Annotated in this window: 50 protein-coding genes and 4 pseudogenes; 32 read left to right on the top strand and 22 right to left on the bottom strand. The window is 66.6% G+C overall.

Annotation, left to right across the window (positions count from 1 at the left end; translation table 11 throughout):
* Positions 1 to 44: 44 nt before the first annotated feature.
* The gene (locus EET03_RS25740; protein WP_075543981.1) at positions 45 to 1,097 is read right to left on the bottom strand and encodes an iron-containing redox enzyme family protein; all 1,053 of its coding nucleotides are present in this window, start codon (positions 1,095 to 1,097) and stop codon (positions 45 to 47) included.
* Positions 1,098 to 1,412: 315 nt separating this feature from the next.
* Between EET03_RS25740 and EET03_RS25735 the strand changes: the two genes are divergently transcribed.
* Positions 1,413 to 2,474: a lysophospholipid acyltransferase family protein gene (locus EET03_RS25735; RefSeq protein ID WP_075543982.1), complete on the top strand. Its 1,062-nt coding sequence runs from the start codon at positions 1,413 to 1,415 to the stop codon at positions 2,472 to 2,474.
* Here EET03_RS25735 and EET03_RS25730 read toward each other — a convergent pair.
* The 5 genes from EET03_RS25730 to EET03_RS25710 are packed head-to-tail and all read right to left on the bottom strand — an operon-like array spanning position 2,471 to position 6,992.
* Positions 2,471 to 4,675, bottom strand: coding sequence for a SpoIIE family protein phosphatase (locus tag EET03_RS25730; RefSeq protein ID WP_063469311.1), 2,205 nt, complete (start codon positions 4,673 to 4,675; stop codon positions 2,471 to 2,473). The two genes, EET03_RS25735 and EET03_RS25730, sit on opposite strands and share 4 nt — an antisense overlap.
* A complete protein-coding gene (locus EET03_RS25725; protein WP_075543983.1) occupies positions 4,672 to 5,298 on the bottom strand; it encodes a SpoIIE family protein phosphatase in 627 nt (208 codons plus the stop codon). The genes EET03_RS25730 and EET03_RS25725 overlap by 4 nt, the downstream gene beginning before the upstream one ends.
* On the bottom strand, positions 5,288 to 5,701 hold the full coding sequence (locus EET03_RS25720; protein ID WP_063469309.1) for an anti-sigma regulatory factor: 414 nt from the start codon (positions 5,699 to 5,701) through the stop codon (positions 5,288 to 5,290). The genes EET03_RS25725 and EET03_RS25720 overlap by 11 nt, the downstream gene beginning before the upstream one ends.
* Positions 5,691 to 6,080 (bottom strand): STAS domain-containing protein, encoded by a 390-nt coding sequence (locus EET03_RS25715; RefSeq protein WP_063467181.1) that lies wholly within the window; start codon positions 6,078 to 6,080, stop codon positions 5,691 to 5,693. The genes EET03_RS25720 and EET03_RS25715 overlap by 11 nt, the downstream gene beginning before the upstream one ends.
* Before the next feature lie 30 nt (positions 6,081 to 6,110).
* The gene (locus tag EET03_RS25710; protein WP_425271561.1) at positions 6,111 to 6,992 is read right to left on the bottom strand and encodes an STAS domain-containing protein; all 882 of its coding nucleotides are present in this window, start codon (positions 6,990 to 6,992) and stop codon (positions 6,111 to 6,113) included.
* Positions 6,993 to 7,168: 176 nt separating this feature from the next.
* Between EET03_RS25710 and EET03_RS25705 the strand changes: the two genes are divergently transcribed.
* The 4 genes from EET03_RS25705 to EET03_RS25690 all read left to right on the top strand — a co-directional run bounded on the left by EET03_RS25705 (position 7,169) and on the right by EET03_RS25690 (position 9,944).
* The gene (locus tag EET03_RS25705) at positions 7,169 to 7,537 is read left to right on the top strand and encodes an STAS domain-containing protein (protein ID WP_075543984.1); all 369 of its coding nucleotides are present in this window, start codon (positions 7,169 to 7,171) and stop codon (positions 7,535 to 7,537) included.
* 250 nt (positions 7,538 to 7,787) lie between these two features.
* Positions 7,788 to 8,186: a heme-binding protein gene (locus EET03_RS25700; protein WP_075544000.1), complete on the top strand. Its 399-nt coding sequence runs from the start codon at positions 7,788 to 7,790 to the stop codon at positions 8,184 to 8,186.
* Positions 8,187 to 8,309: 123 nt separating this feature from the next.
* Entirely contained in the window at positions 8,310 to 8,819 is a 510-nt protein-coding gene (locus EET03_RS25695; RefSeq protein ID WP_075544001.1) for a DUF6328 family protein, read from the top strand.
* Positions 8,820 to 8,888: 69 nt separating this feature from the next.
* The gene (locus EET03_RS25690; protein ID WP_075543985.1) at positions 8,889 to 9,944 is read left to right on the top strand and encodes a DNA topoisomerase IB; all 1,056 of its coding nucleotides are present in this window, start codon (positions 8,889 to 8,891) and stop codon (positions 9,942 to 9,944) included.
* Positions 9,945 to 9,960: 16 nt separating this feature from the next.
* Here EET03_RS25690 and EET03_RS25685 read toward each other — a convergent pair whose 3' ends face one another.
* The 5 genes from EET03_RS25685 to EET03_RS25665 form a co-directional block, all read right to left on the bottom strand.
* Complete coding sequence (locus EET03_RS25685) at positions 9,961 to 11,013, bottom strand: helix-turn-helix transcriptional regulator (protein ID WP_082274771.1); 1,053 nt, start codon at positions 11,011 to 11,013, stop codon at positions 9,961 to 9,963.
* Between the two features lie 31 nt (positions 11,014 to 11,044).
* Positions 11,045 to 12,268: a glycosyltransferase gene (locus tag EET03_RS25680; RefSeq protein WP_075543986.1), complete on the bottom strand. Its 1,224-nt coding sequence runs from the start codon at positions 12,266 to 12,268 to the stop codon at positions 11,045 to 11,047.
* Between the two features lie 202 nt (positions 12,269 to 12,470).
* Positions 12,471 to 14,312, bottom strand: coding sequence for a CheR family methyltransferase (locus EET03_RS25675; RefSeq protein ID WP_075543987.1), 1,842 nt, complete (start codon positions 14,310 to 14,312; stop codon positions 12,471 to 12,473).
* Positions 14,313 to 14,370: 58 nt separating this feature from the next.
* Positions 14,371 to 15,129 (bottom strand): STAS domain-containing protein, encoded by a 759-nt coding sequence (locus tag EET03_RS25670; protein ID WP_244232534.1) that lies wholly within the window; start codon positions 15,127 to 15,129, stop codon positions 14,371 to 14,373.
* Complete coding sequence (locus tag EET03_RS25665; RefSeq protein WP_075543988.1) at positions 15,122 to 16,144, bottom strand: chemotaxis protein CheB; 1,023 nt, start codon at positions 16,142 to 16,144, stop codon at positions 15,122 to 15,124. The genes EET03_RS25670 and EET03_RS25665 overlap by 8 nt, the downstream gene beginning before the upstream one ends.
* A 131-nt stretch (positions 16,145 to 16,275) precedes the next feature.
* On the opposite strand from EET03_RS25665, the gene EET03_RS25660 reads away from it, so the two are divergent.
* Entirely contained in the window at positions 16,276 to 17,262 is a 987-nt protein-coding gene (locus EET03_RS25660; protein WP_208649136.1) for a glycosyltransferase, read from the top strand.
* Positions 17,259 to 17,906 (top strand): annotated as a pseudogene (locus EET03_RS25655) (glycosyltransferase); the annotation flags it as partial. The gene EET03_RS25660 and the pseudogene EET03_RS25655, both read left to right, overlap by 4 nt.
* Before the next feature lie 68 nt (positions 17,907 to 17,974).
* Here the strand turns inward: EET03_RS25655 and EET03_RS25650 are convergent.
* On the bottom strand, positions 17,975 to 18,937 hold the full coding sequence (locus tag EET03_RS25650) for a glycosyltransferase family 2 protein (protein ID WP_082274774.1): 963 nt from the start codon (positions 18,935 to 18,937) through the stop codon (positions 17,975 to 17,977).
* Positions 18,938 to 19,019: 82 nt separating this feature from the next.
* On the opposite strand from EET03_RS25650, the gene EET03_RS25645 reads away from it, so the two are divergent.
* The 5 genes and pseudogenes from EET03_RS25645 (at position 19,020) to EET03_RS25625 (ending at position 23,456) form a co-directional block, all read left to right on the top strand.
* Positions 19,020 to 20,003, top strand: coding sequence for an NAD-dependent epimerase/dehydratase family protein (locus EET03_RS25645; protein ID WP_075543990.1), 984 nt, complete (start codon positions 19,020 to 19,022; stop codon positions 20,001 to 20,003).
* An 8-nt stretch (positions 20,004 to 20,011) separates the two neighbouring features.
* Positions 20,012 to 21,652 carry a carbamoyltransferase family protein gene (locus tag EET03_RS25640; protein WP_075543991.1) on the top strand — a complete coding sequence of 547 codons (1,641 nt, stop codon included), beginning with the start codon at positions 20,012 to 20,014 and terminating at the stop codon, positions 21,650 to 21,652.
* 159 nt (positions 21,653 to 21,811) lie between these two features.
* Positions 21,812 to 21,868 (top strand): annotated as a pseudogene (locus EET03_RS32010) (hypothetical protein); the annotation flags it as partial.
* Positions 21,859 to 22,530: a UDP binding domain-containing protein gene (locus EET03_RS25630; protein WP_082274775.1), complete on the top strand. Its 672-nt coding sequence runs from the start codon at positions 21,859 to 21,861 to the stop codon at positions 22,528 to 22,530. The pseudogene EET03_RS32010 and the gene EET03_RS25630, both read left to right, overlap by 10 nt.
* Before the next feature lie 80 nt (positions 22,531 to 22,610).
* Positions 22,611 to 23,456, top strand: coding sequence for an SDR family NAD(P)-dependent oxidoreductase (locus EET03_RS25625; protein ID WP_082274772.1), 846 nt, complete (start codon positions 22,611 to 22,613; stop codon positions 23,454 to 23,456).
* Between the two features lie 67 nt (positions 23,457 to 23,523).
* Here the strand turns inward: EET03_RS25625 and EET03_RS25620 are convergent, their stop codons facing one another.
* The gene (locus tag EET03_RS25620) at positions 23,524 to 24,240 is read right to left on the bottom strand and encodes a cutinase family protein (protein ID WP_208649137.1); all 717 of its coding nucleotides are present in this window, start codon (positions 24,238 to 24,240) and stop codon (positions 23,524 to 23,526) included.
* A gap of 228 nt (positions 24,241 to 24,468) precedes the next feature.
* On the opposite strand from EET03_RS25620, the gene EET03_RS25615 reads away from it, so the two are divergent.
* Positions 24,469 to 25,416 (top strand): esterase family protein, encoded by a 948-nt coding sequence (locus EET03_RS25615; protein ID WP_075543993.1) that lies wholly within the window; start codon positions 24,469 to 24,471, stop codon positions 25,414 to 25,416.
* 5 nt (positions 25,417 to 25,421) lie between these two features.
* Here EET03_RS25615 and EET03_RS25610 read toward each other — a convergent pair whose 3' ends face one another.
* Positions 25,422 to 26,018, bottom strand: coding sequence for a hypothetical protein (locus EET03_RS25610; RefSeq protein ID WP_075543994.1), 597 nt, complete (start codon positions 26,016 to 26,018; stop codon positions 25,422 to 25,424).
* Between the two features lie 185 nt (positions 26,019 to 26,203).
* Between EET03_RS25610 and EET03_RS25605 the strand changes: the two genes are divergently transcribed.
* Together EET03_RS25605 and EET03_RS25600 are read left to right on the top strand one after the other, a co-directional pair.
* Positions 26,204 to 27,196, top strand: coding sequence for an acyl-CoA dehydrogenase family protein (locus tag EET03_RS25605; protein WP_099194281.1), 993 nt, complete (start codon positions 26,204 to 26,206; stop codon positions 27,194 to 27,196).
* Positions 27,197 to 27,209: 13 nt separating this feature from the next.
* A complete protein-coding gene (locus EET03_RS25600) occupies positions 27,210 to 27,995 on the top strand; it encodes an endonuclease/exonuclease/phosphatase family protein (RefSeq protein WP_075543995.1) in 786 nt (261 codons plus the stop codon).
* Between the two features lie 391 nt (positions 27,996 to 28,386).
* Here the strand turns inward: EET03_RS25600 and EET03_RS30485 are convergent, their stop codons facing one another.
* Both EET03_RS30485 and EET03_RS25595 read right to left on the bottom strand, forming a co-directional pair.
* On the bottom strand, positions 28,387 to 28,557 hold the full coding sequence (locus tag EET03_RS30485; protein ID WP_099193812.1) for a hypothetical protein: 171 nt from the start codon (positions 28,555 to 28,557) through the stop codon (positions 28,387 to 28,389).
* Between the two features lie 63 nt (positions 28,558 to 28,620).
* The gene (locus EET03_RS25595) at positions 28,621 to 29,160 is read right to left on the bottom strand and encodes a cysteine hydrolase family protein (protein WP_075543996.1); all 540 of its coding nucleotides are present in this window, start codon (positions 29,158 to 29,160) and stop codon (positions 28,621 to 28,623) included.
* 234 nt (positions 29,161 to 29,394) lie between these two features.
* Between EET03_RS25595 and EET03_RS25590 the strand changes: the two genes are divergently transcribed.
* The 12 genes from EET03_RS25590 (at position 29,395) to EET03_RS25540 (ending at position 41,794) form a co-directional block, all read left to right on the top strand.
* Positions 29,395 to 29,643, top strand: a complete 249-nt coding sequence (locus EET03_RS25590) for a hypothetical protein (RefSeq protein WP_244232530.1) — start codon at positions 29,395 to 29,397, stop codon at positions 29,641 to 29,643.
* A 181-nt stretch (positions 29,644 to 29,824) separates the two neighbouring features.
* Positions 29,825 to 30,127 carry a DUF4193 domain-containing protein gene (locus tag EET03_RS25585; protein ID WP_075543997.1) on the top strand — a complete coding sequence of 101 codons (303 nt, stop codon included), beginning with the start codon at positions 29,825 to 29,827 and terminating at the stop codon, positions 30,125 to 30,127.
* Positions 30,128 to 30,203: 76 nt separating this feature from the next.
* A complete protein-coding gene (locus EET03_RS25580; protein ID WP_099193811.1) occupies positions 30,204 to 31,625 on the top strand; it encodes a cytochrome P450 in 1,422 nt (473 codons plus the stop codon).
* A gap of 34 nt (positions 31,626 to 31,659) precedes the next feature.
* Positions 31,660 to 31,905 (top strand): hypothetical protein, encoded by a 246-nt coding sequence (locus tag EET03_RS25575; RefSeq protein ID WP_075543999.1) that lies wholly within the window; start codon positions 31,660 to 31,662, stop codon positions 31,903 to 31,905.
* 243 nt (positions 31,906 to 32,148) lie between these two features.
* Complete coding sequence (locus tag EET03_RS25570; protein ID WP_099193810.1) at positions 32,149 to 34,077, top strand: PPE family protein; 1,929 nt, start codon at positions 32,149 to 32,151, stop codon at positions 34,075 to 34,077.
* A 13-nt stretch (positions 34,078 to 34,090) separates the two neighbouring features.
* Positions 34,091 to 34,522 (top strand): SDR family oxidoreductase, encoded by a 432-nt coding sequence (locus EET03_RS25565; protein ID WP_208649135.1) that lies wholly within the window; start codon positions 34,091 to 34,093, stop codon positions 34,520 to 34,522.
* Between the two features lie 538 nt (positions 34,523 to 35,060).
* On the top strand, positions 35,061 to 35,477 hold the full coding sequence (locus EET03_RS25560; RefSeq protein ID WP_167470700.1) for an OsmC family protein: 417 nt from the start codon (positions 35,061 to 35,063) through the stop codon (positions 35,475 to 35,477).
* A gap of 71 nt (positions 35,478 to 35,548) precedes the next feature.
* Complete coding sequence (locus tag EET03_RS32815) at positions 35,549 to 36,586, top strand: pyruvate:ferredoxin (flavodoxin) oxidoreductase (RefSeq protein ID WP_321182424.1); 1,038 nt, start codon at positions 35,549 to 35,551, stop codon at positions 36,584 to 36,586.
* Positions 36,498 to 39,095 (top strand): pyruvate:ferredoxin (flavodoxin) oxidoreductase, encoded by a 2,598-nt coding sequence (nifJ, locus tag EET03_RS25555; protein ID WP_321182423.1) that lies wholly within the window; start codon positions 36,498 to 36,500, stop codon positions 39,093 to 39,095. Before EET03_RS32815 ends, nifJ begins: the two co-directional genes overlap by 89 nt.
* A gap of 1 nt (position 39,096) precedes the next feature.
* Positions 39,097 to 40,110 (top strand): dihydroorotate dehydrogenase-like protein, encoded by a 1,014-nt coding sequence (locus tag EET03_RS25550; RefSeq protein WP_075540863.1) that lies wholly within the window; start codon positions 39,097 to 39,099, stop codon positions 40,108 to 40,110.
* A gap of 1 nt (position 40,111) precedes the next feature.
* The gene (locus tag EET03_RS25545; protein ID WP_075540862.1) at positions 40,112 to 40,759 is read left to right on the top strand and encodes a 4Fe-4S dicluster domain-containing protein; all 648 of its coding nucleotides are present in this window, start codon (positions 40,112 to 40,114) and stop codon (positions 40,757 to 40,759) included.
* Positions 40,760 to 40,897: 138 nt separating this feature from the next.
* Complete coding sequence (locus EET03_RS25540; RefSeq protein WP_136625762.1) at positions 40,898 to 41,794, top strand: hypothetical protein; 897 nt, start codon at positions 40,898 to 40,900, stop codon at positions 41,792 to 41,794.
* Between the two features lie 277 nt (positions 41,795 to 42,071).
* Here EET03_RS25540 and pstS (EET03_RS25535) read toward each other — a convergent pair whose 3' ends face one another.
* From pstS (EET03_RS25535) to EET03_RS25520, 4 genes are all read right to left on the bottom strand, one after another.
* Positions 42,072 to 43,175, bottom strand: a complete 1,104-nt coding sequence (pstS, locus tag EET03_RS25535) for a phosphate ABC transporter substrate-binding protein PstS (RefSeq protein ID WP_099193808.1) — start codon at positions 43,173 to 43,175, stop codon at positions 42,072 to 42,074.
* A 67-nt stretch (positions 43,176 to 43,242) separates the two neighbouring features.
* Positions 43,243 to 43,590, bottom strand: coding sequence for a DUF3349 domain-containing protein (locus EET03_RS25530; RefSeq protein ID WP_244232529.1), 348 nt, complete (start codon positions 43,588 to 43,590; stop codon positions 43,243 to 43,245).
* Complete coding sequence (locus EET03_RS25525) at positions 43,583 to 44,260, bottom strand: arsenate reductase ArsC (RefSeq protein ID WP_075540859.1); 678 nt, start codon at positions 44,258 to 44,260, stop codon at positions 43,583 to 43,585. The genes EET03_RS25530 and EET03_RS25525 overlap by 8 nt, the downstream gene beginning before the upstream one ends.
* A gap of 12 nt (positions 44,261 to 44,272) precedes the next feature.
* Positions 44,273 to 44,953 (bottom strand): arsenate reductase/protein-tyrosine-phosphatase family protein, encoded by a 681-nt coding sequence (locus EET03_RS25520; RefSeq protein WP_075540858.1) that lies wholly within the window; start codon positions 44,951 to 44,953, stop codon positions 44,273 to 44,275.
* A 206-nt stretch (positions 44,954 to 45,159) separates the two neighbouring features.
* Between EET03_RS25520 and pstS (EET03_RS25515) the strand changes: the two genes are divergently transcribed.
* The 4 genes from pstS (EET03_RS25515) (at position 45,160) to pstB (ending at position 49,279) form a co-directional block, all read left to right on the top strand.
* On the top strand, positions 45,160 to 46,377 hold the full coding sequence (pstS, locus tag EET03_RS25515) for a phosphate ABC transporter substrate-binding protein PstS (protein ID WP_082274401.1): 1,218 nt from the start codon (positions 45,160 to 45,162) through the stop codon (positions 46,375 to 46,377).
* 25 nt (positions 46,378 to 46,402) lie between these two features.
* Positions 46,403 to 47,389 carry a phosphate ABC transporter permease subunit PstC gene (gene pstC, locus EET03_RS25510; RefSeq protein WP_082274400.1) on the top strand — a complete coding sequence of 329 codons (987 nt, stop codon included), beginning with the start codon at positions 46,403 to 46,405 and terminating at the stop codon, positions 47,387 to 47,389.
* On the top strand, positions 47,386 to 48,291 hold the full coding sequence (pstA, locus tag EET03_RS25505; RefSeq protein ID WP_075540857.1) for a phosphate ABC transporter permease PstA: 906 nt from the start codon (positions 47,386 to 47,388) through the stop codon (positions 48,289 to 48,291). The genes pstC and pstA overlap by 4 nt, the downstream gene beginning before the upstream one ends.
* A 184-nt stretch (positions 48,292 to 48,475) precedes the next feature.
* Positions 48,476 to 49,279, top strand: a complete 804-nt coding sequence (pstB, locus tag EET03_RS25500) for a phosphate ABC transporter ATP-binding protein PstB (protein ID WP_075540866.1) — start codon at positions 48,476 to 48,478, stop codon at positions 49,277 to 49,279.
* 163 nt (positions 49,280 to 49,442) lie between these two features.
* On the opposite strand, the pseudogene EET03_RS25495 reads toward pstB, so the two are convergent.
* Positions 49,443 to 49,667: pseudogene (locus EET03_RS25495) on the bottom strand (IS1634 family transposase); the annotation flags it as partial.
* A 153-nt stretch (positions 49,668 to 49,820) separates the two neighbouring features.
* On the opposite strand from EET03_RS25495, the gene EET03_RS25490 reads away from it, so the two are divergent.
* Positions 49,821 to 50,159 (top strand): hypothetical protein, encoded by a 339-nt coding sequence (locus EET03_RS25490; RefSeq protein ID WP_136625761.1) that lies wholly within the window; start codon positions 49,821 to 49,823, stop codon positions 50,157 to 50,159.
* 188 nt (positions 50,160 to 50,347) lie between these two features.
* Here the strand turns inward: EET03_RS25490 and EET03_RS25485 are convergent.
* Positions 50,348 to 50,441 (bottom strand): annotated as a pseudogene (locus tag EET03_RS25485) (ExeA family protein); the annotation flags it as partial.

Below are 50,441 nucleotides of genomic sequence, written 5' to 3'. Positions count from 1 at the left end.
CGCCCCACCCGACGACGACCCCCCACCCTTCTAAGCGGGAGGGCCTACATCTCGTCCAACGGCCTGCGCAGCGATGTCTCACCGGCCTGCCACGACCGCATCAGGCAGTCGGCCAACCGGTTTTCGAGGAGCTCGAACGCTCGCATGCCGAACACGATGTCCTGCTCGAGCTGCGGTTCTCGCGCGGCGAGGTCGCCCACCACGTCCATGCGGACCACCTGTTCGTGCACCGCGTCCGCTTCCACGTGTTGGTGGTAGAAGGCGACACATTCCTCGGGTGCCTCCATCCGGCGCAGCGCCTCGACCATCCGCCGAGAACCCGGAGGCGAGGTGATCTCCGTCGCCGCGAAGTGCCCGATTGCGGCGCCTCGCAACCGCCGGTGCAGCCCGAACAGCGACATGATGTTGACCACCGCCAGTGATTCGGCGGGAACCACGCCGAGATAGCCCAAGTGGGTTGAATCGAGTCCGGCCGCGTCCAGTAGGTCGGCGAAAAGCTGCTGGTGCACCCGCGGGCCATAACCGGCACCGTATTCGTCGAACTCGACGGCGACGAATGCCGCCTTGGCCTGACCGGTCAGGCGCGGAATTGCCCAGGCATGCGGATCACCCTCTTTGAGGTGATACAGCGATCTATGTGCAAAATATTCACGCATCTGCTGCCACGTGCCGGTGTCGCGCAGGTAATACGACGGCCCAGTGCCGTCGACGGGCTCTATCGAGAGCCTGTCCATTTCGGCCACCGCGGTGTGGTGCGACTCGATGGGGCCGACATCACGGCGCACGCCCGTCAGGAAAGCCCGCTCGAGTTCGGCACGTAGGTGCAGCAGCGCGGGATTCCACTCCCACGTCGGATCCACTCCGGAAAAACCGCGGTAATGCAGCTCGTAGCACATATACAAGGCCAGCTGCAGATCGTGGCCGTAGGGATCGACGTCGCCCACGGAGGCGCCGAGGCGGGTGAACTGGTCGCGGGGCGCCGGCCCGGTTAACGCACGGCGCACGGCGATCGACAGTGGTCCGTGCCCGGCCGGTAAGGACGGCTCGACGGCAGACGAGCGTTGCTGCTCGACGGGCCTGAAGGTTGTACGGGTCACGCCCTTGAATACCCCGGATCCGGTAACTCAACCTGCCGCGATTCAACCGAGGATCGGCCGTAGACGCCGCGGCCGCTAATGCGATTTTGACGGCCTGGACAGATGAGCCGCGATGCCGCCACGCGAATTGTGCTCTAGCAGGCCGTGATCTGACCGAGATCACCCTGGACAATTTTGTCCAAGCCCATGTCTTCTATTGGCGATATGTAAGGACTAAGCTCCTTGCATGCGCTGCGGGGGCGGCGCTGGCCGGGGCCTAACACAAGGCGCATTTCAAATCCATTCCAGACACTCAGCGTGCCGGGGGGTTCATCTATGCCTGCGAGGACCAATGTCATTGCATTGCAACCGAATCGACAACGTTTAGCGGCACGGAACCAGGCCGGCCGACAAACCAATCGACAAGCGGCATTGCGGCCCACGTCGTCGCCGTCCAATTCCAAGACCACTGACCGGCGGGCCGCCGCCGTCATCCGAGACCTCGATCAGAAGCGTGCTTTCGGCGCCAGGGTTCCCGCGGCCCAGGCGCAACCCAACGAGCTCGCCGAACGGGTCACCGCCGTTGCCCAATTCCTGCGCAAGCGACTGACCGGGGACTACCGTGTCGACGAGTTCGGCTTCGACCCCCACTTCACCGACGCGCTGATCAGGCCATTGCTCCGGCTGATCTCCCGGTCGTGGTTCCGGGTCGAGGTCAGCGGGATCGAAAACCTGCCCGACAAAGGCCCGGCACTGGTGGTCTCCAACCACGGCGGCGTGCTACCGGTCGATGCGCTGATAATCTCGACGGCGGTGCACGAACACCATCCCGCGCACCGAAACCTGCGAGCGTTGGCCGCCGATTTGTGTTTCGACCTGCCGGTCATCGGCGAGGTTGCCCGCAAGGCCGGTCACACGCTGGCCTGCCCGACCGACGCCCATCGGCTGCTAGCGGCCGGCGAACTGGCCGCGGTGTTTCCGGAGGGATACAAGGGCTTGGGCAAGTGCTTCAAGGACCGCTACAAGCTGCGCCGGTTCGGCCGCGGGGGGTTCGTGTCGGCCGCGGTGCGCGCTAACGCGCCGATCATCCCGTGCGCGGTGGTGGGTTCGGAGGAGATCTATCCGATGCTGGGCGATGTCAAGCCGCTGGCGAGGCTGTTGGGTCTGCCGTACTTCCCGATCACCCCGTTGTTCCCGTGGGCCGGCCCGGCCGGGCTGATACCGCTGCCGTCGAAGTGGCACATCGCGTTCGGCCGCCCGATCGGCACCGCCGACTACGACCGCGCCGATGCCGACGACCCCACCGTCACGTTCGAATTGACCGACCACGTACGGGAGACGATCCAGCAGATGCTGTACGGCCTGTTGATCCGCCGCCGCAACGTCTTCTTCGGCTAACGAGGCAGCCGGAAAGTCATCTCGATGGCAGTCCCGCCCGGGCTGTTGTCGATTTCCACGGTGTCACTGATGGCGTTGATCAGCGTCAGGCCCCGCCCGCCGTCGCCCGGATCGGCCGCCGGCGTCTTCCACGACCCGGAGTCGACGACTCGCGCCTGGACCGCTCCCTCGACGGCTCTCACGTCCACCAGCATGGTCCCGACGGGATGCCCACGGTATGCGTGCTCGATGCAATTGGTACACGCCTCGTTGATCACGAGCACGATGTCGCCGGCCCGTTCGTCGGAGACGTCGGCGGCTCGCAGCCACCATGCCAGCTGGTGCCGGATGCCGGCCAATTGATCTGGGGTAGCGCTGGTTTCGATGCGAAGCGGCCCGTGTGGGTGCCGGTATGCCACCATCGCGACGTCGTCGTCGTATCCGGCCACCGGCGCCAACCGGCCCAGCACGGCATCGGCGACGGCATCGATCGGCAACATCGTCGACGCTGCCAAAACCTCGGCGACGCGTCCCAGGCCTTCGTCGATCGACTCGTACTTGCGCTCGACCAGGCCGTCGGTGAACAGCATCAGCGTCGAGCCGGGCAGCAATTCCTGGGAAGCCTCCGGGCGCGGCTGCGTTCGCCGGACCGCCAGGGGAACCGACCGGGCATCGGTCAACAACGTGGTCCCGCGGCCGGGCTCGGCAAGCACCGCGGGCATGTGCCCGGCGTTGCTGTAGTCGAGGATCCCGGATTTGGTGTCCAGGATCGCCAGAAACACCGTCGTGCAATAGGCATCGGGAATGAGCGACGCGGCCGCGTCGAGTTGTTCGAGCAACAGCGCGGGTTGGGCTCCGGTGAGTAACAGCGCGCGCGCCGAGCTGCGCAGCTGGCCCATGATCGCGGCGGCGGGCAACCCGCGGCCCACGCAGTCGCCGACGACAATGCCGATGCGGTGGTCGTCGAGAGGCAGCACGTCGTACCAGTCGCCGCCGATCTCCAAGGGCGGCACGGCGGGTTCGTAGCGGACGGCGAAGCCCGGCGGCGGCTCCACCGGCGGCAGCATGGCCCGCTGCAGGGTCAACGATGTCTCACGCGCGCTCTCGAATTGCCGGACATGGCCGATGGCCAGGCTCAGGTGACCGATGAGCACCGTGACCAGTAGCCGATCCTCGGCGGTCACCCAGCGCGGCACCCGCAGCTCCAGCCACAACGCGACGTCGGCGGCACCCGACAGCACCGCGACCAGTCCTCGGGCCTTACCCGGAGTGTCCGGCCACTCGATCGTTCTCGCCGTCAGCGGCAGCTGTTGACGTGCCTCCTCAAACGTCTGACGCAGCAGCGGATCCATTCTGCGCCAAGACTTTTCGGACGGCTCTCCGGCCACCTGGACGGTCGGTTCACCGTCGCCGGGCGGCCATATAACGGCAACCACGCGTTGCACGTCGACCGCGCTGCGGCATTCGTCGAGGGTGATGGACAGCACCTCGGCCAGGCTCTTGGCCACACCGACCGACGTGGCCAGCCGCAGCACAGCGCTTTCCCTTGCGGCGAAAGCTCGTTCGGCGGTGATGTCGCGAACCGTGCCCACGTACACGTCTCGATCCGCGACGGCACCCCGAACGGCGTTGATACTCACCGTCACCCAGACGAGATGACCGTCGCGGTGCCGGATCGGCGTCTCGTACTCGGCAAAGCCGTCCCGCCTAACCCGCTGCTGTTGCTGGGCCGCGCTTTTCTTGTCGAGCAGCCACGGATGCGGCCACCGGTACGGCAAGCCTTCCGGGGGATAGCCGATGATCTCGGCGAACGCGCTGTTCATCTCGATCACGGCGCCGTCGTGGTCGGCGACGAAGAATCCTTCCTGCAACGAGTTCACCAGCGCGTTGCGGAAGGTGTCGCGGTGGGCGAGATCCTCGGCCCGGGCCCGCTGCTGCTCGTAACGCCTGGTGCCGTCGAGGAATCCGCGGGTGGCGATGTCGAGGGCGGCCAGGGTCTGCAGCAGGAACTCCAACGCGATCGGCCGGCCCGACGCGGCGTCTGCCGAGAGCTCGTCGAGCAACCGGAAGTGGTTCTCGATGATGTCGAGCATGCTGATGCGTTCCGCCAAGGCCCGGCGTCCGAGCTCATGGCCGACGGCCAGGCTGTCTTCGTCGCGCTTGTCCAGGTAGGTACGCAGCGCGGCGAAATAGCGGGCGCGGAAGTCGTCGGTGTAGGTCATGTCGAGATGCCCCGGTGACGCGCGGCGAGGACCATCGCGTCGTCAGTGTCCTTGGCGTGCTTGACCAGTATCTGCTCGGCGATGCCAGTGGCGGAAGCGGCGAAGTCGATGTGGTCCAGGTGATCGTCGGTGATCCCGTCGCTGGCGATGACGAGCAGGTCACCGGCGCGGATCGGCACCACCTTGGCCGGCGTGACCTCCGGTACCCGGTAGCCGACGATGCCGGCGGTCAGCCGCACGCTGGAACTGATCCGGACCCCGCTGATCGCCTTGGCGACCAGGTTGGCGGCCACGTTCCCCACGCCCGTCCAGCACAGCCCGCCGGCGGGGAAGTCGATCCTGGCCAGGGTCATCGCAACCCCACGGGTGCCCGACAGCATGCGGTGGCAGAGCTGGATCAGCACCTCGAGACGCTCGTCGCTTGCGTCGTTGAGCACGCCGACCGCGATCTGTGCGGCACGGGCGGCCTCCGGGCCGTGTCCGAGTCCGTCCAGGACACCGAACAGCGCGGCGTCCCCGCCGACCTGGACAGCGATCGGAAGGTCGCCGCAGGTGTGCTCGCCCGGCCGCGGCCGACCGGCGACCGCCCACTCGATCGGCCCGAACCGGCCGTTATCGCGCACGGGGCGGAACCCATTTCCACATTTCGACGGTCGTTCCGCGGCCCACCGCCGACTCCACGATCAGCCGGTCCATCAGGCGCCGCGCGCCCGGCAAGCCCATGCCCAGCCCGCGGCCGGTGGAGTAGCCGTCCTCCATCGCGCGATCGATATCCGCGATGCCCGGACCCTCGTCTTCGGCGCGCACCACCAGCGCCTTGCGGCCCTCGCGGTCGGCCACCGCGACCCGGACCTCGCCTCGGCCGGCGTAGCTGGTGATGTTGCGGGCGATTTCGGAGATCGCGGTGGCGATCATGGTGACGTCGGTCAGCGAGAACCCCAGTTCACTGGCGAGCTGATGCCCGGCGTGGCGGGCAGCGACGATGTCGTCGGGGTGGTCCACCTCGACGACGATGTCATCCGTCACTGTCGGGCCCGATCATCGGCTTTTCCAGGCCCAGCTTGCGGTTCAGCAGCGCCAGGCCTTCCTCCAAGTCGAGCGCGGTGTGCATATCGTCGAAGGCCAGCCCCAGCTGCACCATCGCGAAGGCCACCTCCGGTCGTAGGCCCACGATCACCGTCTCGGCGCCACGCAGCCGGATCATCCGCGCAATCGTCTGCAGGGACCGGGCGGCGAACGAATCCAGCACCTCCACGGCGGTGACGTCGACGATGATGCCCTGGGCGCGGAATTCGGTGACCCGGTCCATCAAACGCTGCCGGAAGAGTTCGGTCTCGGAGTCGGTGAGCGCGGAGCGCACCGTCGCAATGAGTATCGGTCCCAGCTTCAGAATGGGTACCGGCATGGGCTGACCTTTGATGAGTGCCTACCCGGTCTAGTCGCCGGTGCGGGTGACTTCGTAGCCCAGCAGCCGCTCGGCTTCCTCGATGCCGCCCTGCAGGTCGCCGACGGCGTTCATCTTCGACAGGTCCAGCCCGATTGTGACCAGCGTCAAAGCGATTTCGGAGGACAGGCCGGTGATGATCACGCTGGCGCCCATCAACCCGGAGGCGTCCACCGTTTGCACCAGGTGGTTGGCCACCGTCGAATCGATGGTCGGCACCCCGGTGATGTCGATGACCACGACCTTGGCGCGGTTGGCCCGGATGGCGCGCAGCAACTGCTCGGTGACCTGGCGGGCGCGCTGGCTGTCGAGCACGCCGATGATCGGCAGAATCAGCAGCTGCTCGCGCACCTGCAGCACCGGCGTCGACAGCTCGCGGATGGCCTCCTGCTGCTGGCGGATGATGCGCTCGCGTTCCTGTACGAAGCTGACCGCCACGGTGTTGGCGATCCGGTTGGCCGCCGGCTCGTAGGCGTCGAGCACTTGGTTGAGCATCTCGAAGTCGGTCTGGTACTTCTCGAACAGCGACCGGGCGAGCACGTCGCGCAGCAGCAGCACGATGCCAACGACCTCGTCGGTCTCCACGCCCCGGGGAATGATGCGTTCGGACAGGTCGCGGGCATAATCCTGCAGCGCCTCGACGCTGCCGGTCTCGAGCACCTCGACGTAGTTGTCGTAGACGGCGGTCGCCTCGGAGAAGATCTCCTCCGGCGTCATCGCGGTGAGCAGCTCGGCCGCGGTGATCCGGCGCGCCCACTCCTCGCGCAACCCGGTCCGGTTCTGCCGCAGATGCTGGACCAGCTGTGGCAGCAAACCGTCGCTGGAGACCGGCTGCGGGACAGCATTGGTGTTCGAAGTGGTGGTGAGCTCCATCGGCAAGTCTGACATCTGGCCTCCCCAAGTGCCATGTCGCGCCCCGAAGGGCGCAGCTCATATGGGGAGACTAGCCTGGGGCGCGCCGCATAACGCGTCGAGGTCTTCTTCTTCTCGCAGTTCGGGAGGCGGGTTAGGCTTGCAGTACCCCCACGGCTTTGGACAAAGGACCGCCATTGTCAGCTCCTGATTCGATCACCGCCGAGGTCACCGACCACGACGGGGTCGCCGTGCTCAGTATCGGTGGCGAAATCGACCTGGTCACCGCTCCGGCCCTGGAAGAAGCCATCGGCGGCGTGGTCGCCGAAAATCCCGCGGCGCTGATCATCGACCTTTCCGGGGTGGAGTTCCTCGGCTCGGTGGGGCTCAAGATCCTCGCGGCGACCCACGAGAAACTCGGCGGTGCGGCCGAATTCGGGGTGGTCGCGCGAGGACCGGCGACCAGACGGCCGATTCACCTGACCGGTCTGGACAAGACCTTCTCGCTGTACCCGACGCTGGACGAGGCATTGACCGGCGTGCGGGACGGCAAGCTGAACCGCTGACGCATCACGTTTTCGTCACGATCGAGATAACAATCGTCTAAGAACTCGTGTTTCCTTCTGAGAATTTGGCCGTTCCCTAACACAACGGGTCACACGAGTGTGCTCGTGTCACGGCTGCGACGGTTGCGGACTCCGGTGCATGTTCGTCCTGGGCGAACGGCGCCCCTGCGGCCGCTTGCGCTTCCGCTACTTTGGCTTTCGGGGGTTCGGGAGCCTCCATGATCAGTTTGCTCATGTGAAGGAATACGTCATGAAATTCAGCAGTATCGTCGCGCGTCGGCGCGTCGCCGGCGTCAGCGCCGGTTGCCTGCTCGGGGGGCTGGCCATCGGTATCGTCGGCGCGCCGTCGGCGGCGGCCGCACCCGACTGTAGCCCGGAAGGCGTCCACGCCACCATTTCGTCGGTGACCGGCTCGGCGCAGCAGTACCTTGCCACGCATCCGGGTGCCAATCAGGTGGTCATGGCCGCCTACGGGCAGCCGCGTGGGGAGGCGGCCGTCAACGTTCGCAACTACTTCACCGCGCACCCCAACGAGTACTACGACCTGCGCGGGATTCTGGCGCCGATCGGTGACACCGAGCGCCAGTGCGATGTGACGGCCCTGCCGCCGCATCTGGAGTCGGCCTACCACGAGTTCATGGCGGGCTGACCCAGCCGGCCCCAGAAGCCCGTAACGACCCGCCCCGACGAGGTGGCGGGTCGTTACGGCTTCGACGGGGCAAGCAGGTGGAAAATCCCCGGCCGGGTCTCGTCGAGTGCGATGATCACCGGCATGGATGTCGACCATCCGGAACGGGACCAGCATTGGGACCAGCGCAGGCGCGGGGAGACCGACCTCCAACGGCTCGACCGCAATTGGAACAGCCTGTTGCAGGAGCTGCGGGTGGTCCAGACCGGTGTTCAGCTGCTCACCGGGTTCCTGCTGACGCTGCCGTTCCAGCAGCGCTTCGACACATTGACGCTGCACGGGGTGTATCTGGCCACGGTGGGATGTTCGGTGGCTGCGACCGTGCTGCTGATCGCCCCGGTGGGTATGCACCGGCTGCTGTTCCGGCGGCACCGCCTGGTGGTGCTGGTGTCGGCGGCGCACCGGTGCGCTTACGCCGGTTTGGTCCTGCTCGGGCTGGCCTTGACCGGGGTGACGGTCATCATCTTCGACGCGGTGTCCGGGGCAACCGCCGGCCTCGTCGCCGGGGCCTGCGCTTTGGCGCTGTTCGCGATTTTCTGGGTGCTGGTTCCGCTGTTGTTGCGCACCCGCGACGTGCGCCTGCCGGACTACTGACCTGCCGACCCCCGGTGTGAGCCGCTGTCCGGGCGGGTAATTCCTCTTGGGACATGAGAGGAGCGCCGAATGCGGCTGCGTCGCAGCGTTTTGAGCAAGCCGGGGATCGCCCGTAAACGGCGTGGCAAGGGCTTCGCCTACTACGGGCCGGACGGCGAGTTGCTGACCCACGGCCAGACCCTGCAGCGAATCAAGGACCTGGTGATCCCGCCCGCGTGGCAGAAGGTGTGGATCTCGCCCTACCCCAACGGGCACATTCAGGCGGTCGGCACCGACGCGGCCGGACGCCGCCAGTACCTCTACCATCAGGCCTGGCAGCAGGAGCGTGCCGAGGAGAAGTTCGATCGCGTGCTGGAGCTGTCCAAGGAGCTGCCGGCGCTGCGTCGCCGGATCGGGAAGGATCTCGGCGGCCGTGGTCTCACCCGCGATCGGGTGCTGGCATTGGCGCTGCACCTGTTGGATCTCGGCTACTTCCGGGCCGGCGGTGAGCAGTATGCGGGCGAGAACGACTCCTACGGCATCGCCACCCTGCGCTGCGAGCACGTGACGGTCCGCCGCGACGCGGCGGCCTTCGACTATCCCGCCAAGAGCGGGGTACGGCGCGCACTGGAGATTGACGACCCCGAAGTCGTCCGCGCGGTGCGCTCGCTGACGCGCCGAAACCCGCCCTCGGGGCGGCTCCTGGTGTGCCGCAATGGCTCTGGATGGGCAGACATTCGTGCCGACGACCTCAATGCGCACTTCAAGGAGTTGGTCGGCGACGGCTACAGCGTCAAGGACTTACGGACCTGGCATGGCACCGTGCTAGCGGCCGCGGCATTCGCCGACGCTGACCCCGCCGTGTCGCAACGCGTGGCCAAGCGGGTCGAGGCCGCCGTGATGCGCGAGGTCGCCGAGGAGCTGGGCAACACCGCCGCGGTGGCGCGCGGTTCCTACGTGGATCCGCGCGTGGTCACCGGTTATGAGCAAGGTGTGACGATTGCGGCGGCGGTCCGCCGCGCCCGCCGCGGCCGCCGGCCGGATGCGGCGCAGCAGATTCTGGAAAAAGCCACCCGCACGCTGGTGCAACGAATCACCAAGGAGCAGAGCGCATCTGGTCCTCAACCGCTGGCCAGAACGGCGTGATCCGCGAAGCGTGCCGCTACCCGCCGGCGGTGCGCTTGAGCGCGGTGTGCGGACTTTCGCCGTAGGTCTGGCGATAGAGCACGGCGAACCGGCCGGTATGGGCAAAGCCCCAGCGCTGCGCGATTTCGCTGACTGTGGTTACCGATCGGTCGCCGGAGATCAGGTCTTGATGAGCTCGATGCAGCCGCACCCGGCGGAGGTATTCGGTGGGAGTGGTGTCGAGCTGCTGCCGGAACAGGTACTGTACCGCCCGCGGCGTCAGATGGACCACGGCCGCGACGTCCTTGACCCCGATGTTCATCGCCGCGTGGCGATGAATGAACGACATGGCGGTTTGCAGTGCCTTGGGGACCGATGGGTCGTTCGGCGCCGACTGCCCCGCGCTGATGTTGGACGGAAAGCACTCGATTAGGGCAGCGGCCAGCAACCGGGCCGCCGCGGTGACCAGGAGTGGGTGCCGGACGGTGTCGGCCGAAGCGAAGCTGGTAGTGACGTAGTCGAATGTGTCCCGCCAGATGCGCGCTGCCGCCGGCGTACGTGGCCGGGAACTGAGGAACTCGACCTGCTGCGGCATCGGCGTGTGTGACCCCGCGGCGACTTGTTGGAGCAGATCGGCGTCGATGCTGGCAACGGTGAACCGGACGCTGTTCAGCCGCAGCAGGCGCGGAAATCCGTCGACGGCCAGCAGCGGGGTATCCGCGTTCGGGGCACCGTCGCCAACCGCGATCAACGAGCCTGAACGCGGCTGGATCACGATAAAGCCATCGGTCGTGCGGATTTCGCAGTCGACTCGGCCCTGGATCGTCACGTTGTCGACGGTGAGGTGTTCGGCCGCGCAACGGTGGTGTGTGATGGTCGATCCCTTGGCGAACTCGCTGATTCGCCAACTCGGGTGATAGGCGCTGGCGAAGAATCTCTGGGCGGCGACGCGATCGACGGCGTGGAAATGGGCGTGCCGCACCGCCGCGGGGTGGTCCTTGAACTCGTGGCGATCCTTGCCGTCAAGGCTGATCGCGTCGTGCCGCTGGGGACGGACACGGCACCGTGTGTCCTCGGTAACACTTGTCATGGTCGACAATAATGGTAAAGGATTAACGCAACTATCCGGCGCTAGCTACCTTCTGCCGCTCGCCCAGCGAACTGACCTGGCGGTAGATGTTGAGCGTATCGAGCGCGATGCGGTCCCAGGTGAACCGCGACTCTGCATGCAACCGCCCCGCCGCCCCCATGCCCGCACACTGAAAGCTTTGTTCCTGGAGCGTTTTCAATGCGATCGCCAATTCCCTGGGATTGTCGGGTGGTACCAGCAACCCGGTGACCGAGGACACCACGGTGTCTGCCAGGGCGCCGGTGGACACCGCCACCACGGCGACGCCGCTGGCCATGGCCTGCAACGCGGCACTGGCCCGCGGCGCCTGCCGGGGCGTGCACGCGACGACATCGGCCGATCGCAGCAGTGCCGGCAGTTCGTCGGCCGCGCCGGGGCCGGCGAAGCGGACCCGGTCGTTCACTTGCAGCGCCGCGGCCAGGTTCTTCAGTGCGTTCCGTGCCTCGTCGTGGGCCCGATTCTGGCGGGAGCCGGCTGCGGCACTCTCGGCGATGACGAGTTCCGCTGCCGGAAGTTTGGGCAAGACTCGGATGGTCCGGTCGAATCCGCTGTCCGGCGACGGGTCCGGCGCCACGCAAACGATGCGATGCAGGTCGGTGCGGGCAGCTTCGGGACCCACCGGGGTGTAGCGTTCGACGTCGACTCCGGTGGCCAACACCGACAATCGCGCACGGCTGCGTCGCAGCCTGGCCAGTGCGCTCACATCGGCGCTGCTGCCGGCGGTGACCCAGGTCGCGTTGCGCGCCAGCAGCGGTTCCAGCCGGGCGCGTTCGGAACTGCTGATCTCGTCGGGCCGCATCAGCGGAGCCAGCCCGTGGAAGCTTTGTACCGTCGGCAGCCGTCTACGCCTCGCCGCCAGCTGGCCGGCCAGGCCGCCCAACCACCCGAGGGCATGAACGACGTCGGGAGGATCCGACGACCAGAGCCCGGCCAGTTCGGCGGCCCAGTCACCGACGTAAGGCAACACCTGTGCGGGGGGAATCGTGGCGACCGGACCGGCGGTTACCGCAACCGTCCGATAGCCGCGCTCGGTCACGGTGTCCGCGAAAGCGGTCCTGTTCCGGCGACGAACGAAGGCGGTGACATCGTGGCCATGGGTCGCCAATGCGGCGCCTAGCTGCCTACAGTCGTCGGCGACGGCCTCACCGCAGTCGGGGCCGCAGTCATGGACGCCGGCATCCATGACATCGTCACCGCAGACGATCGCGATCTTCATTGGACCTCCTTCCGAACCTCGCGACTCCCTTCCCGCGTTTCTTGGGGCGCTCCGCGACGCGCGCAGATTACCCACTATGGCGCGGTTGAAACCGCCGGAGAGGTCGGTTTCGCATGACGGACCGACCCGGTATCCGGTGGCGAAAGGCCGAGCGGCTAGGAAGCCGGGGGTCGCTGTGCGGCCTGACTGCCCCGGCCGGCGGTCAGCCCACCACCTCCATCAGCAGCAGCGCCCCGCCGACCCGGTCCCCAGCCGACCGGAAGGATGTACAGGTGACTCGTAGCTGGGCCGGGCGGCCGCGGCGGTTGACCGCATCGAGCATCGTTTCACCGAAGCTGTCGGGGTCCACGAAGGCGTTGCCGATCAACGGCCGCAGGTTGTCCATCGGCAGTCCGATGTCCAGCGAGGTCAGCGGCGAGCCCGTCGCCTCGTCGGCGCGCAACCCCCATAGGTCTTCACTGCCGCGGTTCCACACCACCACCCGCATTTCCCGGTCCACCACGACCATGCCCAGGCGGACCGAGTTGATCAGCGAGTCCAGCAGATTCTTCACGTCGTCCAACTCGAGAGTGCGTTCGCGCAGGGTGTCGTTGATGCTATGCAGCTCGTCGTTGGTCGACTGCAGTTCCGCGTTCATCGTTTCGAGTTCTTCGTTGGTGGACTGCAGCTCCTCGTTGGTGGTCTCGAGCTCTTCCACCGTCGACTGCAGCTCCTCGTTGGTGGTCTCCAGTTCCTCGTTGGTCGACTGCAGCTCCTCGTAGGCCGTCTCCAGCTGTCGGTTGGTCTGGACGACCTTGTCGAGCAGGACGCGGGTCGCGGAGACGTCGAAGAACACAATCGAGACCCCGAGCAGGCCGTTCTGGGCGTCGACGAGCGGGTTGACGTGGATCTCCAACCACACCGTGTCGGCGCCCGGACGCTGCCACTTGACGTCTTGAATCCGTGCCGAACGCCGCTCCAACTTGGCCTGGTCCAGGTAGGTGCGCAGTTCGACGGGCCGGTAGGACACTTCCAGATCGCGCAGCAGCCGCCCGATGTCGCGGGCCGAAAGGCCGAAAACCGTCTCGGCCTGCTGGTTGATCATGGCCACGGTGTCCTCGCCGGTGACCACGATCTGGGCCACCGGGCCGGCGCGGAAAGCCAAGTCGCGCAGTGTGGTCGGGCCCGGCGGGTCGCCCTGCCGGTCGTACAAACCCGCCGTGGGGTGGTAGCGGCCGACGCTGCCGTGCGGCCCGTTGGCCTTGCGGAAGATGCGGTTCTTGAGGCTCAGCGGGGTGAAGCGATCACCGTGGCTCAACAGCATCTCGGCGTGCCCGAGGAACAGCGTACCTTGCGGTGCCAGCGCAAAATGCAAGCGGCTCAACACGTTTCGCTGTGTCTCGGCGTTGAGGTACATCAGCGTATTGCGGCACACCAGCAGGTCGACGCGGGAGATCGGCGCGTCCTTGACCAGGTCGTTGCGGCCGAAGATGACGGCGCGGCGCAAATCCTTGCGAAATACGTAGCGGCCGTTGACCTTTTCGAAGTAGCGGGCCAACAGGTGGGGCGGCACCGGTTCGACGGCCTTGGCCTCGTAGGCGGCGGTGCGTCCTTCGGCGAGCGCGTCTTCGTCGATGTCGGTGGCGTAAATCTTGACCCGTTGCCGGAATGCGTCGCCGCCCAGCGCCTCGACCAACAGCATGGCCAGGGTGTAGGCCTCCTGGCCGGAAGCGCATCCGGCGCTCCACACCCGGATGGGGTCGTTGGGACCACGCTCGGCCAGCATCCGGGGAATCACGTCGGTGTCGACGAAATCCCAGGAGTCCTGGTCGCGGAAGAAGGCGGTCACGTTGATCAGGATGGTGTTGAACAGAGCGGCGAATTCGTCGGAGCTGACCTGCAGGACGTCGAGATAGTCCTCGAAGGAGCGGTATCCGGCCTGATCCATCCGGTGGCGCACCCGGCGGATCAGCGACGTGCGTTTGTAGCCGGTGAAGTCGAAGCCGCGGGAATCCCGCATGTAGCGCAACAAGGCCTCGAAGGACTCGTCGGTTGTGGCGTTCATGGCTGTGACGTTCGCATTCGATCAGGGGGTCCGACGGACTGGAACACTACTCGCGACGTCACAGCTGGTTTTCGGGGCCGACCAGTGCCCACACCGTCTTGCCCGATGAGGTGGGTGTGCTGCCCCAGGCTCGGCAGAGCGCGGTGATGATGGACAGGCCGGACAGCATTCCGGTGCCGCCCGCGGCGTCCTCGTACCGCACGGCGGGTTGATGACTGTTGTCTTCCACGGCCACGGTGACGGTGTCGCGGTAGTTCTCCACGACCAGTACCGGCGCGCTGTCGGTGTGTGCGAGCACGTTTTCGACCAGCACCGTCGTTACCGTGGCGGCGACCGCGACCAGATCGTTTCTGGCCCACGCGGTCAGCCACGCCTGGATCAGGGAGCGAGCCACCCGGACGCTGACCGCGGTCGGCGGGAGCTGGGCGCGACTGCGTCGCCGACTGTGTAGCGACAGTTCGTCCACCGCGCCCAGCGCCGACTCACGGGTTGGGTGCACCGGCACGTATCGCGCCACCCCGACGCTGGTGATCACCCGCCGAGTCTCGGGGTCCTGGCTGGTCAGCAGGATGGCCACGTCCGGCCAGGTGCTGACGTGCCAGCGGGCACTGGTGAACACCGACCAGGCGGAGGCCGACGGCACCGAAAGGCGGCTCACGTCGACGAGCACCGCGCGCGGTTCTTCCAGCGCCACCTTGATGACGGCGTCGCGCAGCTCGCGATATGTCAAGCTGTCCAGCACACCCTCGACCGTCAGTACCACCGCGCCGTCCTGGCGCTCGACGTTGATCGTCACGTGCCGGTTGTGCTCAGCCACCCTCATCACCGGGGTCACCGCTTCGGGGAACAGTGGTCGATAGCCGCTGGCTGAGCACGGCCAGGGCCCGCTCGGTCTCCTCGGCCTGGGCCGTGTAGCGCTGAAAAAGCCGACCACGACCGGATTTTCCGGCCAGATGCCGCGCCAGTCTGGCCTTCTCCTGCAGGCTGCGCAGCGCCACCCACAGCGCGCCCTCGATCTCGTCGTCGCGCGCGGCCAGCAGGGCATCGGCCGTCCAGGCATGGCCGACGCGGCAGCGATAGTGGCCCTCGCTGATGGACACCAGCGATCCGTGGCAGTCGGGGCAGGTATAACCCGAGGACGTGCCGAGTCGCTGGGCGTCGAAGTCGGTCGAGAACGGAGATGCCATGGCGATGCGGTTCTCCAGCTCCAGCGCGATGTCGGGTTCCATGGTGACCTCCTTGATTTCCCGGTGAGACAGCTCCTTCAGCACTGAGCCGATCTCGGCCGCGGCCGCCTCCCGGTCCAGCACGCCGGCGTTCCGGGCGTTGGTCGGCATCGACGAGAACAGGGCGTCCTCGGGCGTTTGACCGATGGTGGTGCCGCTGCGGGAGCGGATCGCGGCCAGCCCGAGCACGCCGTCGTCGAGCACTCCGGACAACAGCACCCCGATGGCGCGCGGCCCGTAAGTCAACGCCGCCGAACGAAACAGCGCGTTGATCGCCGGACGATGCCCGTTCTCGGTGGGCCCGTGAGACAGCAGCACGCACTGCTCGCCGACCAGCAGATGACGGTCGGGCCGGGCCACATAGATTTGTCCCACGCGAAGCGGCGCGCCGTGCTCGGCGGCGACGGCCGGCAGGGGTCCGCTCCTGTCGATAATTCGGGCCAGGACGCTGGGTGCGCCGGGTGGCAGGTGCAGGGTCACCAGGTAGGCGTAGGGCAGGTCCGGCGACAGGCCGGCGGCCAGACTCCGCAGCGCTTCCACACCGCCCGCCGAGGCGCCGACCGCCACCACGCCGCGGAGATTGCTGTGTTCGCCGGTCTCCTGCATGCCACCCCTGTATACCCAGTTCAAGGTTAGGCAACCGTCTTGCCGGTGGATAGGTCCAACGCGAACGTGAGGACCGGAAATCGCCCCGAAAAAGCCGTTTGACGAATCACCTCAAGGGTATTTGGCCCGCCATGTCCGAGCGTGACGTGAAGACGGTGCTGGTGTGGCACGTGCACGGGTCCTGGACGCAGGCGTTCGTGGCCGGCAGGCATCGGTACCTGATCCCACTGGCCGGCGAGGGTGGTGTCGAAGGCCGCGGTCTGGCCGGGCGGTCATGGCCCAACGCGCAAGAGATTGCGCTGGCGGAATTGGGCCGGCACGACATCGACGTTGTGGTGCTGCAGAACCCGCACGAGGCCGCGCTGTGTGCCAGGTGGACGGGCCGCCGTGCCGGCCGCGATGTGCCCGCGGTGTACGTCGAGCACAACGCCCCGCGGCCGTACGCCGAGCGCAGCCGGCATCCGGTTGCCGACCGCAGCGACATCCCGCTGGTCCACGTCACCGAGTTCAACCGGCTGATGTGGGACAACGGGTCGGCGCCGACCCGGGTGATCGAACACGGCATCGCCGATCCCGGCCCGCTGTACACCGGCGACATCCTGCGCGCGGCGACGATGATCAACGAACCGCTGCGCCGGTGGCGCACCGTCGGCGCCGACCTCTTGGCGCCGTTGTCGGGGTACGCCCCCATCGACGTGTGGGGCATCGGCAGCGAGGACATTTCCGTCAACCGCGGTGCAGTGACCGGGCGCGGCGATGTCGCGGCTCCGCGGTTGTGGGAACAGGTCGCCCGCCGGCGCGTGTACCTGCATACTGCGCGCTGGACCTCGCTGGGTCTGTCGCTGGTCGAGGCGATGTTCTTGGGGATGCCGGTGGTGGTGGCCGGCACCACGACGGCTCCGCTGCTGGTGCCCGGCGAGGCGGGCATCGTCAGCGCCGACGTGGACACGTTGGGGCACGGCCTGCGCGAGTTCATGAACGACCACGCGAGCGCGGTCGCCGCCGGCAAGGCGGCGCGGGAATTCGCGACCGGCCGCTTCTCGCTGGAGCGCTTTCTCGCCGAGTGGGACCACCTGATCGAGGAGCAGTGCAGTGAATCCCGAAAGGAGCCGGCATGAGGATCGCGATGATCTCCGAACACGCCAGTCCCCTGGCCCACCTGGGTGGCGTAGCCGCGGGCGGTCAGAACGTGCACGTCGCCGAGCTGTCGGCCGCGCTGGCCCGGCGCGGCCACGAGGTGGTCGTCTACACCCGGCGCGACGACCCTGCGCTGCCCGACTCCGTCGAGACCGAATACGGCTACACCGTCGCGCATCTGCCCGCAGGCCCGGCTCGCCCGTTAACCAAAGACCAACTGCTGCAATATATGTACGGGTTCGCGCAGTATCTGGACGCGTACTGGTTGAGCGCGCCGCCCGACGTGGCGCACGCCCACTTCTGGATGTCGGGCCTGGCCACTCAGCGGGCCGCCCGGCCGCACCGCATTCCGACCGTGCAGACCTTCCATGCGCTGGGCTCGGTCAAGCGACTGCACCAGGGGCCCGACGACACCAGCCCGGGCTGCCGGATCGGGGTCGAGGCCGCCGTCGCCCGCGATGCCGACTGGGTGGCGGCCACCAGCACCGACGAGGTGTTCGAGCTGGTCCGGATGGGCCGCGCCCGGTCCCGGACGTCGGTCGTGCCGTGCGGAGTCGAGGTCGACGCCTTTACACCGGACGGTCCGGTGGCCGACCGCGATCCGGGCCGGCGCGCAGCGCTGGGCACGTCCGGCCGGCAGCGGGCGCGGACCCGCTATACCTGGGACCGGATCGCCGCCGACGCCGAGCGCATCTACGACAAGGTGGTGCCGGCCCGACGCTTGGTCACCGGCAGCCGCTCCGGCTGACTCTGGATCACGTTACTGCTCACCGTTTCGAGCAGCCGCAGCGAACTCTCGACCGGCTCGGGCAGCCGGCGCCGCTGTCGCAGCGCCTTCGGCAGGGCACTGAGTGCCTCGAATAGCGCTGCGGCGTGGGCGGTGTCGTGCGCTGCGGCCCACGCCAGTTCGGCGGAAGCACGGATGCACCGGTCTACCGGCCGGCGCAGGCACGCGGTCAGCATCTCGTTGCGAAGCACGCGGGCGTGCTGGACACGGTTCGATTTTCGCGTCGCGGACGGCTGGTGGTATGCCACCAGCGCACGGGAGAAGCACAGATCCCAACCCTGCGCGGCCAGATCCCAGGCCAGTAGCGCCTCTTCGCCCCGGAAGTGCAGGATCGGGCTGAATCCGCCGACCGCCTGGAACGCCGCCCTGCGCACCAGCGCCGAGCAGGCCTGGAACCCCAGGATGGACGGCCCGGGTAAGGCCGTGTGTCGACCGAGCGGACTGTTGGCGAGTTCGTCGACCAGCGGGTCGTCCCGGTGCTGCGGCCAGACAACGGTACGGCCCGCCAACACCGCCACGGTGGGGTATCCGTCGAACAGCACCTCGGCGAACCCGACGGCCTCGGGCGCCCACCAGGAATCGTCGTCGCAGAACCCGACAAATGGTGTCTTGCAATGTGCCACGCCGATATTGCGGGCCACCGCACCCTGGTTGCGGGTCAGCGGTATGACGGTCAACCGGCCGCCGGAACGGGCTGCGAACCTGCCGGCCGCCGCCACCGAGCAGTCGTGGGATGCGTTGTCCACCACTACTATCGGGCAGCCGGTGGTGTCGAGCAGACGTTCCAGGACGGTGCACAACTCGTCGGCCCGATCGCGCGTCGCGATCACGAAAGAAGTTCGGGGCCGGCTTGCAGAGGGGACCGCCATATCCGAGTCCACTACCCCGGAATCCCGCTGGTAAAACACGTTTCATCATCGAATTCCCGGGTACCAGACGCGGGTGTCTGGAATGTCGCGTGTATTGGTGACCGGCGGTGCCGGGTTCCTGGGCGTTCACCTGTGTAAACAGCTGCTGGGGGCCGGGGTCGAGGTGGTCAGCCTCGACGACCTGTCCACCAGCTCGCCGGCCGCGGCGGCCCGGCTGCGGGGGCGGCCGGGTTATCGCTTCGTGCCCGGCAATGTCTGCGATCCCGCGGTCATCGGCAAGGTCGGTGTCGCCTTCGACACCGTCTTCCATCTGGCGTCACCGGCTTCACCGCTGGACTACCAACGGTTGCCGATCGCGACGCTGCGGGCCGGATCCGAGGGCACGGCCACCGCTCTGGAGATCGCCCAGCGTGGTGGTGGCCGGCTGGTGCTGGCGTCCACCAGCGAGGTCTACGGCGACCCCCAGCAGCATCCGCAGCCCGAAAGCTATTGGGGCAACGTCAATCCCGTCGGGCCGCGCAGCGTGTACGACGAGGCCAAACGCTATGCGGAGGCGCTGGCCTTCGCTCATCACCGAAAGCACGGGACCAGCGTCGGGGTGGTCGGCATCTTGAACACCTACGGGCCGGGTATGCGCGCCGACGACGGCCGGATGGTTCCGACGTTCTGCCGGCAGGCGCTGGGTGGTGAGCCGCTGACCGTATCGGGCGCCGGAACCCAGACCAGGTCACTGTGCTACGTCGACGACACCGTGGCCGGCTTGATCGCGTTGGCCCGCGGCGATTTCGGCGGCCCGGTCAACATCGGCAACCCCACCGAGCTGACCGTGCTCGAGGTCGCCGAGCTGATTCGTGCGCTGGCCGACAGCGACTCGGCGATCGAATTCGGCCCGCCGGCCGTCGACGACCCGCAGCGCCGCTGCCCCGACATCACGCTGGCGCGGCAACGGCTGGGCTGGCGGCCGCGGGTCGACCACCGCACCGGGCTGAGCCGGACGCTGCAGTGGTTCCGGATGACGCTCGACCATTCGCGGCGGGCTCTGGCCCGCGAACCGCTGGCGACGTAGGAGGTCCGATGCGAATCCTGGGTGTCAACGCGGTTTTTCACGACTCGGCCGCTGCTCTCGTGGTTGACGGGCAGGTGGTGGCGGCCGCCGAGGAAGAGCGGTTCTCCCGGCGCAAACACGGCAAGCCGGCGGTGCCCTTCTCGACCTGGGAACTTCCCGTCGCGGCCATCCGGTGGTGCCTGGATCACGCCTCTCTGCACCCGGCGCAGATCGACGCGGTCGGCTATTCCTACGACCCGGCACTGATGTACGAGGAACCGCTCGACCCGGCCGGGCTCGACCGTGACTGGGAGCACTTGCGCACATTGTATGCACTGCGTGCGCCGCGGTTCTTGGCGTCCGCCGTGCCCGGGCTCAATCCCGAAGTGGTGCAACACGTTCGCCATCACGTCGCCCACGCCGCATCGACAGCGCTGGCCTCGCCGCACCCGGACACCGCGGTGCTGGTGGTCGACGGTCGCGGCGAGCGAACCTCGATGCTGGCCGGCGTGTACCGTGACCACAAGCTCGACGTGCTGGCGTCACAGCGGCTGCCCGACTCGCTGGGGCTGCTCTACGAAAGCCTCACCGAGCACCTGGGTTTCGCGCGCTCCAGCGACGAGTACAAGGTGATGGCGATGGCCTCCTACGGCCGGCCCAGATTCCTCGCAGAGCTCCGCGACCAGGTGTACGCCTGCGCCGACGGCGGGTTCCGCACCAAGCCGATCCAGTGGGAGGAGCTGGCGCCGCGGCGCGCCCCGGGAGCCGACGACCTCGATCCGGTGCACGCCGACCTGGCCTGCAGCGTGCAGCGCGTCGTCGAGGAGGTGTTGCTGGACCTGGTCGGCTGGTTGCGCGACCGCACCGACGGCGACGCACTGTGCCTGGCCGGCGGCGTGGCGCTCAATTGTGTTGCCAACACCCGCATCTACGCGGAGTCCCGTTTCGACCGGGTGTGGGTGCAGCCCGCCGCCGGTGACTCCGGCACCGCGCTGGGAGCCGCGCTGGCGGTGGCGGCCGCCTACGGTGAGCCGATCGTCCCGATGCTGACGGCGCAACTGGGCCGCGGCTGGTCCGATCGGCAGATCCGGGTCGTACTGGACAACGCTGCCGTCAGTTATGAAGAGCCGCAGGATATTTCGGCTGCGGTCGGCGATGCGCTGGCCGCCGACCAGCTGGTCGGCTGGTTCCAGGGCCGCGCCGAGTTCGGGTCGCGGGCACTGGGCGGCCGCTCCCTGCTGGCCGATCCGCGTGACCCCGCGAACCTGGAGCGGCTGAACTCGGTCAAGGGGCGCGAACGATTCCGGCCTGTCGCCCCGATGGTTCTGGCCGAGCGAGCCGGTGAGATCTTCTCCCGCGGCCCGCTACCCAGCCCCTACATGCTGTTCGTGCACGACGTCGCGCAGGCGTGGCGCGACCGCATTCCCGCGGTCACCCACGTCGACGGGACCGCACGCATCCAGACCGTCGACAAGGCCGCCGACCCGCGCCTGCACGCGACGATCAGCCGGTTCGCGCAGCGCACCGGGGTGCCGGTGCTGGTCAATACCAGCTTCAACACCGCCGGACGGCCGATGGTGGATACCCCGCGGGATGCACTCGAGGTGTTCGGCAGTTCCCCGATCGACGTGCTGGCCATCGGCCGCTACTTGGTCAGGCGCCGCCGATGAGCTCCGGCTACGCGATCGTGATACCCACCGTGGGCCGAGAGTCCCTGCAGCACTTGCTGAGCGCACTGGCCCGCGAGTCTGGCCCGGCGCCGGACGAGGTGGTGGTGGACGACCGCTCCGGCCACCGCCCTCGACGTCGGCGGCGGCCTGGTACTACGGGTGCTGTCCGGCGGCGGGCGCGGTCCGGCCGCCGCACGCAACGTCGGATGGCGCGCCACCTCCGCCCGGTGGGTGTGCTTCCTGGACGACGACGTGGAGCCCGGCCCGCGGTCACCGGCTGTATGGGCGCCGACCCCCGGATCGGAGCCGAATTCCTGCGGCCGGGCCCCGGGTGGGGCGGCTCATGTCTGCCCAAGGACACCGCGGCGCTGGTGCACACCGCGGGTGGTCACGGCGTGTCCTTCGCCGAAGTCGAGGCGGCCCGGGTCACCAACGCCGTGCAGGCCGACCGGATTGCCGGCGCCCTGCGCCGCGCGATGGGCCGCCCGTTGTCCGGCTGCCGGCTCACCGCACTCGGATTGACCTTCAAGGCCCAGACCAGCGACACCCGGGATTCTCCCGCGTTGACGGCGTGCGCGGAGCTGGCCCGGTCGGGCGCCCAGGTGATGGCTTACGACCCGCAGCTGGGCAACATCGACCCGGTGATCCTGCAGCGGGCCGAGGTCACCGCCGTCGACGAACCGTACCGGGCCGCCAAGGCCGCCGACGGCATCCTGGTACTCACCGAGTGGCCGCAATTTTGCGATCTGGACTGGCATTCCATTGCCCGGGAGGCGCCCGTGGCCGTCGTCCTGGACACCAGAAACCTGCTCGACCCAGCGGGAATCCGCACCGCCGGGCTGACGTATCTGGGAAACGGCGCGCCGCAGGGGTTCTGACACCGATGTTTAGTCGCGGTTTCACCGGGTAGGACCTGGGCTGGGGGAGCCGGTGTTCGGGACCGGCAACCGTGGAGGACATGGAATTGATTGATGACAGGGTCATACCCATTCGCCCGGCTGGACACAGTGACCCACGCAGGCGTGCTCGAAAATCGCACCAGCGCGACGAAACCTCGCCCGGCGGGTTGGCCCTGGTCACCGGCGCCGGCAGCGGCGTGGGCTTCGCCTTTGCCAGACAGTTCGCCCGGCGCGGATACGACCTGATCGTCGCCGACTCCTGCGACGACATCCACACCGCGGCGGCCGCTCTCAGCGAGCTGGGTACCGACGTTCAGCCGATCCAGGTTGACGCGCGGCTCGCCGAGCGACCCGATGTGTTGTACCGGCGCGTACGGGCCGCCCGGCAGCCCGTGGTGGCGGCCGCGCTGAACTCACCGGTCGACGGCTACGACCCGGACGACAGCCTGGAAAACGTGCTGCAGGAGATGGTGGCCGGCATCGGTCAGACCATGCGGCTGGCTCGGCTGCTGGCCGAGGAGATGGTCGTGCATGGCCGCGGCGGCATTATCTTGACCGTGTCGCCGGCAGGAGCCGCATCGGGCCACTCGGGCCACTCGGACCACCATGTGGCGCTGTACCGGGCCGGCGCGGCTTTTCTCAGAGACTTCGCCCGGACGCTGCAAGACGAGTTGGGCCAGACCGGAGTGCGGGTTACCACCTTGCTGCCGGAACCGGTCGGTCCCGGCAGTTCCCGGATGCACCGCACACTGGCCAGGGTGGATGTGGCGCTCGACCACCTCAGCCAGCTGGCCGGCGCCGCGCGGCATCCGCGCAATCTGACGGAACTGGCGCGCCGGCTGATCCGCGATGACATGAAATGGCTTGTACGCCAGATCATCTCGCCGTCCGGGAAAGCGGTGTGACGCGGTGGGTGCTGTCGGGTGATTCGGCGCAGCCACCGCGTCACCGGGTGGAACGGGAAGCTGCGATTCAGTTGCCGAAGCCGCCGCCTGGAGACGCGACGGTCATGGGTCCGCCGGGACCGGCGCCCAGGCGGCTGGCGGCGAAGTCGACGCCCTTGCCGATCATGCCGCCGTCGTCGGCGTAGGTGTTGTGCGCGGCGAAGTTCATTCCGTCGGAGCACACCGGGTCTTCGGGGGCGCAGACCTTGATGGTCTTGCCCTGGTAGGCCGGGCCGATGGTGACCGGCGGCTCACCGAGGAAGTTCATGGCCCGAGCGTTGGGTGGTCCGAACAGCACGACGGCGACGACGTGGTTGGCGACCTCGGGTGCCAGCGGTTTGGGTACGGTCGCCGGGTCGACCCCGTCCGGCACCGCCGGGGAGGTGACGAAGCCCATCACGGCCGCGCCCTGAGAGTAACCGGCGAGCACCATTTTGGTGCTGGGGCAGCCGCCGGCGGTGGAGACGACGTGCGCGCCGGCGTCGCGGATGCCGTCGACGCCGGTGTCCCACTGGTCGCTGGCGGGATAGTTGACCGCGTAGACGCCCATCGAGCGCGCGCCCAGACGGGAGCGCAGGCCGTCGACGAAGGCCTGTCCGGTGGGACCGACACCGGGCGGTTCGCCGGTGCCGCGGGCGAACACCACCTCGACGTCGGGGCACGATTGGGCGGAGGCGGAGGGGATGGCAGTAGCCGGCAGGACAGTAGCGCTGAGGACCCATGCGGCGGCTGCCGCGGGACCCAGGATACGAGCACGGGAACAGGAGACGCATTCATGCCGCAGGAAGTGCCCACCCGTCCGCGTGCCCAAACCCCGAATTTTTCGGCGCCGCGGATCGGCCCGGCCGTCGTCGTTTCCGGCGGTTGAAACGGTGCGGCGCCGGGTACCCGCAACCCGGTTTGGTCGGTAGGGCGCGGCTTGGCCCGGCACCTGGGCGAGCGAACACCAATCCTGCGATGAAAGGAGCCGGGAATGGGCACGAACGACAATCGTTGGAAGCGTCGATTAACCGTCGCCGCAGTCACGACCGCCGCGCTGCCGTGGCTGGTGGGTGTGGTCGGGGGCGAACCGACGGCGCGGGCGGCCGCGCCCGAATTTCTGCAGGTGCCGTCGGCGGGCATGGGCCACAACATCACCGTTGAGTTCCAATCCGGCGGAGCCCCGGCCGTTTATCTGCTCGACGGCCTGCGCGCCCGCGACGACCGCAGCGGCTGGGACATCGAGACCAACGCCTTCGACGAATATGCGGGTTCCGGCATATCGGTGGTGGCGCCGGTGGGCGGGCGGTCCAGCTTCTACTCCGACTGGTACGGATCGGCCAACGGCCAGACCTACAAGTGGGAAACCTTCTTGACCAGCGAACTGCCCGCCTACCTGGCGAGCAGGGGGGTGCGGTCGACCCGCAACGCCGTGGTCGGCGTCTCCATGTCCGGGTCGTCGGCGATGATCTTGGCGGCCCATCACCCGCAGCAGTTCGCCTATGCCGCCTCGCTGTCGGCCCATATGACGCCGTCCAGCGGAAACGGCCCGACGCTGATCGGGTTGGCGATGAACAACGAAGGCGGGTTCAACCCGCAAGACATGTGGGGACCGACGGGTGGGCCCGGGTGGCAGCGCAACGACCCCACCGTGCAGGCCGGACGACTGGCCGCCAACAACACCCGGCTGTGGGTGTACAGCGGCAACGGCACACCCTCGGAAATCGGCCAGGGCAGTATCCCGGGACAGGTCATCGAACAAGTCGTGTTGCAAAGCAATGTTGCGTTCAAAGACGCCTACACCGCCGCCGGCGGCCATAACGCGGTGTTCAACCTCGACAACAACGGCGTGCACAGCTGGGGCTACTGGGGAGCCCAGCTGGCGGCGATGAAGCCGGACATGCAGCGGACGCTGGGCGCCGGTGGCGGCGGGCAGACGTGACGCTCTCAGCCGCGTAAGCCGAGCCGGCCGGCCAGCATCAGGAATGCGGCTGCGAAATCGTTGTCGTCGGTGGCCTTCTCGATGTGGTCCCAGTCCAGCTGTTCGCGCACTGCGCGGGCGGCCGGGATCAGGTCGGCGAAGTTGCAGTGATGTTCGGTCAGGGCGCGCAACTTTTGGATGAATACCGTCGTGGGCGGCAATACCGGCATCGAAATGGCAAGCACCACACGCTCTTCGGCGCCGTCGAGGTCCGCCGGCGCCACCGGCTCACCGTTGACCCGGTGCAGTACGTCGACGACCCACTGACCGCTGCGCGCCTTGAGCAGCCAGTCTTCCGGTGGGCGTTCGATACAGAACCCGGCGTCGGCGAGCGTGGCCGTCGCGGCCGGCGCATCGGCCTCGGCGACCACGATGTCGACGTCGTGGGTGGGTTCGGGGGCGCCGTAGGACCACAACGCGTAGCTGCCCGCCAGCGCGAAGCGCGGCCCGTGTTCCTTGAGTGCTGACGCGGCATGGCGCAATGCTTCTCGCAGCCCCGGGTACTGCGCCCCGCCTGTGCACGCACCGGCCGTGGCGGTCGTCCAATTGGGCGGCGTAGTCATCGTGGGTAAGGCATACCCTGCCGGTGTCGTCGCCAACCCGGCCGACCGTGACTATCGGGGACTATCGGGCAGCCGTTTAATCACCCGCCGAAATCGGGTATCAGCAACGTTATGTCACCCATAGCGCCGGGTTGCTGCGCACGGGCCGCGGTGGTGACTTTGGTTCGCGGTGGGCGGGTGCGCCGGTGACGGCCGGGCTGGTGGAGCATTGGCTGGAGTCGGGGCGGCTGGAGTTGCCGCTGCCGGCCTCGGGGCGCACCGCCGAACGTTGGCAACGCCTGGCGCAGCTGGCCGAGGAGGACATCGCGGCGGCCCGCATCGCCGAAGCCCACGTCGACGCCGGCGCCATTCTCAACGAGTTGGGCGGTAAGCCGCCGCAAGCAGGCCAGCTGTGGGGCGTGTGGGTGGCCGAGTCCGCCGACACGGTGCTGCGGGCCAGCCGCATCGCCGGCGACGAGTATGTCCTCAACGGCATCAAGGTGTGGTGTTCGGGCGCCGGGTTTTGCACGCACGCGTTGGTTACCGCGGTACTGGACGACGGCAAACAGGGCCTGTTCGCGGTGACCGTCACCGACCCCGTCGTCAAACCCTTGCCGAGCACCTGGTGGAACCCCGGGATGGCCGGCAGCGACACCCGATCGGTGCAGTTCAGCGACGTCCATGCGATGGCGGTGGGGGAACCCGACGCCTATCCGAACCGGCCCGGCTTCTGGCACGCCGCGATCGGGGTGGCGGCGTGCTGGCTGGGCGGCGCCCGCCGGGTCGCCGACCCGCTGTACCGCTGCGCCGCAGGCCAGTCGGCCGACGCCTACGCGCTGGCGCATCTCGGCGCGGTGGACGCCGCGCTCGCCGCCGGAGAAGCGATGCTGGCCAGCGCCGCGGAGCGGATCGACAGCGATCCGTTCGATCGGTCGGGCATCGCTCAATTGCTGGCCCGTCGTGCCCGCGCGATCGTGGAACACGCGGTTGACGAGGCCATCACCCGGACCGGCCGCGCCCTGGGGCCGGGACCGCTGTGTCAGGACGGCCGCCATGCGCAGCGCGTCGCCGACCTGACCATCTATATCCGCCAAAGCCACGCCGAGCGGGACCTGGCCGAACTCGGGCGCCTGGCCGGTCAGCACCATTGCGGGCCGCAGCGCCAGGCAACGGCGCCGGAGCCGCGGCCATGCCGTTAGCCGGCCGGTAGCCATGCGAGTGGCGACCTTCAACATCCTGCACGGCCGCACGGTGGGCGACGGGGTGGAGGTGCAGCGGTTGCGCGACTGCGTGCGCCGTCTCGACCCCGATGTGCTGGCGTTGCAGGAAGTGGACTGCGACCAGCCGCGATCGGGCCGGGTCGACCTCACCGCGGCGGCCGCCGAAGCCATGGGCGCGGTGGCGCATCGGTTTGTGGCCGCGATCTCGGGCACCCCCGGCGCGACGTGGATGGCCGCCACCGGCGATGAACAGCCCGGGACCGCGGCCTACGGCATTGCGCTGCTGTCGCGCTTCCCGGCGGCCAGCTGGCAGGTGGTGCGTTTGCCCCGCATTCCGGCGCGCTTCCCGATGTACCTGCCGGGGCCCGACAAAGTGATGATCGTCGACGAGGAGCCGCGGGCGGCCGTCATCGCGCGCCTGCATACCCCGTTGGGGCCGATCACGGTGGCCAACACCCATTTGTCGTTCGTGCCGGGTTGGAACCGGTGGCAGCTGCGCCGCCTGGTTCACGACGTGCGCGGCTTCCCCGGACCGCGACTGCTGACCGGGGACCTCAACCTGACTCCGGCCGCCGCGCACCGATGGTCGCTGATGCGGCCGTTGGCAACGGCCCCGACTTTTCCGGCGTCCGCCCCCGACCGGCAACTCGACCACATCCTGAGCGACGATCCCGGTCTTCGCGCCGGCGCGGCGGCGGCGAAGCTGATGCCGATCTCGGATCATCGGGCGCTGCTGGTGGACCTGGACCGGGCCTCGAAAACGGTACTGAAGGTCTAGTCACCTCGGTCAGCGGGGTCCTTGCGCCCCTTGCGTCCCTTGCGCCCGTGGAAATCGCACCTTTCACATGGGCCCCAGGGCCGAGGCGGTGCGCAATTTGCCCACCTAACAGCGACATCTAGGCTCGCTGCCGCACCGAGGTTGTCGCTCACAGCCGGGCAAAACAAGACACCATGCCCGCGCGCACCGAGTTGTCGCGCACAGCCGGGCAAAACGAGACACCATGCCCCGCGCGCACCGAGTTGTCGCGCACAGCCGGGCAAAACGAGACACCATGCCCCGCGCGCACCGAGTTGTCGCGCACAGCCGGGCAAAACGAGACACCCCAAAACCGGCGGTGACCGATGTGGCCGATGAGAAAGTCGACGTTGCGTCCTACACCGCCGACGGGTCAGTCCTCTTGGCTGCGGGCCTCCGCGCCGGTTTCCCCGCTGCCGAAGTCGTCGTCGGCGGAGCCGCGTCCGACGTAGCTTCCTTCGTCGTCGCGACCGGCTCGCGACTTGGCGACATGCGGGTCGAACTCCACGTCGGACTCGGCCTTCTCGGACTGACGTCGTGTCATATGGCTACCTCTCGGGTAATAGCTAGAGCGTCCACATTCCCCGGTGGGGCCGATTGCAAACGCTCACCGCAGACAGCGCTCCGCGGGCAGCAAGGTGGCGCTCATATTGCGTTCCATCATCTTCAGCGCGGCGGCTCCGAGCTCCTCGTCGATGTGCGCGACGGCATCGGGCGGGACGACGACGTCGTAGTGGCGCAGGTAGCCGTCGAGCGCGCTATAGAGGATGCACTGCTCGGTGACTTGACCCGCAAGCACGATGCGCCGGGTCTTCAGCCGGTCCAGCAGATACTCCAGCGCGGTGGCATAGAACACGCTGTGGCGCACCTTGGTAATGATCCGGCAGCCGGCCTTCGGCACCAGCGGTTTGACCAGGTCAGGACGCTCGCCGTCCAGCGCGGCCGAAATGATGGCACGATGGTCGGCGGTGAAGTCGCCGTGGTTGTCGTTGACATAGATCAGATCGACGCTGCGGTTGTGTTCGGTGTCGCCGACCAGCCCGACCAGCGGATCGATGATGGCCGCGACGTTGCTTGCCAGCTGTTCGGCGTCGGGATGCCGGTAGTCGTTGAACATGTCGATGACCAGCAAGGCGGTATCACTCACTGACCAGTGATACCCCGGCAAGCGGCCGGCCACTCGGTTTGGGGGCCCCGGGACGCTGGGTAACCATTGGCAGTGACCTCACAGCTACCCGGCAGCGCGGTTACAGATTGGACGATGGGGAAATAGTTTCCCTAGGCTACGATGGTGGTCACACCGATAGTGGGATATGGCTGGGGAGTGAGCATGCTTGACACCGGAAGTAGCGCCGTTTGTTCTCACCGCACGGTGCGGCCAGTGGCCGGCGAACGCGGTGCCAACGTGCCCGGTTTGGTGGCCGCTGGTGTCTGGGCGGTCGGCCTCGTCACCGGCTTGGTGCTGCTGGCAGCCGGGCATGAGGTGGTGGCCGCGGTGATCCTGGTGGTGGCCGTCATGTCGCCCTGGTTCGGGCTGGCGGTCTCACGCAGCCGAATTCCGGCTTCTGGATCCGGGGAGCCCGAAACCATGCCCAACGGCTGGCACGGGATGGAAATCTCGGCTCGCTGAGTCGGCCTCCTTGGTAGGCTGACCGCCCGCTGCAAGCCGCTGCAAGCCGCTGTAAGCCGCTGAGAGCGTCGGCAATTTCTTTCTGTTGACAGGTGTGGCCGGTATCCGAACGGGGTATTGACTCTGCCACAGGGTGACCACAGCAGGTGTAACCCGGTCACTGTGCAGGAAGGAACGCACCATGCCGACCGCTAGCGATTACGATGCCCGCCGCGCGTCCGACGCCGGGACCGCGGACGGTTCGGTGCTGCGCGAACTGACACCAGCCTTGCCCAAATTGTCCACAGCGATCGTCGACGACGATCCGAACGAGGCGGCATTCTTCGAACTGCCGGGTGCGGATCTTTCCGGCGAAGAACTGTCGGTAACGGTGATTCCCCAGCGCGCCGACGAATTCACTTGCTCGCGTTGTTTCTTGGTGCAGCACCGCAGCCGGTTGCGCAGTTCGGGCGGCGAGCTTCCGGTGTGCGCCGACTGTGTGTGACCGGTCCGGCCTGCCCCACTCGACTCCGCGCCGGCCAGTCTTGACCTAGCCGGCGCGGCCGTGTTGGGTCGGGGGCGTGGCTGCTTCGCCAGATTCGGAGCCAGATTCGGCCGGCTCACCGGACGTGATACGCCGGCCACCGGGCCTACCGGCCCCACGCCGGTTTCGTACGGCTTTTGCGGCGGCGTATGCGGTTGCCTACCTGGTCGGTGGGGAGCGCCGGATGCTGCGGCTGATCCGCCGCTACGGCCCGATCGTGACGATGCCGATCCTCACCTTGGGCGACGTAGCGATCGTGTCCGACCCGGCGCTGGTGAGGGAGGTTTTCACCGCTCCCGCCGACGTCCTGCTCGGCGGCGAGGGTGTGGGTCCCGCGGCGGCGATCTACGGGTCCGGATCGATGTTCGTGCAGGAGGAGCCGGAGCATCTGCGACGACGCAAACTCCTGACGCCCCCCTTACACGGGGCCGCTCTGAACGGTTACGTGCCGATCATCGAAGACTCCACCCGCGCGGCGATGCGCGGTTGGCCCGTCGATCGTCCGTTCGCGCTGCTGCCGGCGGCGCGGGCGCTGATGCTTGACGTGATCGTCAAGGTGGTTTTCGGTGTGCAGGATCCCGACGAGGTGCGGCGATTGGGCCGGCCGTTCGAACGTCTGCTGAACCTCGGTGTCTCGGAGCAATTGACGGTTCGCTACGCACTTCGTCGCTTAGGCACATTACGCGTGTGGCCATCGCGGGCCCGGGCCTTTCGGGAGATCGACGACGTCGTCATGCCGCTGATCGCCCGACGCCGCGACGACCCGGGCTTGACCGAGCAACGCGACATCCTGGCATTGCTGATGTGCGCGCGCGGCGACGATGGTGAACGGTTGTCCGACAATGAGATTCGCGACGATTTGATCACCTTGATGCTGGCCGGCCACGAAACCACCGCGACCACGCTGGCGTGGGTATTCGATCTCTTGCTGCACCATCCCGAGGCGCTGCGGCGAGTGCGAGACGAAGCCGTCAGCGGCGCGGAAGCGTTCACCACGGCAGTGATCAACGAGACGTTGCGGGTACGGCCGCCCGCGCCCGTCACGGCACGCGTTGCCGCCCAGCCATTTCGCATCGGCGACTACCTTGTGGATGCCGGGACACGCATCGTCGTCCACATCATCGCCATCAACCGCAATCCCGATGTCTACGACCATCCCAACGAGTTCCGGCCCGACCGATTCCTCGGGGTGCACCCGCAAACCTACGCCTGGGTGCCGTTCGGCGGGGGCGTGAAACGTTGTCTGGGCGCGGCCTTTTCGATGCGAGAGCTGGTCACCGTGTTGCACGTGCTGTTGCGCGAGGGCGAGTTCGGTGCCGTCGACGACCTGCCCGAGCGCATCGTGCGCCGCTCCATCATGCTGGCACCCCGCCATGGCACCAGAGTGCGGTTCCGGCCACGGCTCCAAGAATCCGTTGAGAATCTTCCTAGCGCCGGCTCGGATACTCGTCGCCATTGATACGACGGCCCGGCGAGAAGGGTATAGAGCCGATATGACGACCACCCGCCCACTGTCGGTTGCCAGCGCCGCACCGGAGCGTGCCACCAATGGCTATGCGTCGGCGGCGTTCGCGTTCAGCGTCGTGGGGGCGCTGGTGTTAAGCGTCGTTTGCGCCATCACGGCATTGGTTCAGATCAAGAATCCCGACGAAGGCCGGGGACTGGCGATCGCCGGTCTGGCGATCTCCGCGGCCTGGGTCGCGCTATTGTTCGCGCTGGCCCATGCGCACGTCATCTAGACCGCAATCTCCAGTGGTGGCGCCGGCAACCTCGGCAAAGCTCCGATAGTTCTCCCGGTGATCGACGTAAAATTCCTGGTTACCCGTTGTCTGGTAGGCGCCGGATGGCCAGCGTGGAGTCAGGAGGCGCTACACGATGATTATTCGCGCGCCGCAACGCAATCGCTACGGGTATGTCTGCCCCACGGACCATCGTGTTGACGGGTGCGGGCGGGCAGCCGGCGTGGATCGAGGAGGACTGCGATGAATTTCGCCGTGTTGCCGCCTGAGGCCAATTCGTTGCGGATGTTCACCGGCGCCGGTTCGGGGCCGATGCTGGCTGCCGCAGTGGCCTGGGATGGGTTGGCGCTGGAGTTGGAGTCGGCGGCCGACTCGTTCGGCGCCGTGACCTCGGGATTGGTTGGTCAGTTCTGGCAGGGTCCGGCGTCGGCGGCGATGACGGCTGCGGCCGCGCCGTATGCGGGGTGGTTGACCGCGGCGGCGGCGCGGGCCGCCGGGGCTGCAGCTCAGTCGCGAGCGGTGGCCAGCGCGTTTGACGCCGCACGTACGGCGACGATCGATCCGTTGCTGGTGGCGGCCAATCGCAAGGCCTTCGTCCAATTGGTGTTGTCGAATCTGTTCGGACAGAACGCGCCGTCGATTGCTGCCGCTGAGGCCCAGTACGAGCAGATGTGGGCTGCCGACGTGGTTGCGATGCTGGGCTATCACGGCGGAGCTTCGGCAGCGGCCGCGCAGTTGCAGTCGTGGCAGGCAGGGCTGCAGCGGGTGTTGCCGGGCCTGCTCGGTCTACCCGAGCAGTTGGCCGGCGGGCCGACGGCCAAAGCGGCGGCGGCAATCGGAAATACCGGGAATTTGCAGCCGGGCAGCGGAAACCAAGGTGATTCCAACCTGGGCAGCGGAAACAAGGGGAATGCCAACCTGGGCAGCGGAAACATCGGTAACGCCAACCTGGGCGGCAGGAACGTCGGCAACGCCAACCTGGGCAGCGGAAACATCGGCAGTCTCAACATCGGCAACGGAAACGTTGGTTCGGCAAACTTCGGGGACGGAAACACCGGTAACCGGAACTTCGGCGCCGGAAACAGCGGCACCGGCAACTTCGGCACGGGAAACATCGGCACCGGCAACTTCGGCACGGGAAACATCGGCAGCGGAAACGTCGGCGGCGGAAACATCGGCCCGGCAAACGTCGGTGGCGGAAACGTCGGCAGCACCAACATAGGCAGTGGAAACCTTGGGAACTTCAACCTCGGTAGCGGGAACCTGGGCAGCAATAACGTGGGCTTCGGGAACATCGGCAACAACAACGTGGGCTTCGGGCTGACCGGCAACAATCAGGTGGGCATCGGTGCGCTGAACGCGGGCAGCAACAATATCGGCTTCGGGAACTCCGGCAACAACAACATCGGGTTTTTCAACTCCGGTAATAACAACGTAGGCTTCTTCAATTCAGGCAACGGAAACTTCGGCTTCGAGAACTCGGGGTCCACCAACACCGGATTTTGGAACGCGGGGGGCGCTAATACCGGCTTTGGGAATGCGGGCTTCACCAACACCGGTTTCGGGAATGCGGGCAGCACCAACACGGGCTACGGGAACTCGGGTCGTTTCAACGCGGGCTACGGAAACGCGGGCATCCTGAACGCAGGCTTCGGTAATGCGGGCAACGTCAACGCCGGATTCGGGAATGCTGGCATCCAGAACACCGGCTGGGACAATGCGGGCATCGCCAACACAGGTTTCGGGAACGCCGGTTCGAACAACACCGGTTGGGCGAACTCAGGCAACATCAACACGGGCTTTCTCAACTCGATAAACTTGAGCACGGGCGTCGGAAATCTAGGCACGGTGGGCCCCAACTCGGGGTTCGGACACACCGGCGTGAATAACTCGGGCTTTTTCAACACCAGCACCGGCGGCTTCAACTCGGGCTTCTTCAACTCGGGTGTCGGTGGCTTTAATACGGGCTTCAATAACTCGGGTGCCTCCAATGTGGGCATCGGTAATTCCGGCTTTGCCAACATCGGTCTTGCCAATACCGGTGACCGTAACGCCGGCGTCGGGAACTCGGCCGCCAATATCGTCGTCGGCGGCTCAGGTGTGGGAAACTCGGCCACGCTCAGCTCGGGAGCCTTCAATACGGGAACTATGCAGTCGGGCTTCTTCCGCTAACTTGTAGACGGATATGCCCGCGGCCCGGCCAGGTATCAGGTGCGGCATCTTTGGGAAAGGGCGGAGCGGTTACCTGCGGGCGAAGGTCGCCCAGGAGAAGCTCATCGAAGAATCGCAGCTGCCCTATTCGATCGTGCGCGCCACCCAGTTCGCGGAGTTCACCGACGCCATCGCGGCGTCGATGACGGTCGGCGACGAAGTGCACGTCCCGGACGCGCTGATCCAGCCGATCGCCGCCGCCGACCTCGCGGCCGAGGTGGCCCGGGTGGCGGAAGGCAAACCGTTGGGTGGCATCGACAACGTCGGCGGGCCGGAGAAGATCTCGTTCGAGCAGATGGCCCGCGACGTCCTGGCGCGCCACGGCCAAGCCAAGACCGTCGTCGTCGATCCCGATGTCGGTTACTTCGGAACACCGCTCGCCACGAACAGCCTGGTTACCGCATAGGCGCCGGAACGCCCTGGTCGGGGTGGCGGGATTTGAACCCACGGCCTCTTCGTCCCGAACCACCACACCAGCGCGTTTGATTGAGCTGTGTTTGTTGGGGGTGTGGCAGGCCGTCTGGATACGGCGCTTCTTGGATTGGTTGGTTGCGGTCGTGCTGAAACTGCTGCGGACTGACTGCGGACCAAGATGCAGCGCTGCCAGCGCCACCACTGTCTCGTCCTGCTGAAGTTTGCGAAGGACGCGCCGGCTTGCTCGGATTCGACCGAGACGGTGAGTTGAAGGCCGATCCGCCGATCAGCCCACGCCGTGGCGCCGCGTCGGTGGAGCATCTGCCTCGACCGTCACCGAGCCGCTCAGAGCCGCACGCTGGCGTCGTACTTTGGGCCCTTCGCCCCTGCCGCCAGCCCGGGGCCCGGCGGTAGCCTGGGAAGACATCACACGCCATGACCGGTAAACGCGGCCGTCACCCGCGCACCGGCGTGGAAGGAAGCGAGACCTGATATCCGAGCAGGTTAGGCGGTCCTCGTCGCCGCCGACGGTGTACCAGGTCCGGGCGCGCAGCATCGGCGGCGGACGGGCCGAGGTGGCTGCCGGGACCGAGACGATCGCCTTCGACGCTAGCTGGGCGAGCGAGCCGTCCGGGTTGCCGGGGCCGGCGGAGTTGCTGGCGTCGGCGTTCGCGGCGTGCCTACTCAAGAACCTCGAACGGTCCGGGCAGCTGCTGCCGTTCCGGTATGACCATGCCGAGGTCGATGTCGCCGCCCGCCGCCAGGACGCGCCACCGAAGTTCGTCGAGATCACCTGGGAGCTCCGGCTGGTCACCGACGAGCCCCAGCACCGTGTGGAACTGCTGGACCGCAACCTGCGCCAGTTCGGCACCGTGTACAACACCCTGTCCGCGGCCTGCACGATCGAGGGACGGATCCTCACCACACCCACATCGGCGACGTCATGAGCATCGGCACCGCCGCCGTCTCGGCTGCAGGTGATCGACACCGCCCGCCGCCCGCCGGTGAAAATGCCGCGATGGTGACCGTCGACGCCAACGAGGCGGTCGCGTCGGTGGCGTACCGGCTGAGCGAGGTCGTCGCCATCTATCCGATCACGCCGGCCTCGGCGATGGGTGAGCACGCCGACGAATGGTCTGCCAAGAGTCGGCCGAACCTGTGGGGGATGGTGCCGCAGGTAGTGGAGATGCAGTCTGAAGCCGGCGCCGCCGGCGCGGTGCACGGGGCGCTGCAGGGCGGTGCGCTGGTGACGACGTTCACCGCGTCGCAAGGGCTGCTGCTGATGCTGCCCAACCTCTACAAGATCGCCGGCGAACTCAGCGCGTGCTGCATCCACATCGCGGCCCGCAGCATCGCCACCCACGCGCTGTCCATCTTCGGAGACCACTCCGACGTGATGGCCGCCCGCGCGACCGGATGGGCGCTACTGGCATCCGGGTCGCCGCAGGAGGCGCAGGATCTCGCCGCCATCGGCCATGCCGCCACCCTCCTCACCCGGGTTCCGTTCCTGCACTTCTTCGACGGGTTCCGCACGTCGCACGAGATGCAAAAGATTGGCTCGCTCGACGACAACACGCTGATCGCCCTGATCGACACGGGCGCCGTCGAAGCGCACCGAGCCCGCGCGATGAATCCCGACCGCCCGGTAACCCGCGGCACCTCGCAGAACCCCGATGCCTTCTTCCAGGGCCGGGAGGCCACCAACACGTTCTACGACCGCTGTCCGGGCGTCGTCGCCGACACGATGCGACACTTCGCGACGCTGACCGGCCGGCGCTATCAGCTCTTCGACTACGTCGGGCACCCCGAAGCGGAGCGGGTGCTGGTGATGATGGGCTCCGGTGCAGAATGCGCCCACGAAACGGTTGACGCGCTGCTCGCGCGCGGTGAGCGGGTCGGGCTGGTGAAGGTCCGCCTCTTCCGACCCTTCGCGATGAGCGCGTTCCTCGCCGCGCTGCCCAGCATCCGTGCGCTCGCTTGGGATCCTCGACCGGACCAAGGAGCCCGGCGCGACCGGCGAGCCGCTGCTGCTGGACGTCATCTCCGCGCTGGCTGACGCAGTCACCACCGGCACCCGCACCTCGCTGCCCCGGATCATCGGAGGACGCTACGGGTTGGGCTCCAAGGAACTGACTCCGGCGATGGTGAAGGCCGCCTTCGACGAACTCGACGCCGAGCGGCCCCGCACCCGCTTCACACTGGGCATCACCGATGACGTGACCGGCCTGTCCTTGCCGGTCGACGAGGAGTTCGACACCGAGCCGGCCGGGGTGTCACGCGCGGTGTTCTACGGGCTGGGCTCCGACGGGACGGTGAGCGCCAACAAGGCAACGATCAAGATCATCGGTGATGCGACAGAACAGGCCTGCCAGGGCTACTTCGTGCTCGACTCGAAGAAGGCCGGCTCGACGACGGTGTCGCACTTGCGGTTTGGACCCGCGCCGATCCGTTCCACCTACCAGATCCGCCGTGCGGGATTCCTCGCCGTGCACGACCCCGGCTTCCTTGACCGCTTCGACGTTCTCGACCGCGCCGGGCAGGGCGCCGCCGTGCTACTCAACACGACGGTGCCGCCCGAGCAGGTGTGGGCCGGTCTGCCCTGTGAAGCGCAGGAGACGCTGCTGCAGCGCGGTTGTCACCTGTTCGTGATCGACGCCTACCGCCTGGCTGACGAGCACGGGCTCGGGCGGCGGATCAACACCGTGATGCAGGCCTGCTTTTTCGCGCTCAGCGATGTGCTGCCCGTGGACGAGGCCCTCACGAGGATGAAGCAGGCCGTCACCGCCACATGGGGTAAGCGCGGCTCGGAGATCGTGCGCCGCAACACCGCCGCCATTGACGCCGCCGTTGCTGCCCTGCACGAGATCCCGATCCCCGACGCCGTCGACGCCGTTAGGACTCGCCCACCGGCGGTGCCCGCCGACGCTCCGGACTTCGTCCGCCGGGTGACCGGCCTGCTGCTGGAAGGCCACGGCGACCGGCTGCCGGTCAGCGCCTTTCCGCCCGACGGCACCTGGCCCACCGGCACCAGCAAGTTCGAGAAGCGCGCCATCGCCTTGGACCTGCCGATCTGGGAACCGGACCTGTGCGTGCAGTGCAACCGCTGCTCGATGATCTGCCCGCACACCGCCATCCTCACCAAGGTTTTCCAACCCGAGGATGCCGCCGCCGCGCCCTCGGTGTTCCGGTCGACGCCCGAGGGCTTCACCCCCGAACTGGAAGGCCTCGCCTTCACCGTCCAGGTCGCGCCGGACGACTGCACCGGCTGCGGCCTGTGCGTCGAGGTATGCCCGGCCAAGGACCGCACCCAGCCCCGCCGTAAGGCGCTCAACCTTCAACCCGCGGCCGAACACCGGGCCACCGAACGCGAAGCGTTCGCCTTCTACCAGCAGATCCCCGAGGTCTCCCGCGCCCGCATCCCGCGAACCCGGTCGGGCATCGCCTTGCTTGAGCCGCTGTTCGAATTCTGCGGCGCCTGTGCAGGCTGCGGTGAAACCCCCTACCTGCGGCTGCTGACCCAGCTCGTCGGCGACCGACTCCTGATCGCCAACGCGACCGGGTGCTCGTCGATCTACGGCGGCAACCTCCCCACCAGCCCCTACACCACCGACGCCAACGGGCGCGGGCCGGCGTGGAACAACTCGCTGTTCGAGGACAACGCCGAGTTCGGCCTCGGGCTGCGCCTGGGTGCCGACACCCTCGCCCGCCGCGCCCACACACTGCTCGACCGGTTCGCGCCGCAGCTAGCCGCCGACCTCGTGGGCGAGCTCACCGGCCCGTGCCCGAGCGGCGACGACGCCGCCATCGGCGCCCGCCGCGAGGCAGTCACCCGGCTGCGCGCACTGCTCGCTGAGATCGACGGCGGCGACGAGCTCGCCCGGTGCGCGGACACGCTCGTGCCCCGATCCGTCTGGCTGGTCGGGGGCGACGGATGGGCCTACGACATCGGCTTCGGCGGGCTCGACCACGTGCTGGCCTCCCGCCACGACGTCAACGTCCTCGTCCTTGACACCGAGGTGTACTCCAACACCGGCGGCCAGCAGTCCAAAGCCACACCGCTGGGCGCGGTGGCCAAGTTCGCCTCCGCCGGCAAGGAGACCAGCAAGAAGGACCTCGGGCTGCTGGCGATGAGCTACGGACACGTCTATGTGGCCAGCGTCGCGATGCAGTCACACACCTCTCAGACGCTCACCGCCCTGCAGGAGGCCGAAAGCTACCCGGGCCCGTCGATCGTCATCGCCCACAGCCCGTGCATCGCCCACGGCTACGACCTCGTCAACGCCCCCGCGCAACAGCGCCGGGCCGTGGGCAGCGGCGCCTGGCCCCTGTTTCGCTTCGACCCGCGCCGCATCGAGACCGGCGAGTCGCCCCTCGTCATCGACGCCGACCCGGTAACCGTCCCGCTGCGCAACTACCTCGAGCAGGAGGCCCGCTTCCGGATGGTCGAACTCGCCGACCCGCAGCGCTACGAACGGCTCGTCGCCGCCGGTGAGAACGCCATCGCCCGACGCCACGCCCTCTACCAACAACTCGCCGGCATCCACCTGCCCACCCAGGAGGACTGACATGGTCGACCTCAGCACCGACTGGCTAGGACTGCGGCTGCGCAGCCCGCTCGTCGTCGGCGCCTCGCCGCTGACCCGGACCGTCGAGCACGCCCAGCGCCTGGCCGACGCCGGCGCTGGCGCGGTGGTCCTGGCGTCGGTGTTCGAGGAACAGATCGTCGACGAGCAACTCGGCCTGCACCGCTTCATCGACAGCTACGTCGACACCGACGCCGAAGCCCGCTCGTTCCTGCCCGACATCGACGTGATTCCCATCGGCCCGGCACCTACACTGCGCCACCTGCAAGCGCTGCGCGCGGCGCTCGACATACCCGTCGTGGCCTCGCTGAACGGCATCACCCCCGGCGGGTGGACCGACCTGGCCCGCCAGCTCGCCGAAGCCGGAGCCGACGCGCTCGAACTGAACCTCTACGAACCCCCAACCGCATTGCACGCGACCAGCGCCGAGATCGAAGCCCGCCAGATCGAGACAGTCGCCGCTGTCGTCGAAGCCGCATCCGGGGTGCCGGTGACAGCGAAACTGTCCCCCTTCTACGCAGGCCTTACTGCTTTCGCCACCCAGATCGCCGCGGCAGGGGCGGCGGGTCTCGTGTTGTTCAACCGCTTTTACCAACCCGACATCGACCTCGACACCCTCGACGTCGACCGCCGCATCGTCCCCTCCACCTCAGCCGAGCTACCGCTGCGCCTGCACGCACTCGCCGTCCTCCACGGTCACGTCCAGCTGCCGCTCACCGCCACCGGCGGCGTGCACACCGGCCTGGACGCGGCCAAAGCGATCCTGTGCGGCGCGGCCACCGTACAACTCGTCTCCGCCCTGCTCGATGACGGTCCCGCCGCCCTCGCCCGGATCAGCCGCGAATTGACCAGATGGCTCGATACCCACCATTACCGCAGCAGCCACGACGCGTGCGGGGCCACCGCGCTGCACAGCGTCGCCGACCCCACCGCTTGGGAACGGCTCAACTACGCCCGCATCCTCGAGAGCTGGCAACCAGCGCGAACCAGGAGATGACATGCCCGAACCCAAGCCCGAAACCAAGCCAAACCAGTGGCACGGGATACCCCGCGAGGACATCCCCTGGCTCCCCACAATCGACGCCGAAGCCTGCATCGGTTGCCAGCTCTGCTATGTGACCTGCGGACGAGCCGTCTTCGAGATCGAGGATTCCGTCGCCGTCGCCGTCGACCCGATGAATTGCGCGGTCGGCTGCTCCACCTGCGGCAACGTCTGCCCGACCGGTGCCATCACGTTCCCCCAGATGGACGCGGTATGGAAGCTCGAACGTGAACGGCAGATCTTTCGCACCGTCAAGAAAGAGGCGGCACGCAAGCACGAACGCGAAGACATCGCCAAGGCACGCGCCGACGCGCAGGCCGCCGTCGAACTCGTCACCACCCGCGCCCGCGTCGAAGTCGCCGGCGAGTTCGGCGACAAGCAGTTCCTCGTCCGCCTCGAAGAGCTCCTCGGTGACCGCCCCTACGACATCGTCAACCTGCGTCTCGAGGTCCCCACCGTCAAAGGCGCCCGCGCCAAAGCACCGTCCTACATGACCTTCGAGGTCGCCTCCGAAACCCAAGAGGCCGTCGAGCCGTTCCTCAACGACGTCCGCGCCCTGATCCGCGACGTCTCGCTCGTCCTCGTCGCCATAACGGGTCTATGACAACCGAACGCGACCGGCCCGCCGACGCACAGATCAGCAACCGCTACCCGTCCCTCTTACACGGTTGCGGCAGGCTTTAGTAGTTGTGTTCGCCATCGCGGGCTTGGAAGGACTATTTAACGAGGAGATATGACACAGATGGCTAAGCCCGCGGCCAATGCCGCGCCCGAAGTGCCTGCGACGCTCTATTTCGAGTTTCGCGTTGCTGGCCCGGAACATGACGCCGCCATGGGCGCTCTTACGGAGCGGGCTTCGGAATGGCGCCAGAAACCGGGTTTTCTGAGCCTCATGCTCAAGCAGATGAGCGGCGACTCGACCATGGTGAAGAACTACCCCGAGGCCTATAAGGGAGTCCTTTCCGAAGCATATCTCGACGGCGTCAGAGACCATTCGCAGCCATATTTCTATTCGCTGTTTATTCGCTTTGCTGATTACCCGCAACTGCAAGCATCGCAGATCAACGAGGACTTCGACGAAGCGGTGCTGCCGTTTCTTCATGCCGTAAGGCAGACTTCGACCGGGATCGCCAAATCTCCCCAGCCCATGAGCGTCTATCGCGGCGTGTTTCAAACAATCGCCGCCGGCAACCGCGCGGGCATTTATGTGACGCCGGCGGAGATGACGGACTTTCTGCGTCATCCAGTGGAAGCCCCTGAGCGCGACACCGTGACGGTCGAGAACCATGTCATGGTCGCAGATGCCGGACACCTGGAATGGGAAAAGCTCGTCCTCCCACTTCTCAAGGTCGCACAAGAAACCTATCAGCCCAGTGATGATCCAAGCGGCATCGGCCAGCCTGGCAGCAAGAACAACCGAGTTTATCGCAAGGCGCTATCGACTGAGATATTGCGCAAGGCAACCCCTGATGGCGGGTTGCGCGCCTACCTCATGCATGGCGTGTGGGAATCCGTCTGGGATCATGAAAACTCCCATCTGGACACCCGGTTTCGGGCCGCCGCGGGTCCGGTGGGAGTCGGGGTCGAAATCGGCCCGGTTGAACCATTTTATCTCACCCGGCTCCTGGCCAAAGCGTGAGCAATCCTGTTCATGGACATCCAACTTGTCAATCACGGAAATCCTTCACGACCGACCACCAATAGCGCCCTTCTATCCATTGCCGCTCGGCGACCCCCACTACGCAATCGACACGCTGTTCCACCAACGCGCCGCAATCCGTGTGGCGTTACGTAAGGAGATAAGCACGTGCGCTGACTTCCGCATCGGCAGTTGTTGTGGCGCAATGGTCACCGACTAAGAACACCCAGGATCGGCGGGGACCGCCCTCGTGGTCCCAGCCGATCCTGAGCTCGGATCACGAGATCGCGTTGACGGCGGTGGACACTCTCGCCTGGAAGGTGGCCGGCAGCGGAACATATCCGTTGTTGTCGTTGAGGCCCGCCTGCCCCGGGCCGATGACGGTTTGCAGGAAGGCGCGCACGGCCTGGCCGACCGCCGCGTCGGCGTACTTCGAGCACACGATCTCATAGGTGGCCAGCACGATCGGGTAGGCGTCGGGCTGGGTCGGTTGGTAGAAGGACGAGGCGTCGAGTACCAGGTCGTTGCCTTGGCCGATGATTTTGGCGCCGGCGATTGTCTTGCCGACCGTCTCTCCGCTGATGGCCACCGGGTGCGGGCCAGCAGAGGTAATGAGCTTCGCGGCGAAAAGCCAGTGATCTTGTGCGAACGACCATTCGTTGTAGGTGATCGCGCCCTCGGTATTCTTTACCGTCGCAGAGGTACCCTCGTTACCCGGGGCGCCCTGACCGACGGCGCCGCGGAACGTCTTGCCCGCGCCCTTGCCCCAGGCACCGTTGGATGCGGCGTCGAGATACCGCTGGAAGTTGTCGGTGGTTCCGGACTCGTCGCTGCGGTACACGACGTGGATGGGCTCAGGGGGCATCGACTGGTTAAGCGCCGTGATCGCCGGATCGTCCCACCTGGTGATCTCGCCGCTGAAAATCTTCGCCAGCGTCGGCGCGTCAAGCACCAGGTTGTCGACGCTGTCGAGGTTGTAGGTGATCGCCAGGGGGCCGAACACGACAGGCAGGTTCCAGGCGTCCGAGCCGCACCGCTGTCGCGCGTCGGCGTACTCGCCCCGGTAAGCACTCAGCGGCGAGTCCGACCCCCCGAAATCGGTCTGGTTGCGCAGGAATTCGCTTACCCCGGCGCCGGAGCCGTTGGAGGTATAGGTCAGCGTCTGCCCAGGGCACGCCTTCGTGTAGGCGGTGATGAACCGGGTCATCGCGTTCGCCTGGGCCGTCGAGCCGCTGGCCTTCAAAGACTGCTTTCCGCCGCAATCCACTTTCGTCGAGCTCGCATACCGGGGGGCTGAGTTGGTGTAATTGCCGCATGCCGAAACCGCTAGGGCGCAGCTGGCCAGCAGGCTCAGAACAGCCGCAGATCGATTGGGTTTCACGTAGCCCGTCCTTCGCAATGGTGGTTTGGGGCTGGATCGGTTTCCGCTGCTGAGGCTTAAGGTCGGCTTAGGTCGGGTGTAGCGCCAGTGCAACTGCGCGGATTTGGGTTTGGGTGGGCAGCCGGTCGGTGGCCTTGGTAATAGCGACCTCGATGTCGGTGGTGTCGGCGGGCGCGCCGGCGAGTTCGTCGACGACCTGTTGGGTTTGTCGCGGGGTTAGTGCCATAGGGCCGTTGAGTGCGAGCAGTGGCGCGTAACCCCTTGGCGGCGCCTCTTCGGGGTAGCCGGAGCGAAGCCAGCCAATGACCGATCTAAAGGCGCCGTTGATACGCATCATCACCGATGTGCCGCCGGTTGGTGGGCGTGGAAGGCTGCAGGACGGGTGGGTGCGCGGTTCGGATATGCGGTTATGCATGTATGGGGACTTTGAGTTCGGCGAGCAGCAGGCATACGCGGCGCTCGATCTCGTCGCGGATTGGCCGCACGCCCTTGACGTCTTGGCCGGCTGGGTCATCGAGGACCCATTCCTCGTAGCGGTGCCCTGGGAACAGGGGGCAGGCATCGCCGCAGCCCATGGTGATCACGACGTCGGCGGCTTGCACGATCTCGTCGGTCCAGGGTTTGGGATATTCGTCAGAAATGTCGATGCCACGCTCGGCCATGGCCGCGATGGCGGCCGGGTTCACCTCGTTGCCGGGTTCGGAGCCGCCAGACCAGGCCACCGCGGCATCGCCGGCCAGGTAGGTGAAGAAACCCAAGGCCATTTGCGAGCGGCCGGCATTATGGGTACACAGGAACAGCACGATGGGTTTTCCGTCGTTCGATTTGCCTTCGACTTTGGCCAGTGCGCGCAGCCGTTGTCGCGCGAAGCGTTCTGCGAGCAGTGGCAAGTAGTTGGGAATTGTTGCGCGGCTGGCGAATTGGTCGTAGGAGGCGCGCAGGAATCGCTCAATGGTTTCCACGCCGAAGCTGGCGGAAAACTCCTTGTGCAGTGCCTCGGCCGCAGCGTCGAGTCCCAGCCGCTGGTCGCTGGCTAGGTTGGAGTGAACGTGATTAGAGCCGTCGGCCGCGAAGTTATCAGTCATGATCTATCCCTGTCACGAAGAGGGTTGTAGGGCCGGAACGAGGCGGTCTATCCGCTGGGTCAAGTCATCGAGGGCCTGGTCGAACGTGTCGGGGTTCCCGGCGCGCACCGGGTCGGGAACTGACCAGTGGATGTGGTGCAGGTTGTCAGGCAGTTCTTCGTGAACGTTGTCGCATACCGCGACCACCAAATCCCCGGGGCGGACGACATCGTCGAGGTGACGCGGCCGGCGTGGTCGCATCGATAGGTGCCGACGCCGAGCCGCGGCCACCGCCCCTGGATGAACCGCGGCGGCCGGACGGGTGCCCGCCGATGCCGCCGGCAGTGTGCTGCGATGCTTCCACACCGCGACGGCCAACTGACTGCGGGCCGAGTTCTTACTACACACGAACACCACGCGGTCCGCTCGCCGCACCGCGCAGGGCACCATCACCTCCAGCGCCGCGGGAATCAGCTGCAGATAGGTGCGTCGACGATCACCCTCGGAGCGAACCCGACGCAACATGCCCGCCTGCTCGAGCACTCCCAGGTGGTGGGCCATCAGATTCGACGGCATCGAGAGCAGCTTTTGCAGTTCCGACGGCGATGAGTCGGCGAGCAGAAGAACGTCAACGATCGCCAACCGACCGGGATCGGCAAGCGCGGCATGGATCATCGCGCGCCCTACCGTCCCGTCACTCCACTCAGTACGCATTGACTCAATAATATTTGAGCTTTTGTCCACTAGGCAAGCGTTGAAATCCGGAACATGCAGCGCATCGACGCGCAATTACCAAGATGACCAGGGTGTATTCCTGTCCGAACATCGATCCGCGCCGCCAACGCGTTGTCCGCAGCAGCGCTAGTCGTTCATCTCCCAGTCAGATTTCATAACTGCTCCGTTCATCTCGACGGTCTTCGATGAGCACGAAGATGCGCCAGGCATCGTGCGCCGAGGAGGCCTCAATGTTCCGCAAGACGACGATCACCGCTGTGATTGCCATTGCTGCAACCAGTTGGGTGACCGCGTGCGGGAGCACCAGCAACATCGGGGCCGGTAGCACCACCCAGGCAGCCCAAGCGGGCCAGATTTGCGGCCAGCAGTCGGCCGCCAAGCCCGGGTACGCGCGAACGATCCCCAAAATTGACGGCGGCGCAAACACATTGTCGGGCGCCGGGTCGACGTTCGTGGCGCCGGTCATGTCGGTGTGGACCAAGAACTACTCCCAATCCGATGGGGTGCAAGTCGCCTATCAGTCGATCGGGTCCGGCGGCGGTGTGCAGCAGATCATCGCCGGCACGGTCGACTTCGGCGCCTCCGATACCCCGATGAAGGACAGCGAGCTGGCCACCGCAAAATCCGGCCCGATCCTGCACATCCCCTTGACGCTCGGCGCTGTCGTCCCCACCTACAACGTGAAGGGCGTCCAAACCGGCCTGAAGTTCGACGGTGACACGTTGGGCAAGATCTTCGCCGCGAAGATTACGAAATGGAACGATCCGGCGTTGGTCGCGCTGAACCCAGGCGTGACCCTGCCCGACCAGCCCATCGCGGTGGCCCACCGCTCGGACGGGTCCGGTACCACCGCGGTGTGGACGGACTATCTGACCAAGGAGAGCCCGACTTGGGTACAAACCCTCGGCGGCCCGGATAGGAGCTTCGGCAAGGACATCGCCTGGCCAGTGGGTATCGGCGGTAAGGGCAACGAGGGCGTTTCCGGGGTGATCAACCAGACCGATGGCAGCATCGGATACGTCGAGTTGGCTTACGCGTTGGCGCAGAACCTCAATTACGGCCAGGTGAAGAACAAGGCGGGCAACTTCATTCAGCCTTGCGTCGCCACCATCACCGCTGGCACCGAAGGCATCGCCTATCCGCCGGACCTACGGGTAAGCCTGACCGACGGGTCCAATCCCAACGCCTACCCGATCACCGGTACCGTCTACGCGCTGGTGAATCAGAACCAGACTGACGCGCCCCACGCCAAGGCCCTCGTCAACTTCTTCTCGTGGGTGCTCTCCACCGGCCAGGACGATGCTGCCAGCGTCAACTACGCCCCGCTGAGCAAGGATCTGCAAGGTTTGGCCATGGGCCAAGTACGCAAGATCACCCTCAACGGAAGCGCGGTCGCGTCGTGATCTGGGAAGTCCTCCAGGTGAACTTGTGACCTCAAGAACGCTGCTCGCGCCCTCGGGCCCGGCGTCATCGGCCGGCCGCTTCACCGACGGACTGTTCCGGCGGCTGATGGCCGCCGCGGCAGTGAGCGTGATCGCCATCTTGGTGGCCACGGCCATCTTCCTGCTGGTGGAGGCGTGGCCATCCCTGTCTCACTACGGGCCGCTGAGTTTTTTGCATGCACGCTGGGCCCCCTCGGAAGCGACGGAAACAGCGTCGAACCCGAACCCGTACGGCGTCCTGCAATTCATCTACGGCACCGTAGTGACCTCGCTGGTCGCAATGGCGATCGCGGTGCCCGTCGCGATCGCCGTGGCCCTCTACATCACCAATCTCTCACCGGCCCTGCTTCGCAGGCCGCTATCGTCGTTGGTCGACCTGCTCGCCGCGATCCCGAGTGTCGTCTACGGCTTCTGGGGTGTGTTCGCGCTGATCCCCGCGCTGGGCCCAGTTGGTCGCGGATTAACGTCGTTGTCGGGAATCCCGCTGATCGGCTGGCTTTTCCAGGGCCCATTCTTCGGCTATTCCGTATTCTCGGCCGGCGTGGTCCTCGCGATCATGGTGTTACCCATCGTCACCGCAATATGTCGGGAAGTCTTCGACACCACACCCATCGCCGAGAAGGAGGCCGCGCTGGCAATCGGCGCGACCAAGTGGGAAATGCTGCGCATCGCGGTGCTGCCGCGATCCCGTTCGGGGATTGTCGGGGCCTCGATCCTCGGTCTGGGCCGCGCATTCGGTGAAACGATCGCGGTGACCATGCTGATCGGCAACAACGTGTTGACGATCCCGCACGGGATCATGCGCCCGGGATCCACCATGCCCAGCGTCATCGCCAATGAGTTCACCGAAGCCAACCAGCCATTCCATCTCACTTCGCTATTCGTGGTCGCCTTCGGCCTGCTGGTGTTGTCCCTGCTGGTCAATGTCATCGGCAAGCGCATCGTCGGACGAGTCTCGGAGCACATCGCATGAGCCTGATGCTGGATCAACAGCTCAAAGAACCCGCGCACCGCGTCACCGGGCGGTCCTCCGGGGCACGCCGCCGTCAACTCACCAGTTCATTTATCCATGGGCTTCTGCTGCTGGTGATGATCGCCACTGTCGGCGTACTGGTATGGGTGCTGGCCTACGTCGCCGGACAGGGGCTGAAATACCTGGGTCCGGAATTCCTCACCCAGACCCCGCCCGGCAATCCCAGCCAGCCCGGCGGCGGGTTCCTCAACGGCATCATCGGAAGCCTCATCATCACCGGCATCGCCACCCTGATGGCGGTGCCGGTCGGTGTCGCCGCCGCCATCTACCTGGTGGAGTACGGTGGTCGGCTGGCCAAGCTGGCACGCTTTTTCACCGACATCCTGGTCGGTGTACCCACGATCGTCACCGGCGCGCTGGTCTACGCGGTGTGGGTGGTGTTCTTCGGGTTCTCCGGCATTGCGGGGGGAATAGCGCTGAGCCTGGTGATGCTGCCGCTGGTGATCCGCTCGACCGAGGAGATGCTGCGGCTGGTGCCGCACGACTTGCGCGAAGCCTCGCTTGCGCTAGGTGTGACCAAGGCGCGCACCATCCTGTCAGTCGTGTTGCCGACTGCCAGTTCAGGAATCATCACCGGTGTCATGCTCGCGTTCGCGCGGGCGATGGGTGAAACGGCGCCTCTGCTGCTGACCGCGCTCGGCAACGACTTGTTCGTCGAACTCAACCCCACCCAGCGTATGTCGACCCTGTCACTGCAGATCTTCGGCAACGCCATCACCGGGTTCAAAGCCGCCCAAGCCCGCGCCTGGGCGGGAGCACTCACATTGGTGGTCATGGTCCTGCTGTTCACCGTGGCGGCCCGGTTGATCGCCAGCCGGTCCAGCGTTAGTCGCGCACATTGACCAGCCCGACAGAAGGGCGAGTTCGGGCTACCCACAACGAAGCGGGTCCGCCGGCCGAATCTAACCGCACACGACATCACAGGAGGGTCGCGTGACACAGGACATCAACGTGACAGCGGATGACGCGGCGATCGGGAGTACCCAACACATCGACCCGCCGGCAACCGCATTGACGAAGCCATTGATGGACAGCGTCCTAGTGCCGCACCGGGGCGCGAAACGGCTGGAGGTCCAGGACCTCAACATTTACTACAGCTCCTTTCACGCAGTTGCCGATGTCAACATGACGGTCATTCCGCGAAGTGTCACCGCGTTGATAGGACCGTCCGGGTGCGGCAAGTCCACCGTTTTGCGGTCCCTGAACCGCATGCACGAGATCACCCCAGGGGGCCGGGTGGAAGGATCGGTCTTAATCGACGACGAGGACATCTACGGCACCCAGATCGACGCGGTTGGTGTCCGCCGCATCGTCGGAATGGTGTTCCAGCGACCAAACCCCTTTCCCACCATGTCGATTCGTGACAACGTGGTCGCCGGATTGAAACTGCAAGGGAAGCGCAACAAGAAATACCTCGACGAGATCGCCGAACAGTCGTTGCGCGGGGCAAACCTATGGAACGAGGTCAAAGATCGGCTGGACAGGCCCGGCGGCGGCTTATCCGGTGGCCAGCAGCAGCGGCTGTGCATCGCCCGGGCGATCGCCGTCTCGCCCAACGTATTGCTGATGGACGAGCCCTGTTCCGCCCTTGACCCAATCTCGACGCTGGCTATCGAGGATCTGATTGCTGAGCTCAAACAGCACTACACCATCGTCATCGTCACCCACAACATGCAGCAGGCCGCCCGCGTCAGCGATCAGACCGCGTTCTTCAACCTGGAAGCCACCGGCAAGCCCGGACGGTTGATTGAAATCAACGACACCGAAACGCTTTTCTCCACACCCGACGAAAAGGCTACCGAGGACTACATTTCCGGTCGGTTCGGCTAACCTCTCAGCGTTGACCCCAACCTGCGACCACCGCGTGTACGGACGCAAGCTCCATGTCCATCCGACACGTTAGCGTGATCCAATCTTATCTACGGCAACAACATTGGAGCTCCTGATGGCGAGTCTCGTGCCTTCAACGGCGTCAGCAGCCACAATTCCGCCTCAGCGGGAACCCGCTCGCATCAGCGAGCAGCCCGATCGTGATCTGCGGTTCCAGACGACGTTCCGTGGAGAAACCCGGCTCGCGGAACCCGTCACCGGCGTCAGTCTCGAAATACAGGGTGCTCACGTCGTAGAGCACCAACGACGCCGGACCCAACCCCGCATGGCTGGCACAGACTGCCGACAGTGCTTGCCGCCACGACGGTTGGGCATAGATCGGTAGCCGTCACGCCGCCGACGACCAAAACTTGAGCCAAGTCAGATTCCACGCAGAACCGCGCCCACCGACATGACAGAGACCGGTTGGCGAGACTCCAACGCGCAACGTGATATTGACCGAGTAGTCTGCACCGACTCCGCCGCTGGTACGGTGCGCCGCATGACGGATGAAACACCCGAAGACATGACAGACGAGGTACCACAGTACGAGGCAGACGAGTTAGGAGACCACGACGACTTGCTAGACGAAGGTCGACTGGGGCATATCGAGCATATCGGTGCCAAGTGGCGGACTGCGTATGTCAAGTATGGGCCGGACGGCCACAGCCTCACCGTGAGGCTTGTTGCCGAAGGAATGCCGAAGGGCGAAATGGCGATCACCGATCTAGTAGTCAGTGAGGCGGTTGCGCTAGTCCAACAACAGGTAGCTTCGGTCAACCACGTCGATCTCGAGCTTAACGTCAGGTCGGACAACCCAATTACCCGCGATAGCGGTTAGCGGGCGTCTTGCGGTTGGCTTGGCGTGTCGGCTCTACCGAGCCGGCGCAGTCATATCCGGATCGCCTGTTGACCGGCATTCACGATGAGGATGATGGCGGCGTTGATCGTGAGGATGTGCGGGTATGAAACGACCCCGCCGGTGGATGTCCGGCAGGGTCGGTGGTGTTCGGGGTGTCGGTGTGGTGTTCAGTCCGCCGTGACTTCGGCAACAGCGGTGCGGGTGGAGGATTCGTCGACGATGGCCTTGTCGGCGGCGAACGCGGCGACGAGGGCTTGTAGC

The sequence above is a fragment of the Mycobacterium innocens genome (assembly GCF_900566055.1).
Classification (GTDB): domain Bacteria; phylum Actinomycetota; class Actinomycetes; order Mycobacteriales; family Mycobacteriaceae; genus Mycobacterium; species Mycobacterium innocens.
The sequence above is the reverse complement of the archived record's forward strand: the minus strand, read 5'-3'. Positions and strand labels throughout refer to the sequence as shown.

Bases quoted from the DNA above. Each gene is read 5' to 3' on its own strand.
- EET03_RS25545 (WP_075540862.1), top strand. From the start codon at position 40,112: ATGCCCGAACCCAAGCCCGAAACCAAGCCAAACCAGTGGCACGGGATA.
- EET03_RS25625 (WP_082274772.1), top strand. From the start codon at position 22,611: ATGGAATTGATTGATGACAGGGTCATACCCATTCGCCCGGCTGGACAC.
- EET03_RS25600 (WP_075543995.1), top strand. From the start codon at position 27,210: ATGCGAGTGGCGACCTTCAACATCCTGCACGGCCGCACGGTGGGCGAC.
- EET03_RS25585 (WP_075543997.1), top strand. From the start codon at position 29,825: ATGCCGACCGCTAGCGATTACGATGCCCGCCGCGCGTCCGACGCCGGG.
- EET03_RS25645 (WP_075543990.1), top strand. From the start codon at position 19,020: ATGTCGCGTGTATTGGTGACCGGCGGTGCCGGGTTCCTGGGCGTTCAC.
- EET03_RS25665 (WP_075543988.1), bottom strand. From the start codon at position 16,144: ATGCAGGAGACCGGCGAACACAGCAATCTCCGCGGCGTGGTGGCGGTC.
- EET03_RS25565 (WP_208649135.1), top strand. From the start codon at position 34,091: ATGCCCGCGGCCCGGCCAGGTATCAGGTGCGGCATCTTTGGGAAAGGG.
- pstB (WP_075540866.1), top strand. From the start codon at position 48,476: ATGGACAGCGTCCTAGTGCCGCACCGGGGCGCGAAACGGCTGGAGGTC.
- EET03_RS25570 (WP_099193810.1), top strand. From the start codon at position 32,149: ATGAATTTCGCCGTGTTGCCGCCTGAGGCCAATTCGTTGCGGATGTTC.
- pstS (WP_082274401.1), top strand. From the start codon at position 45,160: ATGAGCACGAAGATGCGCCAGGCATCGTGCGCCGAGGAGGCCTCAATG.
- EET03_RS25735 (WP_075543982.1), top strand. From the start codon at position 1,413: ATGCCTGCGAGGACCAATGTCATTGCATTGCAACCGAATCGACAACGT.
- EET03_RS25550 (WP_075540863.1), top strand. From the start codon at position 39,097: ATGGTCGACCTCAGCACCGACTGGCTAGGACTGCGGCTGCGCAGCCCG.
- EET03_RS25615 (WP_075543993.1), top strand. From the start codon at position 24,469: ATGGGCACGAACGACAATCGTTGGAAGCGTCGATTAACCGTCGCCGCA.
- EET03_RS25700 (WP_075544000.1), top strand. From the start codon at position 7,788: ATGAAATTCAGCAGTATCGTCGCGCGTCGGCGCGTCGCCGGCGTCAGC.
- EET03_RS25660 (WP_208649136.1), top strand. From the start codon at position 16,276: ATGTCCGAGCGTGACGTGAAGACGGTGCTGGTGTGGCACGTGCACGGG.
- EET03_RS32815 (WP_321182424.1), top strand. From the start codon at position 35,549: ATGGTGACCGTCGACGCCAACGAGGCGGTCGCGTCGGTGGCGTACCGG.
- pstA (WP_075540857.1), top strand. From the start codon at position 47,386: ATGAGCCTGATGCTGGATCAACAGCTCAAAGAACCCGCGCACCGCGTC.
- EET03_RS25575 (WP_075543999.1), top strand. From the start codon at position 31,660: ATGACGACCACCCGCCCACTGTCGGTTGCCAGCGCCGCACCGGAGCGT.
- EET03_RS25520 (WP_075540858.1), bottom strand. From the start codon at position 44,953: ATGCGTACTGAGTGGAGTGACGGGACGGTAGGGCGCGCGATGATCCAT.
- EET03_RS25715 (WP_063467181.1), bottom strand. From the start codon at position 6,080: ATGCCGGTACCCATTCTGAAGCTGGGACCGATACTCATTGCGACGGTG.
- EET03_RS25540 (WP_136625762.1), top strand. From the start codon at position 40,898: ATGGCTAAGCCCGCGGCCAATGCCGCGCCCGAAGTGCCTGCGACGCTC.
- EET03_RS25675 (WP_075543987.1), bottom strand. From the start codon at position 14,312: ATGAACGCCACAACCGACGAGTCCTTCGAGGCCTTGTTGCGCTACATG.
- EET03_RS25690 (WP_075543985.1), top strand. From the start codon at position 8,889: ATGCGGCTGCGTCGCAGCGTTTTGAGCAAGCCGGGGATCGCCCGTAAA.
- EET03_RS25695 (WP_075544001.1), top strand. From the start codon at position 8,310: ATGGATGTCGACCATCCGGAACGGGACCAGCATTGGGACCAGCGCAGG.
- EET03_RS25525 (WP_075540859.1), bottom strand. From the start codon at position 44,260: ATGACTGATAACTTCGCGGCCGACGGCTCTAATCACGTTCACTCCAAC.
- EET03_RS25685 (WP_082274771.1), bottom strand. From the start codon at position 11,013: ATGACAAGTGTTACCGAGGACACACGGTGCCGTGTCCGTCCCCAGCGG.
- EET03_RS30485 (WP_099193812.1), bottom strand. From the start codon at position 28,557: ATGACACGACGTCAGTCCGAGAAGGCCGAGTCCGACGTGGAGTTCGAC.
- EET03_RS25650 (WP_082274774.1), bottom strand. From the start codon at position 18,937: ATGGCGGTCCCCTCTGCAAGCCGGCCCCGAACTTCTTTCGTGATCGCG.
- EET03_RS25530 (WP_244232529.1), bottom strand. From the start codon at position 43,590: ATGCATAACCGCATATCCGAACCGCGCACCCACCCGTCCTGCAGCCTT.
- EET03_RS25730 (WP_063469311.1), bottom strand. From the start codon at position 4,675: ATGACCTACACCGACGACTTCCGCGCCCGCTATTTCGCCGCGCTGCGT.
- EET03_RS25640 (WP_075543991.1), top strand. From the start codon at position 20,012: ATGCGAATCCTGGGTGTCAACGCGGTTTTTCACGACTCGGCCGCTGCT.
- EET03_RS25630 (WP_082274775.1), top strand. From the start codon at position 21,859: ATGGCGCGCCACCTCCGCCCGGTGGGTGTGCTTCCTGGACGACGACGT.
- EET03_RS25610 (WP_075543994.1), bottom strand. From the start codon at position 26,018: ATGACTACGCCGCCCAATTGGACGACCGCCACGGCCGGTGCGTGCACA.
- EET03_RS25680 (WP_075543986.1), bottom strand. From the start codon at position 12,268: ATGAAGATCGCGATCGTCTGCGGTGACGATGTCATGGATGCCGGCGTC.
- EET03_RS25710 (WP_425271561.1), bottom strand. From the start codon at position 6,992: ATGGAGCTCACCACCACTTCGAACACCAATGCTGTCCCGCAGCCGGTC.
- EET03_RS25490 (WP_136625761.1), top strand. From the start codon at position 49,821: ATGACGGATGAAACACCCGAAGACATGACAGACGAGGTACCACAGTAC.